The following is a 51,672-nucleotide window of genomic DNA, read 5'->3' as shown; positions in this document are numbered from 1 at the left end:
CATCAGACAACAACTCAAATCGCGACATCCCTCAAGCCTCAGGCACAACACCCGAAACCTTTGTCAGACACGCCCTAGTCGAGGTGTTCGCGCAGGAAGGCGATGTCGTCCTTGCGGCCCTCGTCGGCGGTTTCGCAGATCACCGGCGCATCGGCCGCCTTGACGACCGCGACGAGCAGCTGCGGGTCGATCTGACCGGTGCCGAAGTTGGCGTGCCGGTCGGCGCCGGACCCAGCGGCGTCACGCGAGTCGTTGCAGTGCACCAGGTCGATGCGACCGGTGATGGCCTTGATGCGGTCGACGGCGTCGATCAGCGCCTCACCGGCGGCCCAGGCGTGGCAGGTGTCCAGGCAGAACCCGATGCCCTTGTCCCCGATGTGGTCCCACAGCCGGGCGATGACGTCGAAGTGGCGGGCCATCGCGTGATCGCCGCCCGCGGTGTTCTCCAGGTACACCGGCACATCGGTCTCGAGGTAGTCGAGCGCCTTGACCCAGCGTTCGAAGCCGGCTTCCCAGTCCTTGTCGTCGGCGTGCCCACCGTGGACGATGACCGCCGTCGCGTTGATCTCGGAGGCCGCGTCGCAGGTGTCCTGCAGGATCTTGCGCGACGGGATACGCACCCGGTTGTTGGCCGACGCGACGTTGATCAGGTACGGCGCGTGCACGTACAGCGGGATGCTCGACGCCTTGAGCACGTCGGCGTCCTCGCGCGGCTTCGGCTTCTTCCAACTCTGCGGGTTGCCGAGGAAGAACTGCACGACCTCCGCACCGTCGGCCTGTGCCGCAGCGAGCGGATCGTCACCGTGGACATGAGAACCGATTAGCACGACGCCGAGTGTAGTGACCCCCACCGTCACGTCTGGGTGGCCAGCAGGAAGATCAAGTAGCCCACGTACGCGGTGACCATCGCGACGCCCTCGCTACGCGAGACGCGTCGCCCGGAGATGAAGATCGGGATGCAGACCAGCGCCACGATCAACATGATCGGCAGGTCGATCGTCACCAGGCTGGACGGCAGCGTCAGACCCTGTGCCGGCACCAGGCAGGTCACGCCCAGTATGAGCAGGATGTTGTAGATACTGCTGCCGATCAGGTTGCCGATCGCGATGTCCCGGTCACCGCGGATCGTGGAGATCATGGTGGTCACCAGCTCCGGTGCCGACGTGCCGATCGCGACGACCGTCAAGCCGATCAGCGCGTCGGAGACGCCGAACTGACGGGCCATGCCGACCGCCCCGTCGACAAGCCAGTCGGCTCCCAGCACCACAACGGCGATGCCGCCCAACGTCATCGCGACACTGGTCGAGGTGGGACGACGCTTTATCGCCACGGCGCCGACCTCCTCGGTCGCGTACTCGGCGGCCAGCTCGGCCGCGAATTCAACAGCGACAGCGTGGGATTCGCGCCGGGCCGACCAGATCACCGCGGCGGTGTAGAGAAATGCGCAGACGACCAGAATGGCGCCGTCGACACGCGTAAGAACGCCGTCCGCGGCCAACACCCACATCAGCAACGCCGCCACGGCCATGATCGGCAGCTCGAATCGAATGGTTCGCGACTGCAACGTCAACGGCACCAGCGCGGCGCTGAGGCCGAGGATGAGCAGCACGTTGACGACGTTGGTGCCGGCAATGTTGCCGACCGCCAGCGCGCCGCTGCCCTCCCTCGCCGCGACCACACCGACTGCCAGTTCCGGCATGCTGGTCCCGATCGAGACCACCGTCAGCCCGATGACGATCGGACTTATGCCCAGTCGCACCGCGACTTCGGCCCCGCCGCGGACCATCACCTCCGCGCCGACGATCAACGCGCCCAGCCCGAACAGGAACCACGCGGTGTTCGCCAGCATCAGATCCTCACCGCCCAGTGTGGGCTCGTGTCACGGACAACCCGCGCAGGACGTGCGGGTAACCCACGTTCGGCGCAATCCTCGGGCACGAAAAAGCCCCCGGGTCGAAACCCGGAGGCCTTTCCGTTGACTGCTAGCGGTAATCGCTGTAGCCGTAGTCGTCCAACGGCACCGCGGCACCGGTGGCCTGGCCGAAGTCCGGGCTGTAGTACTGATCCTCGTAGGACGGAATCGTGTACGCCGCAGCGCGGGCTTCTTCGGTCGGCTGAACCTGGATGTTGCGGTAGCGGTTGATACCGGTACCGGCCGGGATCAGCTTGCCGATGATCACGTTCTCCTTCAGACCCTGCAGCTTGTCGCTGCGGCAGTTGATCGCCGCATCGGTGAGCACGCGGGTGGTCTCCTGGAACGACGCCGCCGACAGCCACGAATCGGTGGCCAGCGACGCCTTCGTGATACCCATCAGCACCGGACGACCGGCCGCGGGCTCGCCGCCCTCGGCGACAACCCGACGGTTCTCGGTCTCGAACTCGCCACGCTCGGTCAGCGAACCGGGCAGGAACTCCGTCGAGCCCGAGTCGATGATCGTGACGCGACGCAGCATCTGCCGGACGATGACCTCGATGTGCTTGTCGTGGATCGACACACCCTGAGCGCGGTAGACCTCCTGAACCTCCTTGACGAGGTGGATCTGCACCTCGCGGGGGCCCTGGACACGCAGCACCTCGTGCGGGTCGGCAGCACCCTCCATCAGCTGCTGGCCCACCTCGACGTGGTCGCCGTCGGCGAGCAGCCGCTCGGTGCCGTCGTCGTGCTTGAACACCTTCAGGCGCTGACGACGAGAGAGCTTGTCGTACACCACTTCTTCGCCACCATCGTCGGGAACGATGGTGATCTTGTAGAAGCGCTCACCCTCCTCGAGGCGCACCCGGCCGGTGACGTCGGCGATCGGCGCCTTGTTCCGCGGGATACGGGCCTCGAACAGCTCCTGCACGCGGGGCAGACCACCGGTGATGTCCTCACCCACGCCGCCCTGGTGGAACGTGCGCATGGTCAGCTGCGTGCCGGGCTCGCCGATGGACTGTGCGGCGACGATGCCGACGGCCTCGCCGATGTCGACGAGCTTGCCCGTCGCCATCGAGCGGCCGTAGCACATCGCGCACACGCCGGTGCCCGTGGCGCAGGTCAGCACCGAGCGGACCTTCACCTCGGTGATGCCCGCGGCCAACAGCGCCTCGATCGCCGGGTCGCCCAGGTCGTGGCCGCGCTCGACGATCACGTTGCCCTTGGCGTCGACGGCGTCGGTGGCCAGCGTTCGCGCGTAGGCCGACGTCTCGATGTGCTGATCGCGCACCAAGGTCGCGTCCTTGCCGGTGCCCTGCAGTTCGGCCAGCGTGACGGTGATGCCGCGCTCGGTCTCGCAGTCCGTCTCGCGAACGATGACGTCCTGCGAAACGTCGACCAGACGGCGGGTCAGGTAACCCGAGTCGGCCGTACGAAGAGCGGTGTCCGCCAGACCCTTTCGGGCGCCGTGGGTGTTGATGAAGTACTCCAGCACCGTCAGGCCCTCGCGGAACGAGGACTTGATCGGCCGCGGGATGAACTCACCCTTCGGGTTGGTCACCAGACCCTTCATGCCGGCCAGTGTCCTGGTCTGCGTGAAGTTACCCGTGGCACCCGAGTCGACGATCGTGATGATCGGGTTGTCCTTCGGGTAGTGCGCCCGCAGCGCCTCGCCGACCTCTTCGGTGGCGTCCTGCCAGATCTTGACCAGCGCGTCGTTGCGCTCGTCGTGGTTGAGAGCACCGCGCTGGTACTTCTTCTCGATCTGGTCGGCTTCCTTCTCGTAGCGGTCCAGGATCTCCTGCTTCTGCGGCGGCACGAGCACATCGGCCATCGACACGGTGACACCCGACCGGGTGGCCCAGTAAAAGCCGGCGTCCTTGAGCTTGTCGACGGTCTGCGCGACCACGATCATCGGGTAGCGCTCGGCGAGATCGTTGACGATCCGCGCCTGGACCTTCTTGTGCATCTGCTCGTTGACGAACGGATAGCCGTGCGGCAGAAGCTCGTTGAACATCACCCGACCCAGAGTGGTCTCCGCGGTCCAGGCGTCACCGGGCTTCCAGCCTTCCGGGAACAGCTCGGCTTCCAGATCGGCCGACGGACGCAGCTGCGTCAGCCGCACGCGGATCTTCGCCCGCACCGACAGCGCACCGCGGTCCATCGCCATGATCGCCTCGGCGGGCGAGCTGTACACACCCGTCTCGGGCTGATCCTTGGCGGACGGCATGTACTCGCCGGTGTCGCCCTCGATCATCGTCGTCAGGTAGTACAGGCCGGTCACCATGTCCAGACGCGGCATGGCCAACGGTCGACCCGACGCCGGGGACAGGATGTTGTTCGACGACAGCATCAGGATGCGTGCCTCGGCCTGCGCCTCCGCCGACAGCGGAAGGTGCACGGCCATCTGGTCACCGTCGAAGTCGGCGTTGAACGCCTCGCAGACCAGCGGATGCAGCTGAATCGCCTTGCCCTCCACCAGCTGCGGCTCGAAGGCCTGGATACCGAGGCGGTGCAGTGTCGGTGCGCGGTTCAGCAGCACCGGGTGTTCGGCGATGACCTCTTCGAGCACGTCCCACACCTGCGGACGCTGACGCTCGACCATCCGCTTGGCGCTCTTGATGTTCTGCGCGTGGTTGAGATCCACCAGACGCTTCATCACGAACGGCTTGAACAGCTCGAGCGCCATCAGCTTGGGCAGGCCGCACTGGTGCAGCTTGAGCTGCGGGCCGACCACGATGACCGAACGGCCGGAGTAGTCGACACGCTTACCGAGCAGGTTCTGACGGAACCGACCCTGCTTGCCCTTCAACAGATCCGACAGCGACTTCAGCGGACGGTTGCCCGGTCCGGTGACCGGACGACCGCGGCGGCCGTTGTCGAACAGCGCGTCCACCGACTCCTGAAGCATGCGCTTCTCGTTGTTGACGATGATCTCGGGCGCGCCGAGATCGATCAGCCTCTTGAGCCGGTTGTTGCGGTTGATCACGCGGCGGTACAGATCGTTGAGGTCCGACGTGGCGAACCGGCCACCGTCGAGCTGCACCATCGGGCGCAACTCCGGCGGGATCACCGGAACCGCGTCGAGCACCATGCCCATCGGCGAGTTGGAAGACTGCTGGAACGCCGCGACCACCTTGAGCCGCTTCAGTGCGCGAAGCTTCTTCTGCCCCTTGCCACTTCGGATGACCTCGCGCAGCTCCTCGGCCTCGGCCTCGATGTCGAAGTTCTCGATGAGCTTCTTGATGGCCTCGGCACCCATCGCACCGGTGAAGTACTCGCCGTAGCGGTCCTGCAGTTCCCGGTAGAGCACCTCGTCGACGACGAGCTGCTTGGGTGCCAGCTTGGTGAAGGTGTTCCAGATCTCCTCGAGCCGGTCCAGCTCGCGCTGGGCCCGGTCGCGGATCTGGCGCATCTCGCGCTCGCCACCGTCGCGCACCTTGCGGCGCACGTCGCTCTTGGCGCCTTCCTTCTCCAGCTCGGCCAGGTCGGCCTCGAGCTTCTGGGACCGCTCGGCCAGATCGAGATCGCGCTGATCCTCGACGGCCTTGCGCTCCACGGCCATCTCGGCTTCGAGCGTCGACAGCTCGTTGTGGCGCATCTCGTCGTCGACGGCGGTGATCACGTAGGCGGCGAAGTAGATGATCTTCTCGAGATCCTTCGGCGCCAGATCGAGCAGATAGCCCAGGCGCGAGGGCACACCCTTGAAGTACCAGATGTGCGTGACGGGCGCGGCCAGCTCGATGTGACCCATCCGCTCACGGCGCACCTTGGCGCGAGTCACCTCGACGCCGCAGCGCTCACAGATGATGCCCTTGAAGCGGACGCGCTTGTACTTGCCGCAGTAGCACTCCCAGTCGCGAGTCGGTCCGAAGATCTTCTCGCAGAACAGGCCGTCCTTCTCCGGCTTCAGCGTGCGGTAGTTGATGGTCTCCGGCTTCTTGACCTCGCCGTAGGACCACTGACGGATGTCGTCAGCGGTGGCCAGACCGATGCGGAGCTCATCGAAGAAGTTGACGTCTAGCACGTAACTCCCTTTCCCCTTTCGGGATTAGTAACAAATTCCTACAAGGCCAGATCTACGCAAGATCTTCAACAGAGGCAGATTCGTTGCGCGACAAGTTGATTCCCAGGTTCGCCGCGGCGCGCTCCAGGTCCTCGTCGTCGCCGTCGCGCATTTCGATCGCGGCGCCGTCACTCGACAGCACCTCGACGTTGAGGCACAGCGACTGCAGTTCCTTGAGCAACACCTTGAACGACTCGGGGATGCCCGGCTCGGGGATGTTCTCGCCCTTGACGATCGCCTCGTACACCTTGACCCGGCCGACGGTGTCGTCGGACTTGATGGTCAACAACTCCTGCAGCGTGTACGCCGCGCCGTAGGCCTGCATGGCCCAACATTCCATCTCACCGAACCGCTGGCCACCGAACTGCGCCTTACCGCCCAGCGGCTGCTGGGTGATCATCGAGTACGGGCCGGTGGAGCGAGCGTGGATCTTGTCGTCCACCAGGTGGTGCAGCTTGAGGATGTACATGTAGCCCACCGTCACCGGATACGGGAACGGCTCGCCACTGCGACCGTCGAACAGCATCGCCTTGCCGTCCTCGTCGACGAGCGTCTCGCCGTCGCGGTTGGGCAGCGTCGACCCGAGCAGACCCTGCAGCTCCGCCTCGCGGGCACCGTCGAACACCGGTGTCGAGACGATGCTTCCCGGCTCGGCTTCGAGCAGCTCCTTGGGCAACGCGCTCGCCCAGTCGGGCGAACCGTTGATCTTCCAACCGCTCTTGGCCACCCACCCGAGGTGGGTCTCCAAGATCTGACCGATGTTCATACGACGCGGCACACCGTGGGTGTTCAGGATGATGTCCACCGGCGTGCCGTCGGGCAGGAACGGCATGTCCTCGACGGGCAGGATCCTGCCGATGACACCCTTGTTGCCGTGGCGTCCGGCCAGCTTGTCGCCGTCGGAGATCTTGCGCTTCTGCGCGACGTAGACGCGGACCAACTCGTTGACGCCGGCGGGCAGCTCGTCATCGTCCTCGCGGGAGAACACGCGGATGCCGATGACCTTGCCCGACTCACCGTGCGGGACCTTCAGCGACGTGTCGCGGACCTCGCGCGCCTTTTCACCGAAGATCGCACGCAGCAGCCGCTCCTCCGGGGTCAGCTCGGTCTCACCCTTCGGGGTGACCTTGCCGACCAGGATGTCGCCGTCGCGGACCTCGGCGCCGATGCGGACGATGCCGCGCTCGTCGAGGTCGGCCAGCACCTCGTCGGAGACGTTCGGGATGTCCCGGGTGATCTCCTCGGCGCCCAGCTTGGTGTCGCGGGCGTCGATCTCGTGCTCCTCGATGTGGATCGAGGTCAGCACGTCCTCTTCGACCAGGCGGTTGGAGAGGATGATCGCGTCCTCGTAGTTGTGACCCTCCCACGGCATGATCGCCACGAGCAGGTTCTTGCCCAGCGCCATCTCACCGTTCTCGGTGCACGGCCCGTCGGCGATGACCTGGCCCGCCTCGACCCGCTGGCCGGCGTCGACGATCGGACGCTGGTTGGCGCAGGTGCCGTGATTCGAGCGCGCGAACTTGCGCATCCGGTACGTGTGCCGGGTGCCGTCGTCGGCCATCACCGTGACGTAGTCGGCCGAGACCTCCTCGATCACGCCGGCCTTGTCGGCGACGACGACGTCACCGGCGTCGATCGCGGCGCGCAACTCCATACCGGTGCCGACCAGCGGCGCCTCGCTGCGCACCAGCGGAACCGCCTGGCGCTGCATGTTGGCACCCATCAGGGCGCGGTTGGCGTCGTCGTGCTCGAGGAACGGGATCATGGCCGTCGCGACCGACACCATCTGGCGCGGCGAGACATCCATGTAGTCCACCTCGCTGGACGAGATCTGCTCGACCTCGCCGCCCTTGCGGCGGACCAGGACGCGCTCCTCGACGAAGCGGCCGTTCTCGTCAATCGGCGAGTTGGCCTGCGCCACAACGTGGCGGTCCTCCTCGTCGGCGGTCAGGTACTCGATGTCATCGGTGACAACACCGTCTTTGACCTTGCGGTACGGCGTCTCGATGAAGCCGAACGGATTGACCCGCGCATACACCGACAGCGAGCCGATCAGGCCGATGTTCGGTCCCTCCGGCGTCTCGATCGGGCACATGCGGCCGTAGTGCGACGCGTGCACGTCGCGCACCTCGAGGCCGGCACGCTCACGGGACAGACCGCCGGGTCCGAGCGCCGACAGGCGGCGCTTGTGGGTCAGACCCGACAGCGGGTTGTTCTGATCCATGAACTGCGACAGCTGGCTGGTGCCGAAGAACTCCTTGATCGCCGCCACGACCGGACGGATGTTGATCAGGGTCTGCGGCGTGATCGCCTCGACGTCCTGAGTGGTCATGCGCTCGCGCACGACGCGCTCCATGCGCGACAGGCCGACCCGGATCTGATTCTGGATCAGCTCGCCGACGGTGCGCAGACGACGGTTGCCGAAGTGGTCGATGTCGTCGACCTCGACGGGGACCTCGACACCACCCGGGACGGTCATCGTCTTGTCGCCCTGATGCAGCCGCACCAGGTACTCGATGGTGGCGACGACGTCCTCTTCGGTCAGCGTGGTCGACGTGGTCTGCGCCGGGTTCTCGGTGATGCCCAGCTTCTTGTTGACCTTGTAGCGGCCGACGCGGGCCAGGTCGTAGCGCTTCTCCTTGAAGAACAGGTTCTCCAGCAGGGTCTGCGCGGACTCCTTGGTCGGCGGCTCGCCCGGGCGCAGCTTGCGGTAGATGTCCAGCAGCGCCTCGTCGGTGCCCGCGGTGTTGTCCTTCTCGAGCGTGCTCATCATGATCTCGGAGAAGCCGAAGCGCTCGGTGATCTGCTCGTTGGTCCACCCGAGCGCCTTGAGCAGCACGGTGACCGGCTGACGGCGCTTGCGGTCGATGCGCACGCCGACGGTGTCGCGCTTGTCGACGTCGAACTCCAGCCACGCGCCGCGGCCGGGGATCACCTTGACGCTGTGCAGCGTCTTCTCGGTGGACTTGTCGATGCTCTCGTCGAAGTAGACGCCCGGCGAGCGGACCAGCTGGCTCACCACGACACGCTCGGTGCCGTTGATGATGAACGTGCCCTTCTCGGTCATCATCGGGAAGTCGCCCATGAAGACCGTCTGGCTCTTGATCTCACCGGTGTTGTTGTTGATGAACTCGGCGGTGACGAACAGCGGCGCCGCGTACGTCATGTCCTTGTCTTTGCACTCGTCGACGGGCGCCTTGACCTCGTCGAAGCGCGGATCGGAGAAGGAAAGCGACATCGAGCCGGAGAAGTCCTCGATCGGGCTCAGCTCGGAGAGCACCTCTTCGAGGCCACCGACGGGGTTCTCCTCGCCGCGCTCCTTGGCCTTTTCACGCCAGGCCTCGGACCCGATCAGCCATTCGAAGGACTCGGTTTGAACATCAAGTAGCCCGGGAACCTCGAGGGGCTCACGGAGCTTTGCAAAGGAAATTCGGTTTGGTGCTCCTGGGACGGAGTTTTTAGTAGCTTCTGCTGTCTTGCTTGGGCGGGACCCTGCCAAGATGCATCCTTCCAGCACCTCATGCGACTATCGTCCCGGTAGACCACCGGTCCGTTTCGCCGCGATATCTGCGTCGGTTCGGCTGGCCACTCACGACCACGAACTTCCCGGACGCACGGCACGCGACTAGATCACTGAGCTGGGCTCAGGCTAGGACATCGGTGTCAGGTGCGGGTTTAGGTGGGCAGGATGCAGCCAGCGCAACGTCCAACAGTACCGCAGGACGGCGTATTCCTCAACATCCGCGAAACATCCACAACCCAACCGCATGTATGGCACGCATCGGGGCGCTGGCTGGCGACTCGATCCTTCTCATCCGTCCATACATTGCTGCAGAACAGATTGGCCCCTCGGCGGCTTCCCGTCAAGAGATAACACGGGTTGTTGTGGAGTTTTGCGCTCAGGCCGCGATCGTGTTGCTGCACTGCCCGGCCCCGGCCGGCCCGACCGATTGGCGGACGCAGACCGGATCCAAGGTGAACAAGCCGTCGGCCAACGACATGAACGGCTTGAGGAAGTTCAGCAGGAACGGCTTGGTCAGCGTGTTGGGCAGCGCGACGACTGTGGCCTTGCCCGCCGGGGTGTCGAAGCTGTACTGCTCGCCGCGCTCCAGGTAGATGCCGTTGGTCTGCTCACCGGCGAACATGTCGTTGACCCAGCCGACCATCAGCATCTGCGCCGCGGCGGCGTTCTCGGGCCGCGAGAAGCCGGCGACCAGCTCCTGGGCGAACTGGATGAGCGGATTGCCGCCCCTCATGGCGTCGACGTGCGAGCCGTTGACCAACGTCACGCCGATGAACCCCGTCGGCCGCGCGGCCGCCAGCGCGTCGAGACCGGAACCGAAGTTGTTCCACATGTAGACCGGCGCGGCGAGCTGATAGATCGGGATGTCGAGGGGCACCTTTCTCAGCGATTCGGTCATCCGGGACGGACCGCCCAGGGCCACGCCGTCGAGCAGGACCACCCCGGCCAGCCTCTCGATGCGCTCGTCGTCGGCCATGTAGCCGGCCATGCCGGACACCGCGCCGCCACCGAGCGAATGACCCATCAGCACGACGCGCTCCGGGATCGGGCCGTAGTAGCCAGCCGCTTCTGCGCTTTCCTTCAACGCGGAGTTCTCGTCGAGGAACAGTCCCGCCATCGCCTCGTGCATCGGCGCACCTCCGAGCCAGCAACCGTCGAGGGCGAAGAAATTCGAGCTGATCGACGGCGCGACCACGATGCTGTTGGTGCGTTCTGCCAATGCGGCGGCGGTGTGGCTGTACCACGGGGCGCTGGCGAGGAAGCCGTGTTGCAGATAGATCAGCCGGTCCGGGGGCACACCATCCTGCGTCTCGGGGATGTACCAGTCCGCGGGCACTTCCTTGCCTTCACCTTCCGCGCACGCGCAATCGATGCGGAGCGTCGAGGAGCGCACGGTGACGGTGCTGTTGGGCGGCAGCATCGGCGGACCGCCCAGGAGTCGGGTCGCGACGGCATAGAGGTCGAACACGATCGTGCCGATCATGCGCAGAATGATGGGGATCTGGGGCGCCGTCGCGGTGGTCGCCGCCGGTGGTGCCGACGCGAAGGCCACCGCCTGAACACCGAACTCCTCCGTGGTCTCGACCATGTCCGCGACCGGCTGTTCGAGGTCCACCACCGTCCGTCCTTCGGTGGCGGTCGGCCCGACCGCGTCGCCGGTCTCCATACCGATGGCGACCTTCTTCGCGGCATTGTCTGCTTCGGCACGCACGGTGGTGTCGTCGTTGTCCGATGTGACCGTGACGGCATTCGGCGAGACCACCGCCGCCTGAGCAGCCGCGCGATCACGGTCCGAGCGGGGTTTCCCGACGACCTCCTCGATCACCCCGGCGTCGATCGCGGGGGCCTCGGTCACGGCGTCATCGATGACTTGGGTATCCCCGGCCTCGACGTCCTTCGGCTCGATGTCCTTTGCCTCGTCGACGCCTATTGCGGCGTCCTCATCTATTGGCCCCTGGGACTCCTCGGGGTTCGAAGCGCGTCGTTTCCGGTCATCGCTGCGGCCTGCTGAACCGGTGGCGGCGGAACCCTCGGCTTCCTTCGCCTCGTCGGGGGTCTTCGCGCCGACGCGGGTGCGCGGCGCGCCACCGGTCGTGCGGGTGGTGGTCGCGGTCGAGGCGCGGGCACCGGCCGCGGCCGGTGACTCGCTACCGATCGAATCCTTGGCGCTGTCAGTGGTTTTCGACGACCCGGAGGAAGTCGTCCCGCCGGCATCTGAAGTTGAGCCGTCATCGGCGACCGCCGCACCCGCTCCGGCGAGCAGTGCCGCCGACAATCCCGCGGTGACGACACCCGCTCTCAACCACATCAGGAACCGGTCGGCCATGACTTCTCCCGCTCGACGACGGGAGAAAGATAACGGGTTTGCTGGCCGCGAATCGGCCTTATGCGAAAGTTTGCGCGTGCTCAGGTTGCACGGCTGTCGACGCGACCCGCTCCACGCGCACCGGGACACCGGTCAACCGGGCCATCCCGGCCAGGCTCTCGATGTCGGCCGGATCGCTGGACATCAATCGGTTGACGTTGGCGCCGCATGCGTCGTTGGCAAGACGCCATCCGGCCGTGCCCTTGTGTCCCCAACCGTGCGGCACCGCGATCACTCCGGCCACGATGTCCTTGGTGACGATGACCGGCAGCTCGATCTGGCCGTGTGGTGAGGTGATCCGCACGGTGTCGCCGTCGACGATGTCGGCGGCGGCCGCGTCGTCGACGTGCATGCGCGCTCGGTGCGAACGCTCACCGCGCATCAGCAGCGGCGAGTTGTGCATCCACGAGTTCTCCGAGCGTGTTTCGCGCATGCCGATCAGCCGCATGGGATAGCCGTCGGCCATGCGGCGCCGCGACAGCTTGTCGACTTCGCCTGCGATCTCGTCGTGGCGCAGACGCACCCGGCGACCGCGGTAGACGACGACGTCGCGGAGCACGCCGGCCCGCAGATGGTCGGCGAGCACGGTGCCGTGCGGATGGTTCGCGGTGAGTTTGGAGAAACTGAGGCCCCGCCGCAGGCCGAACCGGTCGCCGCCCGCCGCCAACCGGATCACGGCATCAACGAGCATCCGCGGACTGAGCCGAACCCCGAACGCCGACAACACCTTTCGCGCGCCGGCAAGCATCGCCAGGCCGGGCGTCGACCGCCACATCCTGGCGGTGAGCTCGTCGACGATCTCCCACTCAGGGCGGGCCTGCCCGACCGGCGCGACGACGGCCTCGGTGGCCTGGCGGAACGGCGTGGGTTGCAGCGTCTGGAACGGCAGCGGAAAGTCGTCACGCTCGTACATCGACGTCGCGGGCAGCACGTAGTCACAGTGCGCCAGCGTCTCGTTGAGATAGAGGTCGATACCGACCATCAGCTCCAGGGAGTTCAGCGCGCTCTCGAGTTCGTCCCCGTTGGGCACGGAAAGCACCGGGTTGCCCGCGCCGACGAACAGCGCCCTGACCTGCCCGCGTCCCGGCGTGGTGATCTCCTTGGCCATGACGCCCGCGGGTTCGGAACCCAGGACGGAGGGGAACCCCCCGATGCGTGACCGTTTGCGCGTGTAGAGGGCGCGCAGCAGTGCACCGCCGACCTTGTTGAACCACCGCTCCCCCGGCACGCCCAGCCGCCCGAACATGCTGCCGCCGGGCACGTCGAGATTGCCGGCCACCAGATTGACGGCGTCCAGCAGGTACGTCGTCAGCGTTCCGTTCTCGCCGACGCTGGTGCCGACACGGCCGTACACCGCGGCCCGTTCGGTGCCGGCCAGGTCGCGGGCCAGCGCGCGGACGGTGTCGGGGGCGATCCCGGTGTGCGGCTGGGTGACCACCGGGCTGAACGGCGCGGCAAGCCGCTCGAGCCAATCGACGCCGTCGGCCTGCTCGGCGAGTCGTCGGCGGTCGGCCAGGTTCTCGCCGAACATCACCTGCAGCAGGGACAGCAGCAGGTAGGCGTCGCCGTCGGGAACGATGCCGAGCCACTCGAACTGTGCGGCGGTCTCGGTCCTGCGGGGGTCGATGACCAACACGCGGCCACCGCGCTTGACGATGTCGTGCATGCGGTCCCGAATCCGCGGCGCGGTCAGCACGCTGCCGTGCGAGACGACCGGGTTGGCGCCGATGACCACGAGGAAGTCGGTACGCAGCACATCGGGTACGGGCAGCGCGAGCGGCGACCCGTAGAGCAACTGACTGGCGACGAAGCGGTTGTTCACGTCCTGCGAGCCTGCGGTGAACACGTGCAGGCTACGGCCTGGGCCGCCGAGCAGACCGAGACCGAACCCGCCCATCAGCATGGTCAGGCTCAGCGTGTAGGAGTAGCTGAACGCGCCCGGGTTGCCGAAATACCAGCCGATCGCACCCGCACCGTGCCTGCGATGGATGTCGGTGAGCCGGGCGGCGATGTCGGACATCGCCTCATCCCAACTGACGGGTTCGAAGCCGCCGTCACTTCCGGCACACCGCCGCAGCGGCGTGGTGACCCGGTCGGGATCGTTGACGACTTCGGTGAAGGCGATGCCCTTCGGGCACGCGAATCCCGCCGAGACGGGATGAGCCTTGTCGGCGCGCAACTCGATCAGCCGGCCGTCTTCGACGGTCGCGATCATGCCGCACAGCGGCTCGCAGATCCGGCAGAACGTCGTCTTTTCGATACGAGGCGTCTTTTCGATACGAGGCGTCTGTTCCGCCCGAGCTTCTCGTTCACCAGCGGCGTGCCCGACGCCCACGCGTGCGGCTTACTGCTGCGCGCGCGGCATGGCGCCCGTCGGGGCGTCCTCCTCGGCCGTGCGGTGCCGGGCCGTGGCGCCGTCCGGGAAGGCGCTGCCACCCTGGTTGTTCGAACCTTCGAGGTCGGCACGGATGGCTTCCTGCGCCTTCGGCGGCAGCGTGTGCATGATCTCGCGCACCCGGGCCTGCCGCCGGTAGACGGCCTGGCGCTCCGGCATGCCGGGCGTCGCCTGGATCTGCGGCGGCACACCCTCGATCTCCTCGACGCCACCGTCGTGGTGACCGGCATCGATCATGGCCTGCTCTTCGGCCATCGTCGACTCGTCCTTCTCCTCGGACATACCGATCGGACCGATTCGGCGACCGTTCAGGAACTGCCGGACAACGGGCTCGTCACTGGTCAACAGCACTTCGCGCGGACCGAACATCACCAGGTGCTTGCGGAACAACATGCCCATGTTGTCGGGCACGGTGCGGGCGATGTTGATGTTGTGCGTCACGATGAGGATCGTGCAGTCGATCTGCGCGTTGATGTCGATCAGCAGCTGGCTCAGGTACGCGGTGCGAACCGGGTCCAGACCCGAGTCGGGCTCGTCGCAGAGGATGATCTGCGGATCGAGCACCAGGGAGCGGGCCAGGCCGGCGCGTTTGCGCATACCACCGGAGATCTCGCCGGGGAACTTGTTCTCGTCGCCGGCCAAACCGACCAGCTCGAGCTTCTCCATGACGATCTGACGGATCTCGCTTTCCTTCTTCTTGGTGTGCTCACGCAAGGGGAAGGCAGTGTTGTCGTAGAGGCTCATCGAACCGAACAGCGCACCGTCCTGGAACATCACGCCGAACAGCGTGCGAATCTCGTAGAGCTCCTTGGCGGTGCACTGGATCACGTCGGTGCCGTCGACGATGATTTTGCCGCGCTCCGGGCGCAGCAGACCGATCAGTGACTTCAAAAACACGGACTTGCCCGTACCGGAGGGGCCGAGCAGAACGCTCACCTCACCCGGCGGCAAGTCGAAAGTGACGTCCTCCCAGATTCGCTGGGGGCCGAAGGACTTGGTCAGTCCCTCAATCTGGATACCAATGCCCACGCGAGATCCTTCCGCCAATCATCGTCACACCACAGGCCTGCCGCTTGTGGCTTGAGTCACTGTAGCTTACCGCCGCTGACCACGACACGAGTCTGGGGTCGGATTGTGACCCATCGAGAAAACGACTGTGGGGCCGACCCGTTTGCTGGATCGACCCCACAGTGGTGGTATTGCCGGCGTGCCGGCGCGGTGTTACTTGATGGTGACCGTCGCGCCCGCGGCCTCGAGCTTGGCCTTGGCATCGTCGGCGGCAGCCTTGTCGACCTTCTCGAGCAGCGGCTTGGGAGCGCCGTCGACGAGGTCCTTGGCCTCCTTGAGGCCCAGGCCGGAGACGATCTCGCGGACAACCTTGATGACGCCGATCTTCTTGTCGCCGGCACCCTCGAGGATGACGTCGAACTCGGACTGCTCCTCGGCGGCCTCGGCGGGGGCGCCACCGGCGGCGGGGCCGGCAGCCGCGACAGCGACCGGGGCAGCGGCGGTGACCTCGAAGGTCTCCTCGAACTTCTTGACGAACTCGGAGAGCTCCAGCAGCGTCAGTTCCTTGAACGCGTCGAGCAGCTCGTCGGTGGACAGCTTGGCCATGTTTGGTCCTTTCCTTACTTACTTCTGGTTGCGATTTGTGGAGTGTCGCCGGCGGTCAGCGCCGGTGCGGCTCCACAAGTCACGGGGTGGTGGGTGCGCGGCTACGCCGCCTCTTCGGTGTCGGCCTTCTTCTCTTGCAGAGCGGCGGCCAGCCGGGCGACCTGCGACGCCGGAGCGTTGAACAGACCGGCGGCCTTGGACAGGTTCGCCTTCATAGCGCCGGCCATCTTGGCCAGCAGCACCTCGCGCGACTCCAGGTCGGCGATGCGCTCGACCTCGGACACGCTCAGCGGGCGGCCGTCCATGTAGCCGCCCTTGATGACGAGGGCCTTGTTGTCCTTGGCGAACTTCTTGATCGCCTTGGCGGCGTCGACGGCCTCGCCCTTGACGAACGCGATCGCGGTGGGACCGACGAACAACTCGTCGAGCCCCTCGATGCCCGCCTCGGCCGCGGCACGCTTGACCAGCGTGTTCTTGGCGACCGTGTAGGTGGCGGAATCACCGAGCGAACGGCGCAGGTCCTTGAGGTTGGCCACCGTCAGCCCGCGGTACTCGGTGACGAGCGTCGCCGATGCCTCCTTGAACTGCTCGGCGATGTCGGCAACCGCGGTGGCCTTGTCAGCCTTGGCCATGCATGCCTCCTCGTGGATGGGTGACCATCGGTCGGCGTGCAAGCAGTCAGGACCCGGAAACGACGAACGCCCCGACGCAGACAGGTCGGGGCGCAGCAATCAGCTATAGCCTCGTCCTCCTGCGTGGGCCGCCCGGGTGATCCGGGACCTTCAACCGATTGCTCGAGGCCTGTGCTCTTCGCGCAAGCGCTCATCGGTGACCGACGGTCTTCGGTGGAACGCCGTCAAGAATAGCCGACCACCCGCTCATCAGCCAAAACGTGCCCCTCTCTTGTCTGCGCGAACGTGCGCGTTGCACACGACACACCGGGGATTCGCAGCAGCTTGCGCACGCTCACCCGCTCGCGGAGGTGCGCAATCCGCCTGAATCTCCGCCATCGACCGGCACCCTCAGCGGTCCACCGTCTGCTGCCGCAACAAGGCCGCCGCCCCGACCAGCCCGGCGTCGCCGCCGAGTTCGGCCGGCACCACCTCGATGCCACGGATGAAGTACAGCCCGGCGTGGGACGCGAGCGCTTCCCGAACGGGGTCGAACAGCAGCTCCCCGGACTTGGCCACACCGCCGCCGACCACGACCCGATCCAGGTCGCAGACCGCACCGACCGACGCGATCATCGCGCCCACAGCCACCGCCCCACGGCGAAACGCTCTCAGCGCGACGACGTCTCCGGCGTTCGCGGCGTCGGCCAGTTCCTTCGCGTCGGCTCCGGCGGGCGCATTCCACCCGTGCTCTCGCGCCCACTGCGCCATGCGCGGACCCGCTGCGATGGTTTCGACGCAGCCGCGCCCGCCACACGTACACGGGGCGCCGCCCGGATCGACGACGATGTGCCCGACATGCCCGGCGTTGCCGGTTCGCCCGTCATAGGGTGCGCCGTCGAGCATCAATCCGCCGCCGACACCGGTCGAGACGACCATCCCGAGCAGGAAGTCCGCGCCGCGGCCCGCACCGCGCCAGTGCTCCCCCATCGCCATGCACAGACCGTCGCCGGCGAGCCTCACCGGAGCGCCGACGGCCGTCGCCACACGCTCGACGATCGGAAAGCCTTGCCACCCGCCGATATTGATCGGACTGACGGTGCCGGCCGACAAGTCGATCGGTCCGGCCGAGGCGATTCCGGCGCCGCGCACCCATCCTCCCGCGGTGGCCAGGGCCTCGGTGAGCAGCGAATCCGCAGCCGCCCAGATTCTTTCGGCATCTCCCACCGGTGTCGGCACTTGTGCCCGGTGCACCAGCGTGCCCGCATCGTCGACGAGACCGACGGCGATCTTCGTGCCGCCGATGTCGAGTGCGAGAGTGAGGTCGGTCATCAGTGCCGGTGCGTGTTGTCGGGTTGGCGGGGATCGCCGGGATGCTCGTATCCGGGGCCCAGTTCGACGACGGCCGCACACCGGGCGTCCAGCCACAGCCGGAAGGCCCGCCGTCGGGCGGCGGCACGCAGATGCTCGGCGACCTGCGCTGTTTCGCTGAACCGCAACGGGTTTCGCTCCTGGTACGACGCGATCTGGTCATCGTCGACGTCGATACCGGCCGTCACCTCGGCGAAGACCGCGCGGGCCAGCGGGTCGCCCAGCACCGAAGCCGCCACGCTGCCAATCTCCATCCGCACGGTCATATTCGGCAGCACGTCGGCCTCGGCCGGCGCGTTATCGGCGTTCAATCCGCGCGCCGCGGCCTCGACCGCCACGACGCGTTCGGCAACCAGGAGCTGGGTCAGCCAACGCCGCAGCTGTCGACCTTCGCTGGTGCCGGGCCGCGGCAACGAGGAGGCGATCCGCGAGTCGCGCAATGCGGCCTCGCGCGCATCGACTTCGTCGAGCGACACCGGGACACCGTCCACGATCGCCGCGACGCCTGCCCACGCCGATTCACTCACCGAACCGTGACCTTCACAGCGGGTGAGTACACGAGGTCTCCGGCGGCGGCCAACCGGACCAGCGCCCACCATTCACCCGGTTCAACCCATTCCGGCGGGGTGATGTCGAAGCCGATCTCAACCGTGCCGCGAGCGGGCAGCTCGACGCCGGACACCGCCGGCCCCAACCACTCCCACGTGCCCCACGGGCTGATCAGGTGTGCTTCGACCGCAATCTCGGCGCACGCATCGGTGCCGACGGTGACTGCTATTCGCGCCGTTTCACCGGCCATCACGTCGACCGGCTCGGGTCCAGCGACGAGCCGCAACAGGGTGTGGTCCGGCGGCGCGTCGACCGCGACAACACACACGTCCTCGACCACCTGACGCCACGACGGCGGAATCGAGACGTGCGCACCCGTCAACGCCAGCTCGGCACGTATCGGATACAGCCCGGGCGACAATGCTTTCGGCGGTGTCACGCTGACGCTGGTGTCCAGGTATTCACCGGGCGGCAGCATGAACGGCAGGACGCCGGGTTCAGCCGTCCACCCGTCCGGACACAGCAGCTGCACCCGGCCGTGCAGTATCTCGTCGCAGCAATCGCTGGCGACGGTGAGGCGAAGGGGCAGTGGGAAATCCGATGCCACGACGTGTTGCGGGTGAAGATGGGCTACCGCCGGCAGGCCGCCGAGCGGGGCCGGACCGCGGTTGTGCAGCCAGTATCGGGCGTAGAGCGGCTGAGCCTCCTCCGCCTCCGGCGCGAGGACGGTATGGTCGGCCGGCAAGACCTGCGGAAGATTGAACCGGGCCAGTACGGTGGCTATCTCGAAGCCGTGTAACGACAGCCCTTCCGACGTCACCTCCCGCACGCGTGGCTGCTCGAGGAGATCGACCCGCACAGCGGCAGATACCCGGCGCAGTCCCGAGGTGACCGCGACTTCGGTTGTACCGCCGGTGGTTTCGACCAGTCTCATCGCGACACCGTCAGACGGGTGGACCGGCCGCGCGCTACCGCTGGCCAGCGGATTGCCTGCGGCCTTCAGCACTTCGAGCCGCACCGAGCCCGCCGGTTGGATCTCCAAGAGCGAACCTGACCGTGGCAGCCCGCCCACCGCTCCCCACTTCTCCGTCACCGTCAGCAGCGGATTCGAGAACTCGGCACTGCGAGCCGGAACGGCGGCTTGGCGCCAGTCACCGTCCCCGGAAACCAGCGCATAGTCGAACATGTGCGTCCAGTGCTGTAACTGGAAGTTCGATCCGTCGGGCGCTGTGCGTCGCGGCGGATCGATCCACGTGCCTGACGGCCAACCGGTACACGAGCGCATCAGCGAAAGATTCAGCGTGCCATCCGATTCGACGGCGAAGCCCGGCACACCGCGGTTCAGCACGGCCACCGTCCGGTCTTCGAACGGTTCGACATCGGCCGGTGTCTCCTGCTCGACGACGATCTCCCAGTCGGCCAGGTCGTCGACCACACCCGCGACCACATCGTCCAGAACGGACCCCGCCAGAATCAGTACCGGCAGCGCCCGCATCTCGCGCAGGTCCGCGCTCGGCAGCCACGCCTCTTTTAGCCGCACGGCCGCCGGCACCCACACTCTGGCTGCATCGGTCGCATCGAGCTGTTGCTTCACCTCCTCGGCGTACGACGGATCAACTGCATCGAGAACCGCTGCGGTGAAACGGTTCTGGTCTGGACCCCCGAGTGCGATCCGCACGTCCGGGAGGTTCGAATCGACAGCGAGGTCGCCGTAGCGCGGACTGTCCGCGGCGCTGCACGTCGCGGTGACACCGGCGCGCGCTAGCGCAACCATCAACGGACGCGCCAGCGCCGACGCGCTGTCGGTCGGCATGATGACCTCGGCGACCGAGACTGCCCGACATCCATCACCGATGCGGACCCGCATCGTCGACGACAGCCCGAACCAGCGGTATGCGGGGTTGTCCAGCGTCCACGGATGAATCGCGGCGTCGACCGCCGTTTCGCGGCCGTGTTCGTGCAGCAGCGCGAACCCGCGCCCGATCACCGCGTCGCCGACCTCGCTGACCGGCATCGCACCGGGCACCGGGCACGGCCAGCGCAGGCGCAATAACCGGTCGGCGCCGGTGAACTCGTTGATCGTGGTTCGGCAATCGACGCGCGCCACGCCGTGCCACAGCGTGAGAACCTGCCTGTAGCGCAGGATCTCACCGATGGCACCGTCGATGACCAACCGCTCCCCGAGCGCTCCCCGGTAGGCCTGCACTGTCGCACACGATGACGAGGAACCAGTCACGGGTCCCTTGGTCAGGATGTGCCACGGCCCTTCACCCGCCTCGGGATGCGCGGGGTACTCGTCGTACACCACCAACTCGTTGCCGACCTCACCGTCAGCGATCAGCGATCGGCCCGAACCACTTTCGACCAACGACTCCACCGCACCGCCCCGTGAAGGATCGACCCGCAGCCGGTAATGGTCGTTGCCGATCTCATTGCCGCTCAACGGTTCCCACGAACTGGACTTATCCGACTCCTCGAGTCGATAGGACTGCCAGCCCAACGACGGCACGTCTCGGGCGAGCCAGCTGACCGTCCGCCCGCCGTGCTCGACGTGAGCCGGTACCTCGTCGCCGGCATGATCGACAACGCGTACTGGCCCGGCGGGCGCCGGAATGCGGGCAGTCATGACGTCGGTGCGCCCGTGCGCGACGGGATTCCACACCACGACCGATCCGTCGACCGCACCCGACAGCACGGAGAGCGCGTTGTCACGTGCCGCCCTGCCCAACTCCCATGCGTCTCGCCAGCACGTCAACAGGTCGAGGTACACCTGGTCGGATTCCGAGCCGGTGATCGCATCGTGGTGCGCGCCGTAAGCCAGTTGAACCCACGCCTTGGCCAGCGCGGCCTGGGGGTACGTCGCACCGCCGAGGAGCCCGGCGAACACCGCGAACTTCTCGGCGTCGAGCACGACGTCTTCGGCTGCCCTGTTGGCCTGCTTGGTGTCGATGTAGGAGACGTCTTTTCCGGTATAGATGGGGTTCATGTCCCGCGTCTGCGGCGACGCCTCGATACCGCGCTCGGCCAATTCGGCACGCACCGCGGCGAAGAACTCCTTCGGCAGCGCGCAGACGAACCGCGGCCAGGTGTAGCGCGTGTTCCACGATCGGTGAATCTCTGTGACCCACTTGTTCGGTGGCGTGTAGTCGGTCCCCACCGGCAGGAGCACGTTGCGGGTCAACGCCACCTTCTTCAGCGACGTGAAGAGTCCATAGGTCTCGGCTTCGGCCGCCTCCAACGTCGGAGCCGAATCCATCCACCAGCCGGCCGCATAGTGGGCGGGCATGTAATGCGTCAGCAACCCGCGCCCGGACGGGGCGAGCCAGTCGAATTCGCTGCTGAACTGCATGCGCTCCGCGTCGCCGCCGCCGGCCATCGGGCCCCATTGATGATGCGGACCGCGTGCCCATGAACTCGACGTCAGCCCGGCATCGGCGGCCATGCCCGGAAACTGGGGGTCATGGCCGAACGCGTCGAGTTGCCAGGCTGTCGTCGGGTCGGCGCCGAGTACGTCGCGCTGAAAACCGATGCCGTGGACGAAGTTTCGGATGGTCGTCTCGGGGCTGGTGAGGTTGGTGTTCGGCTCGTTGTACGTTCCGCCCATGATTTCGACGCGGCCGTCGGCGATGAAGCGGCGTAGATCGTCGCGATCTTCGGGGCGGGTGTCCCAGAACGGCTTGAGGTAGTCGACCTCGGCCAACACGAACTTGTATTCGGGTTCCCGGCGGGCCATTTCGAGATGGGCGCTGACCAGGTCGAAGCCGTTGGTCTGGCGGCAACGGCCGGGCGGGTCCTCGCTCCACACGCTGGTGTAGGCGGCCTGCGTGTTCCACCACACGGGGTCGTAGTGGAAGTGGCTGATCATGTACATCGTCCAGCCGGGTTCGGCGACGGTGAAGACGAACGGCGTGATTGCGTCGCCCGTGACGACCCGTGCCGGTCGCTGCTCACCGGGGATCGGGTCGGTGACCGTGACCGCCACCTCCACGGTGCCGTCACTCGCCGCCCCGCGCGCGTGGCCGACCAGGCCGTCACCGTCGACTCGCACCTCACCCGTGCCATCGGCGTAGGTCACGCGCACGAGCTGCAACGGCGCGTTCGCGGGCCCGACGAACAGTTCCGTCGACTCCGCCGAGATGACGCGCACAATCAAACCCTACGTGCGGGCACCTCGGCATTGCGGAAGAACTCGGTCGCGGGAGATGTCGACGACGAGCGCGCGGTGGTCGGAGATCGAAAGCTCAGGCGCACAGCACCGCTCCACCCGCAGGCCACGGTCGTCGGTGACGATGTGGTCGAGTTGACGATCGGGCTCGTCGGCCGGAAACGTGATCGCCGAGGCGAGCGGTCGCATACGCGCCCACCGCTGGACCGCTCGCGGCTCCATGTTCAGATCACCCATCAACACACGCGGCGAGGGGAAGCCGCGCATGTCTCGTAGCAGCCGCCGCAACTGCATCCGATTCCACCCCGGCACGAACGAGAGATGCGTATTGGCAACGGTCAGTGGCCCCAGCGGAGTGTTCAACTGGCCGACAACCGCAGCGCGCGGTTCCTCGTTGACGACCATCACCCGATTGGGTCCCGGTAGATACATCGGAAACGGCACCGGAATCCGCGGCAGCCGTAGCACCTGCCACGACTCCGCGGGAAACCGCGACAGCAGTGCGATGCCGTAGGCGGCGGTTCCTGGCTGCTCGTCACCGGTGGCCGCCATCCACGTGGCGCCGGGTGTCCCGGAGATCGCCGCCACGAACCGGTGGCTCACCGCACCCATCGCTTCGGCGGCGACCGCGGTCAGGTCGGCGGTCCCGGACCGCGGCTGGTCGAGATCGACTTCCTGCAAAGCCAGAATGTCGGCGTCGATCTCCCGGACGGCTTCCACGAGGCGGTCTCGGTGAACGAGCCCGTCGTGCACGCTGCGGCCGTGCAAGATGTTGAAGGTGGCCATCCGCATCTGCATGGGTACTAGCTACCCACAATGGCTGCTGGCCCATCAGTCGCCCCCAGGAGAGTAGTGCCCCAGAGAAACGATGACCTGCGCGACGCCCTCAAACGGGCGGCGTCGGCGTTGCGCGCCCAGGGCCCCGATTTCGCCTTGGGCGGTAGTTACGCGCTGTGGGTGTTCGGGGGCCCAGAACCCGTGCACGACGTGGATTTCGTGGTCGCCGAGCCCGACACCGAGAAGGCGGCGGCGACGCTGGAGGAGGCGGGTTTCCGGGTCGAGCGCACACCGGAGGACTGGTTGTTCAAAGCGTGCGTCGAGGAGGACTTCGTCATCGACGTCCTGCATCGGCTCAACGGCGTTCCGGTCGACAAGGAGAGAATCCTGGCGGCTCAGGAGTACGACGTGCTGGCGGTCCGGATGCGCGTGCTGGCGCCCAGCGAGGTCATGCGCGAGAAGCTGAACTCCCTCAACGAACACCATTGCGATTTCGCCGCACTGCTTCCCGCGGTGCGCGCGGTCCGCGAACAGCTGGACTGGGAGCAGCTCCGCGCCGACACCGCCGACAATCCGTTCGCGTCGGCGTTCTTGATGCTGGCCGATCGTCTGGAGCTCACCGGCTGACGCTTCGTCGCAGTCGCTTCCAGACCGCCTCCACCGCGTGTATCACTTCCGGCGGCGAGAGCACCCGGAAATCGCATCCGACCGTCGCGAAGTAGAGCACCATGCGTTCGGGATCGTCGGCACCGGCGGTGACGATGCATGCGTCCGGCCCGTCGGGCTCGATCGTCACCGATGTCGGTGAGAAGTGCTGTGCGACAACGCTTTCCGGAGCTTCGAAGTGAACGCGTGCGACATAACGGTACGGTGAGCTGCTGATCGACCGCTGCACGTAGTCAGCAGCGTCGGGCGCCTCGCGGGGAACGAAGGTGCTCGCCTGTGCGCGCACGTCGTGCATCCGGTCCAGCCGCAGGCTGCGCCAGTCCTGTTTGTCGCGGTCGTAGGCCAGTACGTACCAGCGCCGCCCGGTGGTGACCAACTGATAGGGCTCGAGCCGGCGCTGGGTCGCGTTGCCGCGGATGTCGACGTAACCGGTCGTCACGTGTTCGTGGTCGCGGCAGGCGCGCGCCAGGGTCATCAAGACGTCGGGTTCGACCGGCGCATCGGAGGTCGGCGACATCAGCGTGATGGTCGATTGGTGAACCGCGGCCACCTGCGACCGCAGCCGCGACGGCATGACCTGATCGAGCTTGCTCAACGCCCGCAGCGCCGATTCCCCCACCCCGGCAACCGTTCCGCCCGCGGCCAGGCGCAGACAGACGGCCATCGCGACGGCCTCGTCGGGGTCGAGCAGCAGCGGCGGCAACGCCGCACCGGCGCCGAGCTGATAACCGCCGCCATGGCCCTTGCTTGCGTGGACGGGATAGCCGAGATCACGCAGCCGTTCGATGTCGCGGCGCACACTGCGCGTGGTCACCCCGAGGCGCTCGGCGAGGTCCTCACCGGTCCACACCCGGCGCGACTGCAGCAGGCCCAGGAGCCGAAGCACCCGGCTCGTCGTCTCCGACACGCCCAAAGTCTGCCTCAATCTGCGGACCGAAACTGTCCTATAAGCCTGCCATCCTGATGGACATGAAGATGACCGACGAGTTGGCCGAGCAGGTCGACTACCACTGGACCAACTTCCTGCACCCCCGGTTTCAGGGGCTCACCGACGACGAGTACTTCTGGCAGCCGGTTCCCGACTGCTGGACGGTCCACCCGGATGGCTCGGTCGACTTCACTCATCCCGAGCCGACGCCGGCTCCGTTCACGACGATCGCCTGGCGTCTGGCCCACCTCATCGTCGGCGTGTTCGCGATGCGCAATCACAGTCACTTCGGCGGGCCACCGGCCGACTATCAAACATGGTCTTACGCCACCGACGCTGCGACGGCGCTGCGCCAACTCGACGAGCAGTACGGAACCTGGATCGCCGGGGTGCGCGCGTTGTCCGACGATGACTTGGAGCGCCCGTGCGGACCTGCCGAGGGTCCCTACGCCGAGTACCCGTTCATCGCACTCGTCCTCCACGTCAACCGCGAGTTCATCCACCACGGTGCTGAGATCGCCTGTATCCGAGACCTGTACACCCACATCGATCGAAAGGGAAAGTAGCCGTGCCAGGAATGCCGCCGCCCGCCGGAGACGAACGCCAGACGCTGGTGCAGTTCCTCGCCTTCCAACAGAACGCGTTCTCGTCGGTCGCCTTCGGGCTGACAGACGAGCAGGCGCGCTCGACGCCGTCGGTCAGCTCGCTTTCGATCGGCGGACTGGTCAAGCACGCCGCCGGTGTGCAGAAGGGCTGGACGGAACGGGTGGTCGCGGCGCCTGACTTCCCACCCAAAGATGACCGCCCGATGCATGAGGTCATGGCCGAGTACGCCGATCAGTACGTGATGCGCGACGACGAGACGCTCGCCGATTTGCTCGCCGCGCTGCGAACCCAGAACGAAGCGACGCTGCGGGTGCTCGGTTCGGCCGATCTGTCCACACCGGTTCCGGTTCCGCACGAGGTGCCGTGGTTTCCGAACGACATCGACCATTGGGATGTCCGCTGGGTCGCGATGCACCTGATCGAGGAGCTCAGTCGACACGCCGGACACGCCGACATCATCCGCGAATCAATCGACGGCGCAACGATGTACGAGCTGATGGCCGCCAACGAGGAGTGGCCGGAGACGGGCTTCATCAAGCGGTGGCGGCCGAGGTCCGCGAGCTGACCGGGTCTCAGCCGGCGAACAGGCGGTTCCAGAAGCTGTCGGCCTCGCCGTCGGTCGCGTGCGCGGCGGCCTCCTCGCGCAGTGCCATCACACGCTTGTGGATGTACTGCTCGGTGGAGCGGGGCATGCTGCCGGGGCCGTAGTATGCGCGCCGGAGCCGGCGGACGCGACCGCGCCGGATCTCAGTCCGCAGCGCGTCGGAGACCGCCTTGGAGGGCCGGCCGGCGACGTCGAAATAGTGATAGTCGAGCATCGCAATGAGCGAGTCGACGGTGGCGGGGCCGTGGACGGCGAGATGAGTCGTCAGCACGTAACGAAGCTCGGTGCCGCGCAGGACTTTTCGCTTCTCCATACCCCCACGGTGGCATTCCGCACCGACAAAAATGCGGTGGCGCCGCGGCTGCTGTGGACAAGCACCACGGACAAGCACTGTGGCCAAGCACCGCGGGATGGGGCGCCACACTCGATCCTTGCCAACCTCGCAGCGACAATGTCGCTCACCTACTACCGCCCGTAGCGACTTCGCCGACAAAGTCGCTCTGAGGTTGGCAACACAACAGGTGCCCCGAAACTCTCAGCGCAGCCACTGCCGCACGGCGTGGTCGACGACCGCGTCCAAGTCCGTCCCCAACCGCCCCGCCAACCACTGCTGGGCCAACTCAGCCATCGCGCCGGTGTACATCGCCGCGCCGACCTGCGCCGCGATCGGATCCGAATCCGGATGCAACTGCCAGCCCTCGGCCAACACGCCTTCGCGCAACAAGTCCTGTGTCGCCGCACGCCGAGCCGCCAGCACCGGATTCGATCGCGCATCGGTGAACAGCACCCGGCCGCGGCGCGGATCCGCGGAGCTGAACCCGAGCACCGCTCCGATCCCCGCGCGGGTCCGGGCCCGCAGCGAATCCCCGGCCCGCGACATGGCCGCCTCGACCGCTTCGGCCAGTTGACCGCTCACCCGGTCGTAGACGGCGCCGAGCAGGTCATCGGTGTCGGCGAAGCTCTCGTAGAAGTACCGCGTGTTGAGCCCGCATTCGCGACACACCGACCGCACCGACACAGCGGCCTCGCCGCCCTCCCCGAACAGCCGAAAAGCGGCGTCGATCAGTTGTGCGCGGCGCTCGGCGCGCCGGTCCGTCAGCGGCACGCCCGCCCAACGGGTGGGACTGCTCACGGTCTCAGCGTAAGCGAGAAGCCTCGACTCTGGTTACATGCGTGACCAAAATGTATTCTGGCTACATCCGTGACCAGAGTTGGGGAACCTAGGAGTCGACGTGATTCTGCTGCCGCACCAATTCATCGGAGAGTTTCTCAACCAGCGCTTCGACAAGGACATCCGGCGCAACTACTTCCGCGGTATGGAGTTCGCCGCGCCGGTGGGCGATCCGGGCTGGTTCGGCCGGGGCAGCGCGGTCTGGCATGTGCACTCGCACATGCAGGCGCTGATCTTCGGTCTGCAGTGCGCGGCGTTCATGGAACGGCTGGATCCGTCCATCTACTGGATGGGCATTCACCACTCACGGCTGGTGAAACGCGACGAGAACGGCGTCGGCCGACCGGAGATCGACCCCAGGGGCGCGGCGGTACGTCTCGGCCATTCGATCGCGTTCTTCATCGGCACCGCCTACGGCTCAACCCAGACCGCTGAGCGCCTGGCGAAGTCCGTGCGCTCGATGCACCACACCATCAAAGGCACCCGACCCGACGGCGCCCGCTACGACGCCAACGACCCGGACTGGCTGCGATGGAACTACGCCACCGTGGTGTGGGGCCTGGCCACCGCGCACGAGCTGTACCATCCGAACCCGTTGCGTGGCAAGAAGATCGACGGCTACTACCGTGAATTCGTGCGGGTCGGACACGCGTTGGGCGGAACGGATCTACCCCAGACCAAGGCCGAGGTCGCCGACTGCCTCGAGTCCTACCTACCGCGGCTGGCCGTCACGCACGGCACGTCGGTCGCGACGGGTCCGGGCCTGCCGGTGGCACAGAGCGCGATCAACTGGGCCATCCGCGACACCATGCCGCGCTGGGCCAAGCAGTTGATCCAGCACAAGGACCCCAACATCCTCGAGCGCACAGCGCGCCGGGCGACCGTCTGGTCGGTCATCAACGGGCTGCACCTCGCGCAGGGACCCATCCCGGAGTTTCAGCAGGCACAGGCCAGGGTGGCGTCGGGCACCGACGTGGCGCACACACTGCCGACATACCGATTGGGCGACGACCAGGTCCTCAGTCGCGATGAGGTCGAGCGCAGCTTCGCCGAAGCCTGAGAACCGCCGCGAAATGGCATTCCAGCAGGAAAAGTACGAGTAGCGGCCTGCTGGAATGCAATTTCGGCGCCACAGGGCCCCGCAGAAGGCCAATTGTGAGCCCGTCCACAGGTTTTTACGTGTCACCGCGGATTTTGAGACACTGGCTCCCATGAGTGCCACGCGAAAGACGCAGCACCGCGACATAGCCAAGCTGGACAGGGTGCCCCTGCCGATCGAGGCTGCCCGCGTCGGTGCCACGGGTTGGCAGATCACCCGCACCGGCGCGCGGGTGGTTTCGACGATCACCGGCCGCGGCTCGCTGCAGCAGAAGATCATCAAGCAGGTCCCGCAGACGTTCGCCGACCTGGGGCCCACCTACGTCAAGTTCGGCCAGATCATCGCGTCGAGTCCCGGCGCGTTCGGCGAGCCGCTGTCCAAGGAGTTCCGCAGCCTGCTCGACCGGGTTCCGCCGGCGGACCCCAAAGAGGTGCACAAGCTGTTCGTCGAGGATCTCGGCGACGAACCCGCCAACCTGTTCAAGAGCTTCGACGAGAAACCGTTCGCGTCCGCGTCGATCGCCCAGGTGCACTATGCGACGCTGCACAGCGGAGAAGAGGTCGTCGTCAAGATCCAGCGGCCCGGCATCCGCAGGCGGGTCGCCGCGGATCTGCAGATCCTCAAGCGCGGCGCCCGTCTGGTCGAGTTCGCCAAGCTCGGCCAGCGGTTGAGCGCGCAGGACGTCGTCGCCGACTTCGCCGACAACCTCGCCGAAGAACTGGATTTCCGGCTCGAGGCGCAGTCGATGGACGCGTGGGTGTCGCACATGCACGCCTCGCCGCTGGGCAAGAACATCCGTGTGCCACAGGTCTATTGGGATCTGACCAGCGAACGGGTGCTGACGATGGAACGCATCCAGGGCACCCGCATCGACGACGTCAAGGCCATCCGGCAGAAGGGATTCGATGGCACCGAACTGGTCAAGGCGCTGCTGTTCAGCGTCTTCGAAGGCGGTCTGCGGCACGGCCTGTTCCACGGCGACCTGCACGCGGGCAACCTCTACGTCGACGACGACGGCAAGATTGTGTTCTTCGACTTCGGGATCATGGGCCGCATCGACCCGCGCACCCGCTGGCTGCTGCGGGAACTGGTGTACGCCCTGCTGGTGAAGAAGGATCACGCCGCGGCGGGCAAGATCGTCGTGCTGATGGGCGCCGTCGGCACCATGAAGCCGGAGGCGCAGGCCGCCAAGGACCTCGAGAAATTCGCCACACCGCTGACCATGTCGACGCTGGGCGACATGAGCTACGCCGAGATCGGCAAGCAACTGTCGACGCTGGCCGAGGCCTATGACGTCAAACTGCCTCGGGAACTGGTACTGATCGGCAAGCAGTTCCTCTATGTCGAGCGCTACATGAAACTGCTCGCGCCGAAGTGGCAGATGATGTCGGACCCCCAGCTGACCGGCTACTTCGCCAACTTCATGGTCGAGGTCAGCAGGGAGCACGACGAGGAACTCGACAGCGAGGTTCGCGGCTAAGTGCAGATCCGAACCGGCATCGCCAAATCGAAAGATGCCAAGTCCGGCCAGCTCGACATCCACTACGAGGACATGGGCGATCCGAACGATCCGGCGGTGCTGCTCATCATGGGGCTGGGTGCGCAACTTCTGATGTGGCGCAAGGATTTCTGCCAGCGACTCGTCGACCAGGGCCTGCGGGTCATCCGGTACGACAACCGCGACGTCGGCCTGTCATCGAAACTCGTTGGCGTGCACACCAACACCGCACTGGTGCCGCGGATGCTGCGTTCGCTGCTCGGGCTGCGCAGCCCGGCCGGCTACACGCTCGAAGACATGGCCGATGACGCGGTCGCGCTGCTGGACCACCTCGACATCGAGCGCGCCCACGTCGTCGGCGCGTCGATGGGCGGGATGATCGCCCAGGTGTTCGCCGCCCGGCACAAACAACGCACCCTCACGCTGGCGATCATCTTCTCGAGCAACAACCAGGCGCTGCTGCCGCCACCGGGTCCGCGACAACTGCTGGCGATCTTGCAGCGACCCAGGGACTCCACCCGCGAGGCGGTCATCGAGAACGCCGTCAGGGTCAGCAAGATCATCGGCAGCCCGGGCTTCCCGGCGTCCGAGGAGCGGCTCCGCGCCGACGCGATCGAGGGTTATGACCGCTCTTACTATCCAGCCGGGATCGCCAGGCATTTCGCGGCGATCCTGGGCAGCGGCAGCCTATTGCGCTACGACCGCGAGATCACGGCGCCCACCGTGGTGCTGCACGGCAAGGCCGACAGATTGATGCGACCCTCAGGCGGCCGCGCGATCGCCAAGGCCATCGAGAACGCCCGGCTGGTGCTGTTCGACGGCATGGGTCACGAACTGCCCGAACCGCTGTGGGACGACATCATCGGCGAACTCAAAACCGTTTTCGCCGCGACTATTTGACGTCGGCGCAAGCCTTCCCACGAGTGGTCAGCCGGGCCGACTACGCGTACATTCGGCTCGAGCGCTTCGGGCTTGAACTGTTACAGGCGACGCGAGCTCTGATCCCGCCCAGAAAGGCACCCTAGTGGCCGCAACACGCAACTTGACCCCGCACTTCGCCGACGTGCAGGCGCATTACGACCTCTCCGACGAGTTTTTCCGGCTCTGGCTGGATCCGACACAGACCTACAGCTGCGCCTACTTCGAGCGCGATGACATGACGCTCGAAGAGGCCCAGCGCGCCAAAGTGGATCTTGCGCTCGGCAAATTGGATCTCCGGCCGGGGATGACACTGCTCGACGTCGGCTGCGGTTGGGGTTCGACCATGCTGAGGGCGGTCGAGAAGTACGACGTCAACGTCGTCGGCCTCACCTTGAGCGAGAACCAGCACGCCCATGTCGAGAAGGTCTTCGCCGAATCCGACAGCCCGAGGTCCAAGCGGGTGCTGCTGCAGGGCTGGGAACAGTTCGACGAACCCGTGGACCGAATCGTGTCGATCGGCGCGTTCGAGCACTTCGGCAGGGACCGATGGGACGACTTCTTCGCCATGGCTCACCGCGTGCTGCCCGACGACGGGGTGATGCTGCTGCACACGATCACCGCGCTCACGCTTCCGCAGATGGCCGAGCGGGGTCTGCCGCTGACGTTCTCTGTGGCCCGGTTCGTGAAGTTCATCCTGACCGAGATATTTCCCGGCGGCTATCTGCCGACCATCGAACTGGTCGGCGAGCATGCCGAAAAGGCAGGCTTCGCGTTGACCCGGCGCCAGAGCCTGCAGCCTCACTACGCGCGCACCCTCGACTGCTGGACAGCGGCGCTACAAGCCCACGAAGAAGAAGCGATCGCCATCCAATCCCAAGAGGTCTACGACCGCTACATGCACTACCTAACCGGCTGCGCACATGGCTTCCGCGTCGGATACATCGACGTCAACCAGTTCACGCTCCAGAAATAATTCCGGCTCCCCACAATTCGCCGCGCAAGTCGCGGCAAGCCGAATTAGGGTCTGGCAACCGCCGAACGATATGGTGTCGACCAGATCATCACGTGACGACGTGCAGGGCCGCGTCACGTCATTGGAAAGGCCAAGCAGGGGAAATATGTCTGACAACTCAACCGGCACGAAGGATATGCGGCCTCATTTCGAGGACATCCAGGCGCATTACGACCTGTCGGACGACTTCTTCGGCGTCTTTCAGGATCCGACGCGCAAGTACAGCTGTGCATACTTCACCGGCCCGAACGCCACGCTGTCGGAGGCGCAGATCGCCAACGTCGACCAGCACCTCGACAAGCTCGACCTCAAGCCCGGTATGACCCTGCTGGAGGTAGGCTGCGGATGGGGCCTGACGTTGCAGCGTGCGATGGAGAAGTACGACGTCAACGTGATCGGGCTGACCCTGTCGAAGAATCAGCAGGCCTACTGCAATGAGCTGTTGAGCAAGCTGGACACCGAGCGCACCTACGACGTCCGGCTGGAGGGCTGGGAGCAGTTCCACTCCCCCGTCGACCGCATCGTCTCCATCGAGGCGTTCGAGCACTTCGGCTTCGAGCGCTACGACGACTTCTTCAAGACGTGCTTCGACATCCTGCCCGACGACGGCCGGATGACCATCCAGAGCAGCGTCGGCTATCACCCCTACGACCTGGCCGCACGCGGTAAGAAGCTGACCTTTGAGATGGCTCGCTTCATCAAGTTCATGATCACCGAGATCTTCCCCGGCGGCCGCCTGCCGACGACGCAGATGATGATCGAGCACGGCGAAAAAGCCGGCTTCCAGGTGCCCGAGGCCATCTCGCTGCGCAACCACTACATCAAGACGCTGGGCATCTGGGCCGATCGCCTCGAGCGGAACAAGGACGCCGCTGTCGCGGCCGCGGGCGAGGAGAACTACGAGCGCTACATGAAGTACCTGAAGGGTTGCCAGTGGTACTTCATCGACGAAGGCATCGACGTCAGCCTGGTCACGTACCTCAAACCCGGCGCGGCCGCGTAAAGGACAGAACGTAGGGAAATCCCTGATTCGCTCGGCGTGAGGAATCGCTACCGTTCGAAAGATGAGCGGGAGTGCGGAGTCCGCCTGCTACCTGGCGGAGTGGTACCTGCCCGAACTCACGGAGCAATCCGTCGAGGACCTCGTCGCACGCCTCGACGCCGCCGCGGCCGTAGCCACTGATGAGGGCACTCCCGTCGAGCTGTTGGTCACGGTGTCGGTACCCGGCGACGAGGTGCTTTACGGCGTCTTCGGCGCCGGCTCCCGAGAGATCGTCTCGCGGACCTGCCTCGCAGCGGGCGCACCACATCAGCGGCTGTCCGCTCCGGTGGGCACCCGGATCCGGTCTCACCACCGCGGATGACGTTGCCGGGGGCACGCCCCCCTCTTGTCTCCCCGGTTGAGCACACCTCTTAGCTGCATATCCGAGGGCCTGAGACTACTGCTCCCCAGTCTCGGCGGGCTATCCTCGATTTGCTGTCGACGAGGGGTGTGGTTCTGGTGTCCGGCGTAATCGAACGTCCGGCGGAGTTCCGGGCGGTCAGCGAGTTCCTGCGGACCACCGACAGCGGACCCTCGGCTCTGGTCATCGAGGGCGAAGCCGGAGCCGGCAAGACCACGCTGTGGCTGGCGGGTCTGTCCGCGGCACGTGAGCGTGGCTTTCGGGTGTTGATGGCGCGAGCCGGTCAAGCGGAGACCGCACTCGCCTACGCCGCCATCGCCGACCTCCTCGGCGACGTCCCTTCCGAGGTCTTCGCCAGCCTGCCCGACGTGCAGCGCCTCGCCGTGGATCGAGTGCTGCTGCGCGCCGACGTCGGCGGGCCGCCGACCGATCAGCGTGCTGTCGCGGCGGCCTTCACCGCGGCCATCGACCGGCTCTGCGCCGACGGGCCGGTGCTGGTGGCCGTCGACGACGTGCAGTGGCTCGACCCGTCCAGCCAGGCCGTGGTGGCTTTCGCCGCGAGGCGGTTCAGTGAGTGCGTGGGAATGCTGCTCACCGAACGCACCGAGCACGAGGGTCCCGGCGCGGCGAGCTGGCTGCAGCTGAGCGATTCGTCCGAGGTTCGCAGGGTTCACGTCGGCCCCCTGAGCCTGGGCGGGTTGCACGCGCTGATCTCGACGCGCCTGGGGCGGTCTTTTCCCCGCCCGACCATGGTTCGGATCGCCGAGATCTCCGGGGGCAACCCGCTTTATGCCCTCGAGCTCGCGCGGGCGATCGAGGCGGGCGATTCCCTGTCGGTACTACCGCCGACGCTGGCGGAGTTGATGCACCGGCGGATCGGAAGGCTGGAACCCGAAACCAGGGTCCTGCTGTTGGCCGCCGCCTGCGAGGCCGCCCCGACCGTCGACCTGCTGGCGCACGTCGCCGACCTCACGCTCGATCGCGCCGCCGAACTACTCGCGGAGGCTCAGGACAAGGGCATCTTGACGCTCAACGGGGACGACGTCGGGTTCTCCCACCCGTTGTTGGCGCGCAGTGTGTACACCGACGCCAAACCGGGTGAGCGCCGGGCGATGCACCGCTCGCTGGCCGAGGCGGTGATATCCCCGGAATCGAGGGCCAGGCACATGGCCCTCGCTGCGGCCAGCGCAGACCCGGCGACGCTGGAGGCGCTCGACGTCGCCGCCGACACCGCCAGTGCACGCGGTGCGCCTGCCGCGGCCGCCGAACTTCTCGAGCTGGCAATCGGTCTCGGCGGTGACACGGCAACGCGGCGCATTCGTGCGGCCGACCATCATCTACACGCCGGTGACCTCGAGCGCGCGCGTTCCCTGTTGGATGGGTTGACCGAGCGAGTGCCGCGCGGCGTGCACCGTGCGATGGCGCTGAACCTGTTGGCCACCATGAAGATTCAGCACAACAACTTCACCGATGCCGTCGGCCTGCTGGAACAGGCCCTCGACCACGACGACGGTGACCGTGAGGTCCGCGTCCGCACGCTTCTGCTGCTCGCATACGCGCGCCTGAACGCCGGGGAGTTCGGGGCCGCTCTGCAGAGCGCCGAACGCGCGGCGGCGTACGCGGAAGACGTCGGGATCGACGATCTCACCAGCCAAGTGCTGGCGGTGCGGACCCACATCGCGTGCATGTGCGGTCGCGGCGTCGACTGGGCCGGCATGCGCCGGGCATTGGCACTGCAGGACCATGACAGCGAAGCGCCGATCGCGTTTCGAGCCAGCGCCAACAACGCCTTGCTGCTGGCGTTCGTCGGGCGGTTGGACGAGGCGGCCGAGCAGATGGCGTCTGTGCGACAGCATTGTGTCGAGCGAGGCGCCGAAACCGACCTGATCTTCGTCGCCGTGTTCAGCGCGCTGATCGAGATCTGGCGGGGACGCTACGACGACGCGACCGGCATTGCCAAGGAGACCGTCGAGCGGGCACAACAGCTCGGCGGTGAGCACATGCGGGTGGTGGCCAAGACCATCCAGTCCGCGGTCGCGGCATATGCGGGCAGGCAGGACGAGACCCGCGAGGTGGCAACCAGGGCGATCGACCTCGCCAAGCGTTGCGGTTCACCCCGGCTGGCGGACTGGGCCTCGATCAACCTGGCATTCCTGGCGGTATCGCTGGTCGACTACGAGCAGGCGCTGCAGATACTGCAGCCGTTGGTCGACCAGTTCCCGTTCATCCCCGGCACGGAGATCATCACCGTGGGATACGTTCCCGACGCGGTCGAAGCGATGGTTGCGATGGGCCGCGCCGCCGAAACCGAGCCGATGATCGAGGCTTTGGAAGCCAACGGCCGCCTGTTGGACCGGCCGTGGATGCTGGCCATCGGCGCGCGCTGCCGCAGCCTTCGGCTGGCCGCGCAAGGCGATGTCGACGCAGCAGCCGATATGGCGAGACAGGCTTTGGACCATCACGAGCGACTACCCATGCCGTTCGAGCGCGCACGAACCCTGTTGCTGCTCGGCCAGTTACAACGCCGTCAACGGCAGAAGGAGATGTCACGCGCCACGATCGCCGAGGCGTTGCACGCGTTCGAGACCCTGGGCACGCCGCTGTGGGCGCAGCGGGCTCGCGCCGAGCTTGCCCGGGCCGGTACGTCGAACAACGGACATATGGGTTTGACGGCGTCGGAGCACCGCGTCGCCGAACTCGCCGCGTCAGGGATGACGACCAAGGATGTCGCCACCGCGCTGTTCATCAGTCCCAAGACGGTCGAGACCAACCTGTCTCGCATATATCGGAAACTCGGAATCAGGTCACGGGCCGAACTCGGTCGCGTCTTCGGCGAAACCCGTTGATTGCTAACGTGATCCGATCGATTCCCTGATGTAGTTCTGCAGAGATTCATCCGCATCGGCCGGTTCGAAACCCACCGACTGGATCTTCCCGAGATCCAGGACGCTGTTGGCGGGCCGGGGGGCGACGGGTTTCGAGGCGCCGGCGAAGTACTGTGCGGTGGTGACATCGGTGACCCGGCCCGGGTCGTGCCCGGCCAGTTCGAACGTGCGCCTGGCGACGTCGGCCCACGAGGTCACAGACCCAGAACCGGTGAGGTTGTAGGTGCCGTACGGCGCCCGGATGTCGATCAAATAGCGGATGGCTCTGGCAATTTCCGACGTGAACGTCAGGCGCCCGCGTTGATCGTTCACGACCGAGGGGTTCACCCCGCGAGCAGCCAGAGACAGCATCGTACGCACGAAGTTGTGTCCGTCTCCGATCAGCCAGGAAGCCCGAATGATGTAGTGCCGATCAACCGTGGCCACGACGAGGTCACCGGCGGCCTTCGTCTGGCCGTACACACCGAGTGGTGACACCGGATCGTCCTCGCGGTAGGCCGTGGAGGCGTTGCCGTCGAAGACATAGTCGCTGGAGATGTGCACAAGAGTGATGTCGTTGTCGGCGGCGGTGCGTGCCAGCGCGGCGACGCCGGCGACGTTGGTGGCCCACGCCGCCGCACGGCCCGCAGGCGTCTCGGCCGCATCCACGCCCGTGAAGGCGGCGGCGTTGATGATCGTCTCGTATTCGCGCCAACGACAGGCGGACCCGATACCGGCGGCGGTGAGCTCGATGTCGGCGCGTTCGGCGAATTCGACGCCCGGGGTGCCGGCGTACGCCTCGCGCAGGGCTCGGCCGAGTTGTCCACCGGCGCCGAGAACCAGGGTCATCCGCGGCGGAATCGGCTCAACGCCCGCCAGACGCGGATGCTCACGGTCTTTGGCCGACAGCTCGGCGCGGTCCAGCGGAATCGGCCAATCGATGGCGAGGGTCTCGTCGGCGAGGTTGAGCGACGTGTAGTGCGCATCGGGTGAGTAGTGATCGTTCACCAGGTAGATGTAGGCGGTGTTCGGCTCGAGCGTCTGGAACGCATTGCCGACACCTCGAGGGACGAAAACCGCTCTGGACGGGTCGATCTCGGCAGTGAAGAGGGTCCCGAATGTGGGACCGTCACGCAGGTCGACCCACGCTCCGAAGATCCGGCCGGTCGCCACGGAGATGAACTTGTCCCACGGTTCGGCATGGATACCACGTGTGGTGCCCGCACTCTCGTTGAGCGAGACGTTGTTCTGTACGGGTTTGAAGTCCGGCAAGCCGAGCGCGACCATCTTCTCACGCTGCCAGTTCTCTTTGAACCACCCGCGGTTGTCTCCGTGCACCGACAGCTCCCACACGACCAATCCCGGTATGGGAGATGTGGTGGCGCGCAGGGGTTTACCGAACTCCATCACAAGCGGGCCTTCTTCACTGGCCCATCCGGGCGTAGAAGCTCTCGGTGGCATCCTTGGCGGGAGCCCACCAGTCTTCGTGGTCGCGGTACCACTGGATCGTTGCGGCCAGGCCTTTTTCGAAGTCGTGGTATTGCGGTTGCCAGCCGAGTTCCTCGCGCAACTTGGTGGAGTCGATGGCATACCGCAGATCGTGACCCGCTCGGTCGGCGACGTGGTCGTAGGCGTCGGCAGGTTGATTCATCAGCGCGAGAATCAGTTCGATGACCGTCTTGTTGTCCTTTTCACCGTCCGCTCCGATCAGGTATGTCTCGCCGATCCGGCCCTTCTCGAGGACCGTCAGTACCGCCGAGGAGTGGTCGTCGGCGTGGATCCAGTCCCGCACGTTGCGGCCCTCGCCGTAGAGCTTGGGACGGATCCCCCGAAGAATGTTCGTGATCTGCCGGGGGATGAACTTCTCGACGTGCTGGTAAGGACCGTAGTTGTTGGAACAGTTCGAGATCGTCGCGGCGACACCGAATGATCGGACCCATGCCCGTACCAACAGATCGCTTCCCGCCTTGGTCGACGAGTACGGCGAGGACGGGTTGTACGGTGTCTGCTCGGTGAACCGGCGCGGGTCGTCGAGCTCGAGGTCCCCGTACACTTCGTCGGTCGAGATGTGATGGAAACGCGGGCCGTGCTTGCGGGCCGCCTCGAGCAACGTGAAGGTGCCGGCGAGGTTGGTGTGCAGGAACGGCTCGGGGTTGTCGAGCGAGTTGTCGTTGTGCGATTCGGCCGCGAAGTGCACGACCGCGTCGACCGATGCGAACAGCTCGTCGACGAGCGGGGCGTCCGCGATATCACCGTGCACGAACGTCATTCGGTCGTCGGGCAGTCCCGCGAGTGAGGCGCGGTTGCCGGCGTAGGTCAGCTTGTCGAGCACGGTGACGTGATGGTCGGTGTGGTCGATGACGTATCGCACGAAGTTCGAGCCGATGAAGCCCGCTCCGCCGGTGACGAGGAGCCGCGACATCAGCGTCCTCTCTCCAGCAGGTTCAACAGATACCTGCCGTAACCCGACTTCACCAAAGGCTCGGCACGGTCCCGCAATTCGTCGTCGGTGATCCACCCCTGATGCCAGGCGACCTCCTCGGGAGCCCCGATTTTCAGCCCGGTGCGCCGTTCCATGGTGCGCACGTACTCGGCGGCGTCGGTCATCTGGTCGAAGGTCCCGGTGTCCAACCATGCCGTTCCGCGGGGCAGCACGTGCACCTGTAACCGTTCCTGCTCGAGGTAGCAGCGGTTGACGTCGGTGATCTCGTACTCGCCTCGGGCACTCGGCTTGAGGTCCTTCGCGATCTCGACAACGTCGTTGTCGTAGAAGTACAGGCCCGGCACGACATAGTTGCTCTTCGGCTTCTCGGGTTTCTCCTCGAGGGAGATCGCCAAACCGTTGTCGTCGAACTCGATGACTCCGTACGCCGAGGGCTCGGCTACCCAGTAGGCGAAGATCGCGCCGCCGTCGATCGTCGTGAATCGCTTGAGCCGGCTGCCCAATCCAGGGCCGTACAACAGGTTGTCGCCGAGCACGAGTGACACGTTCTCGGTGCCGATGAACGTCTCGCCGATCGTGAATGCCTGCGCCAGACCGTCCGGGGATGGCTGCTTGGCGTAGGTGATCGACACCCCGAAGCGCGATCCGTCACCGAGCAGACGTGCGAAGCCGTCCGCGTCGTGGGGAGTCGTGATCACCAGGATGTCGCGGATGCCTGCCAGCATCAGCGTCGAGAGGGGGTAGTACACCATCGGCTTGTCGTAGACGGGCACCAATTGCTTCGACACACCCATGGTTATCGGGTGCAGACGCGTGCCGCTCCCGCCCGCCAAGATAATGCCCCTCACGCGCCCAATCGTGACACACGATGGGTATGCGGCCGCACAGAGACGCTGGTCCGGAGGTACGGGCCTGCTCGCGGTCAGGCGGCGTGCTGTGAGTCCTGCGAGTTCTCTGAGTCGTTGGTGTCCTCGGAGCCTTTGGTTCCGGCGGGTGCCGGCGTCGTCGTGAGATCCTCGGAGGGATTCGGACTCACCGGGGTGATTCGTTGCACGGTGCCGCCCGCGCCATCATTTGCGGGACCGGCGGAGGACCGGTTCGGCGAGGCATCCAACGACACGCTGCGACCGTCGGCGTCGATCCGGTTCTCTGGCAGGTTCGTCTCGCCTCCGGAGTCCTTCTTGACTTCGGGCTGCGTCACGGCAACCACTGCGTTGCCCTCGGCCGGGTCGGTCTTCTTCTCCTCCACGACTACCGGGTTCCCGATCGGGGTGGGCTCGAGCCCGGTCCCCTGCGGCTCCTCGCCCTCGATCGCTCCCTCGATGCCCGGCGTCTCGCCGCCCTCGGCCAGCGTGAGATCGCCCTCGCTGTCGAGGTTGAGCACAATCTCGTTTGCATCACCGCGCTCGGCAAGCAGCCGCAAACCATTCCTCTGCATCTCATCGGCATCCGCCAGGTTCTCGACTTCGTTGCGTCGCAGCCCCTCCTCCTCGTCATCCTGCCCAGGAGCAACCGCTGTCACCGGCGTGGGCGTGATCTCAATCGGCTTCGGCGCCAACGCCGGGATGAAGTTCCCGAGGAAGTTGACCACACCCTGGAAGACAGCCGGAATCAGCTTGAGCACCAGCGTGATCGGGTTGAAGAACGGGATCAGTCCGATCGGCGAGTACTGCCCGAACGGAATGTTGCGGTTGTATCCGGTCTCTTCGATGAGCACCTCGAGTATCGGCTCCAAGAAATCTGCGATCGGCTTTCCCACGAGTGGGATGGCGTGCAGCGGGCGAACCAGCGGTAACACCTTCGGCCTGATCGTGTAGTACGTCGTGTCCCCGTACTTCTGAATCTGGACGAGATCCGGATGCTTCTCCGGGTACGTGGTGAGCTCCTCCCACTCCTCCACGGTGTATCCGGCAGGAGTTTCGCCAGGATCACTGTCCCCGTTGATCGCCAGGTAGGTGCCGTGGTCGTAGTAAAAGCCCAAGATCGAGTTGATGACGGCGAGTGGATTGAGCAGATACTGCGGGAAATCCGCGATGCCCTCCCATCGGATCGCCCAGTCCTCGGTGGGGAAGTCGGTGTCGGTCGGCGTTGGCTGGCCGGTCGTCACGTCCAGGATCGGGATGTGTCCCAAACTTCCGAAACGTGACAGGATGCCGCCGTTCGGGCGGTTCGGGTTGCCGATGAAGACGAATTGCACGGACTCCATATCGTCGATCAAATGCGCCCATTCGCCGCTGGCGATCTTCGTCTTCGCGATGCTGACGACGCGGGCCCCCTGCGAGTAACCGGCGATCACGAGATGATCGTCGGTGTCGGGGTCGAGGTCTTGCAGAGCCTCGAGCGCCTGTCTCAGGTTCTGCACACCGTCTTCGACTGAGTCGTCGAACTTCTCGCATCGCCCGGGGTCGCACCAACCCGGCAACGGTATCGGCCAGAACGAAGCGAAGTAGTCGACGCCCTCCAGTTCACAGTCTGCGGCCAAGGTGCATGTCGTTTCCTGCATGTAGTAGTCGCGAAAGTTCGGCATGTAGAGGGTGATGTCGTTCGCGTTCGGCGTTCCGGTACCCGGCACGATCAACGCGGTCGAGGCGGCCAGGCTGACGGCCGCCACCAACGCGGTCGCGGCGCCAAGTACGGCGGTGCTCAGCAGACCCAGCAAAGTAAGAAAGAAGACGCGGATGCCCTTGCGCATGCGTCAACTGTCACACAACTGTGATGACCGTCACCGCGGAACAGCGAACTTCACCGACACGAATTTCGTGGCGTTTCACCGATGCCGACGTGCCCCTTCAGCGGCGGAAACGGGGATCGCCATGCGGGTGCGACCCTGCTGCTGGGGCGGATATGCCGCAAAGTCGCGGCGCGGCCTGGATCAGGCTTCGGTGAAGTTGCGCGTCACCGACGGATCGACGGGAATGCCCGGGCCGGTCGTGGTCGAGATGACGACCTTCTTGAGGTAGCGACCCTTCGACGACGACGGCTTGGCCCGCAGGATCTCGTCGAGTGCGGCGCCGTAGTTCTCCGCAAGCGCCTTCTCGTCGAACGAGGCCTTCCCGATCACGAAGTGCAGATTGGCCTGCTTGTCGACGCGGAAGTTGATCTTGCCGCCCTTGATGTCGGACACGGCCTTGGCGACGTCGGGCGTCACGGTGCCGGTCTTCGGGTTCGGCATCAGGCCGCGCGGGCCCAGGATGCGCGCGATCCGGCCGACCTTGGCCATCTGGTCCGGCGTCGCGATTGCGGCGTCGAAGTCCAGCCAGCCGCCCTGAATCCGCTCGATCAGGTCGTCGCTACCGACGGCGTCGGCACCCGCTGCCTCCGCGGCCTCGGCTTTGTCGCCGACCGCGAACACCACAACGCGGGCGGTCTTACCGGTGCCGTTGGGCAGGTTGACGGTGCCGCGCACCATCTGGTCGGCCTTACGCGGGTCGACGCCCAGCCGGATCGCCACCTCGACGGTCGCGTCCTGCTTCTTCGAACCGGTCTCCTTGGCCAGCTTGGCGGCCTCCAGCGGCGTGTACAGCCGGGTGCGGTCCACCTTCTCGGCGGCTTCGCGGTATGCCTTGCTCGTCTTGCTCATCGGTATCTCCTAGTTGCTGAGTTGTGGTTGTGGTGAACGCACTTCGCGTGAGCGCTCATCGGCGGGCCGAAGCTGGCCCTCCCACGCAAGATCCGGTCGAACTACTCGACCGTGATCCCCATCGACCGGGCGGTGCCCGCGATGATCTTGGCGGCCTGATCGATGTCGTTGGCGTTCAGGTCGTCCTTCTTGGTCTCGGCGATCTCACGGACCTGATCCCAGGACACCTTCGCGACCTTGGTCTTGTGCGGCTCGCCCGAGCCCTTCTGCACACCGGCGGCCTTCAGCAGCAGCTTGGCCGCGGGCGGCGTCTTGAGGTTGAAGGTGAAGCTGCGGTCCTCGTAGACGGTGATCTCCACGGGGATGACGTTGCCGCGCTGGTTCTCCGTCGCGGCGTTGTACGCCTTGCAGAACTCCATGATGTTGACGCCGTGCTGACCGAGCGCCGGACCCACCGGCGGGGCGGGGTTGGCCTGCCCGGCCTGAATCTGCAGCTTGATCAGCCCGACGACTTTCTTCTTCGGGGCCATGGGTGTGGTGTTTCCTCTCTCGTTGCTCAGCGACTCGTGTGCGTTTTCGAGCGCTCAGCGCTCCTCAACGCACACAAGTCACATCTAGATCTTGGCGACCTGGTTGAAGGTCAGTTCGACAGGTGTTTCGCGGCCGAAGATGGACACCAGCACCTTGAGCTTCTGCTGCTCGGCGTTGACCTCGCTGATCGAGGCGGGCAGCGTCGCGAACGGCCCGTCCATGACGGTGACCGACTCGCCGACCTCGAAGTCCACCTCGATCGGTGCGCGCTCGATGCCACCGGTTTCCGCGGCGGTTCCACCGGCGGCGGCCGCTTTGCCGGGCTTCTTCGCCGCGGCGGGCGGCAGCAGGAACTTGACGACGTCGTCCAGCGACAGCGGCGACGGCCGCGACGTCGCACCGACGAAGCCCGTCACACCCGGGGTGTTGCGCACCGCGCCCCACGACTCGTCGTTGAGTTCCATGCGCACGAGGATGTAACCGGGCAGCACTTTGCGGTTGACCTGCTTGCGCTGGCCGTTCTTGATCTCGGTGACCTCTTCGGTCGGCACCTCGACCTGGAAGATGTAGTCGCCGACGTCGAGGTTTTGCACGCGGGTCTCGAGGTTGGCCTTCACCTTGTTCTCGTAACCGGCGTAGGAGTGGATGACATACCAGTCGCCGGGCTTGGTCCGCAGCTCCTTCTTCAGCGCGACCGCCGGATCCTCGTCCTCGGGTTCGACCTCGGCGGCGTCGTCCGTGGTGGCCGCCTCGTCGGCGGCGTCGTCCGTGGTGGCCGCCTCGTCGCTCACGGCGTCACCGGCGACGTCGGCGTCCTCGGTCGCCGGGTCGGTGGTCGCGTCGGTCGTCGTCCCTGTCGTTTCGTCGATCAGGTCAACGCTCTCGGCCGAAGGCGTATCGCCCTCGAAGCTAGTCACTTGTCAGTCCTCTCGAAAATTCTCATCCGTCTCGCGTCCTCGTCAGCCGAACACCAGCGAGACCAGCTTGGCGAGGCCGAAGTCGACACCGCCGATCATCGCCAGCATGAAGGCCAGGAACAGCAGCACCACGCCGGTGTAGGTGGCCATCTGCTTGCGGTTCGGCCAGATCACCTTGCGCAGTTCGGCCACGACCTGCTTCAGGAAGTTCCAGACGAACAGGAAAGGGTTCCGTCCACCTTTTCCGGGTCCGTCAGCGCGCTTCTTGGCGGTCCTCTTCGCGGTGCCCGCGCCGTTCTTGGTGGGTGATGCCGCGGTTCCGGTGGACAGGTCGACCGCTTCGCTGGCGTCTTCGCCGACGGCTGCCCGACGGGTCCGCTTGCCCGACGGGCGGGCGGGCCGGGTCACGACGGCGCCGCGGCCGTTTTCGGTGTCGGAGCCGGCACCGTCGCGCTCGTCGCTCACCGCATGCTCCCTTGTCTGGTCATCTGGTTTGTGGGTCACCTTCCAGTGTCCACACTTGTCGAGTATTCAGTTGAGCAGGGGCGACAGGACTTGAACCTGCAACCTGCGGTTTTGGAGACCGCTGCTCTGCCAGTTGAGCTACGCCCCTTCAGAGTGGCACGGCGAAAGGCCACCCGTTCGGGGCTCACACAACTCGCGCGCTCCCCGATCGGCCGATCTTCAAACCGACGGACAGCGCGCTGGACTGGGAAAACCCCGAGGTCCGAGTGTAGCGCGCCAGCCGTCCGAGTTACTAATCACCGGCAAGCCGATCACCTAGCCGGCGAGGTCGGCGTCTGTGCTTTCGTCGCCGGAATCATGGTCGGAATCATGGACGACGGGCTTTCGCACGACCTGTCCGGTCTGCGGATCCCAGCCGGCCGAGATCGAGTTGTCGCCCTCGTGGCCCATCAGCGTGGTGAACGATTCCATCACGAGCTCGCCGTGCTGGTCGACCAGCGTGTTGCGCGTGGTCACGATGTCGGCCCCGAAGCGCTCGTCCACCGACTGGATGTAGAGGGTGCCGGTCAGTTCGTCGCCGGCCTTGATCGGGCGATGAAACTTGAACTTCTGGTCGACCTGCACGATCTGCATCGTCTCGAAGCCCACGTCGTTGTGCTGAAAGAAGTGCCGCTGGATCATCACCGCGAAGATCGACATGAACGTCGGCGGCGCGATCAGCGCATCATGGCCCGACGCCTTGGCCGACTCCAAGCTGTGGCTCTGCGGATCCTCGGCCTTGACCGCACGGGCGTACTGGCGGATCTGCTCCGTGCCGACGACGTAGGGCTCCGGGTACTTCCAGACCATCCCCCTGATGTCGATCTTGAGGGCCACGGCTACGCCAACTTCGCGACGGCCACGGCACGACCGAAGATCTTCTTGCCGCCGGTGGTCGCCGAGAGCGCGATGGTCACCGATTTAGTCTCGGGCTCAACGGATTTCACCCGTCCGTTGAAGACGATCTCCGCCCCGACACCGTCGTTGGGCACCGGCACGACAGCGGTGAACCGCACGTTGTACTCGGTGACCGCCGCCGGATCGCCGACCCACTCGGTGACGTACCCGCCACCCAGGCCCATCGTCAGCATCCCGTGGGCGATCGCGGTGTCCAGGCCGACCTGCTTGGCGATGTCGTCGTCCCAGTGAATCGGATTGAGGTCACCCGAGACCCCGGCATAGTTGACGAGGTCCTGCCGCGTCAGCGGAATCACCTTTTCGGGGAGTTCGTCGCCTTTCTTCACCGAGGCGAACTCACGCAGTGGCATCTGAAAAACCCTCTTCTTCCTCACCCGATCGACCCGCAAGGGTCGTGAATGTCTCCTGTACGACGTCACCGGCTTCGTTGGTGACGATGTTCTTGAGCACGACGATGTCGGTGCCGTGGGCCTGTCGCACGGAATCCACGTACACGTCGCAGAAGAGCTTGTCGCCGGCGAAGATCGGTCGCACGTACTTGAGCACCTGGTCGACCTGCACGATCTTCGCGTCTTTGATACCGACGTTGGCGTACTCGAAAAACGATGTCTGCGCCATGTACCCGAAGACGCTGGTGAACGTGAGCGGCGCGGGGAGCGCCTTGTGGCCGAGTTCGGCCGCGACGTCCTCGTCGAAGAACACGCGATGGTCGTTCTTCACCGCGACCGCGTACTCGCGAATCTTCTCGCGACCGACGACGTAGTGGTCGGGGTAGCGATAGTGCATCCCGACGATTCGCTCGGACAAAGACACAGTTGGTGACCTACCTAGCCCCGGGCAACGCCGCGGGATGGCCCGTCTTACCGCGATTCCTTATGCGGCTGGTGTTTGCCGCAGTTCGGGCAGAACTTCTTGATCTCGAGCCGGTCCGGGTCGTTGCGGCGGTTCTTCTTGGTGATGTAGTTGCGGTGCTTGCACACCTCGCAAGCCAAAGTGATCTTCGGCCGTACGTCGGTACTGGAGGCCACGTTCTTCGTCCTTCGTCTACGCGTTCGATCTTGCCTGTAGCGGTGGGGGGGCTCGATCCCCCGACCTCACGATTATGAGTCGTGCGCTCTAACCAGCTGAGCTACACCGCCCCGGGATCGGGCGGATGTCCGCCCGCTCACCGAGCCCCCTAACGGAATCGAACCGTTGACCTTTTCCTTACCATGGAAACGCTCTGCCGACTGAGCTAAGGGGGCCTGCCTGCTTCGAGGTTCGCGCAGCACGACGCGAGCCTTAAAGAGGGTACAGTCTCGCCGATTGCCGCGCCAAACCGCTGATCACGACAACCGTTAGCACCGACTGTAGTCGCGGAGGGATGACAGTGACCGAACCCGGCGCAACCCGTGTGGCGGTGTACCTCGACTTCGACAACATCGTGATCTCCCGGTATGACCAGGTCCACGGGCGCAACTCGTTCCAGCGCGACAAGGCTGCGGGGTTTCACAAGAATCCGGGCCGGCTGGCCCAAGCGAGGGTCGACGTCGGCGCGATCATCGACTACGCGTCGTCGTTCGGCACGCTGGTGCTGACCAAGGCCTACGCCGACTGGTCGACCGACGTCAATGCCGACTACCGCGACCAGCTCGTCGGACGGGCGGTCGACCTGGTGCAGCTGTTCCCCGCCGCCGCGTACAGCAAGAACGGGGCCGACATCCGGCTCGCGGTCGACGCCGTCGAGGACATGTTCCGGCTTCCCGACCTGACCCACGTCGTCATCGTCGCCGGCGACTCCGACTACATTCCGCTCGCACAGCGGTGCAAACGTCTCGGCCGCTACGTCGTCGGGATCGGCATCACCGGATCGATCAGCCGGTCGCTCACCGCGGCCTGCGACGAGTACGTCTCCTACGACGCGCTGCCCGGCGTTCCCGCGGTGAAGTCGGATGCGCCGAAGCGACGCCGCACCCAAGCCGATGCCGAGGCCGGCGTCGAGCAGGAACCCGAACAGCCCGACCCGCAGGCCGCCGCGACCGCGCTGCTCGAGCGGGCGCTGCGCATCGCCCACGGTAAGGACGACTCCGAGTGGCTGCACAACTCGGCGGTCAAGGCTCAGATGAGGCGCATGGACCCGTCGTTCTCGGAGAAGTCTCTCGGGTTCAAGTCGTTCAGCGACTTCCTGCGCTCGCACACCGACCTGGTCGAACTCGACGAGAGCAGCACCATCCGCATGGTGCGGCTGCGCAGCCAGGACTGAGCCCCGAAATCCGGGCACAGATACGCTGACGGGCATGGCTTCGGATCGGCTCTACTTCCGTCAGTTGTTGTCCGGTCGCGACTTCGCGGCAGGCGACATGATCGCCCAGCAGATGCGCAACTTCGCCTACCTGATCGGCGATCGCGAAACCGGCGACACGGTGATCGTCGACCCGGCCTATGCCGCAGGCGATCTCGTCGACGCGCTGGAGGCCGACGGCATGCGGCTGTCCGGCGTGCTGGTCACCCACCACCACCCCGATCATGTCGGCGGGTCGATGATGGGGTTCGAACTCAAGGGGCTGGCCGAACTGCTGGAGCGTACGAGCGTGCCGGTACACGTCAATCAGCTTGAGGCGGACTGGGTTTCGAAAATCACCGGCATCGCGCGCAGCGAGCTCACCGAGCATCAGCACGGGGACGTCGTCAAGGTCGGTGACATCGACGTCGAACTACTGCACACCCCCGGCCACACTCCTGGCAGCCAGTGCTTTCTGCTCGACGGGCGACTCGTGGCCGGCGACACCCTGTTCCTGGAAGGGTGCGGACGCACAGATTTCCCCGGCGGCAACGTCGACGACATGTTTCGCAGCCTGCAGGCACTGGCGAAGCTCTCCGGCGATCCGACAGTGTTCCCCGGCCACTGGTATTCGGTGGAGTCCAGCGCGTCCCTGTCGGAGGTGCGCCAGACCAATTACGTCTACCGCGCCGGCAACCTCGACCAGTGGCGCATGTTGATGGGCGGCTGAACGCGCCGCCACCGCTCGGCAACTGTGACAGGAACTCCGTCCACGGTTGGAGTTCTGACGTTTTTGCACGTGCACCGGACATAACGGTCAAGAAGGGCGAATTCCTGGACAACATGGTTCCCCGGGGGCAAACTTAGACCCCTAGCGTTAATTTTCGGGCCGGGGGGCCACTATGAAGAAGCTAGTGCTCTGCTTCGACCGCAGTATTGGCCATCCCGAAACCGAAACGGCGACCAACGCGCATCGACTCTTTCGGCTGATCTGCGACATTCCCGATCAGCTCACCTGGTATCACCCTGGAGCCATCGCGAACCGCGTAAAGACGCTACGGCCGTTCAGGGCCGCGGCAGACAACGCTCGCGGCGCCATCGCCGAGGCGTACCGATTCCTGGTCGACACTTGGGAACCTGGCGACCTGATCTATCTGTTCGGCGTCGGTCGCGGCGGTTACTGCGCCCAGACGTTGACCCGGCTACTGTCCACCGTCGGTGTGCTGCCGGAGCTGACCGATTTCGTGCTGAGTGCCTACGCGCTGCCACGAACCGGCCGCAACCCGCAGGATTGGACACGGGTCACGCAGATCGCCTCGCAGCTTGAGCAGCAGCGTGAAATCCCGGTTGCCGTACGCTTTTTGGGCATCTGGGACGCATTGAGTATCCCGGGCCTCACCCGCCGGTCGATGCCGGCTCCGATGCCCAACGTCGAATGCGGCAGGCACGCGGTCGCGATCGACGGCCGCCCCGGCGAGCGGTTGACAACCTCGGCGTCGGAGCGCATCGAGGAAGTCTGGTTCCGCGGCGCGCACTGCGACGTCGCCGGAGGCCCGGGAGCCTGCATGTCGTTGGCCGATATCAGCTTCGACTGGATGCTCGACGGGGCGCTGGGCGCTGGGCTCGCCATCTCCGACGAGCGGAAGGACTCGCTGCCCGCGCCCGGTCAGTACGGCGCGGTCACCGAAACCGCCCACACGATTGCACTCCGCAGGCTGCCCGTGGATGCGGCCGTCCACTCCAGTGTCGAGCCGTACCTCCGCGAGCATCCGCGATATTGGAAGCGCTTACCGGTGCGCGTGACGTGGTCGGACCTCGACTGGGCGGCGCGCGGTGAGCGGCTGGTCCACCTGCGGGGTGCGACGCCCGATCGAGCGATGGCCGACGTGGGCTTCGCCGCCTCGCTCGGCGAGCTGGTCAGCAATACCGCGGAGTTGAGCCCGACGAGCCGGTCGTGACGAATTCCGCCGGTCAAGATCATCGGCGGCGGGCCTTCTGATCGATTGTCCGGCGTGGCGGCTGACCTTTCGCATACCCGCCGGACAGGCGGTCTGTAGCGGTAGCGGTGTTCGTAACATCGATACGACTACTCGGCGCATTCAAAGGAGAAACCGATGACCAGCCTGGTTGGCTACGAACTGAAGGACTCAGTCGCGACGATCCGGCTGGACGACGGCAAGGTCAACGTCCTCGGCCCGGCCATGCAAACCGCGATCAACGAGGCGCTCGATCGAGCCGAGAAGGACTCCGCCAAAGCGGTCGTACTCGCCGGCAACGGCCGCGTGTTCAGCGGCGGTTTCGATCTCAGTGTGTTCCAGTCCGGCGACGCGCAGGCCGCGCACGCGATGCTGGCCGGCGGTTTCGAGCTCGCGGTGCGGTGTCTGACCTTCCCCGCGCCGGTCGTCATGGCGGCGACGGGGCCGGCGATCGCGATGGGGTCGTTCCTGCTGTTGTCGGGCGACCACCGGGTCGGTCAGCCGAAGACCCGATGCCAGGCGATCGAGGTGGCGATCGGCATGACGATCCCGATCGCCGCGCTGGAGATCATGCGGTTCCGGTTGACCCCCGCGGTGTTCCACCGCGGTGCGGCGTTGGCGACGACCTTCGCCGGCGAGGAGGCCGTAAACGGCGGATGGTTCGACGAGATCGTCGAGGCCGATCGGGTGCTCCCACGGGCACAGGAACTGGCAACCGAGTTCGCGACGACGCTGCACACCGGTGCGCACGTGGCGACCAAGTTGAAGGCCCGCGAGTCGGCGATTCAGGCGATCCGCGCCGGGATCGACGGGCTGGCAACCGAATTCAGCCTCGGCTAGGCCGTACCGAATGCAGGGAGGACGGCGGCGTCGACGGGGCGGTCATGTCCCCGTATGTCCAATGTGCGTCGCGGTGCCCCTGCGAGCAGGTCATCGGTCACCCCTGAAGCGACGAGCAGCTCACCGCCGGAGGCATGTTGTTGCATCCGCGCCGCGACATTGACCGGATCTCCGAGGACCGTGAAATCGACGACCGCTCCCCCGACATTGCCCACGAAGGCGACGCCCGCATTGACCGCCACGCCCACCTCGAGCCAAGGTCCCTCGTCGCTGCCGTATCCGACCGCGTTCAGCAGCTCCATCCCCGCAAGAACGGCGCGGCGCCGGTACTTCGGGCCGCTGATGCCCTGGACGAAGAACGCCATGACCTCGTCGCCGATGAGCTTGTCGATCACCGCGTCGTGCCGAAGCAGGGTCTGTGTGGCGCTCGAGTAGAACCGGTTCAGCACCGCGGCGAAGTCGGTGGCCGCATGACGCCGGCCCAGCGTCGTGGAGTTCCTGACGTCGGCGAACAGCACCGCGACATCCACCTCCGCTCCTCCTGCGGGCAGGGAATCGCAACAACGACGGCACAGGTTCGGATTCTTTCTTGACGGGCTGAACCCGCCGACTGCGAAGAGACGCCCGATCGGCCCGCCGAATGGGTTGTTGCACAATTTGCATCGCGGCGCCGACGGCAGATGACGAAACACTCGTCGGGCCTTCACCAAAGGCGCGTGGCCCTCGGTGAGAACCTGTGCCCACGGGTCTCGTGCCACAGCCGAGGCGCTGGTGGAATCGATGTCGGTATTAGTCATCCGCTGATTGTGACCCGAAAAGCACTGCGGCACATGGGGCATTCGCCTCAAGAGCGGGACCATGTCTGCCGACCCGGGCATGCATTGGCCGGACCCGCGGGACTTCTCGCGGGCCCGGCCATATGTGGCATCAGCGCCGGGACGCGCCGGGGCGGGACCGTCGGTCCAGCACCCACGCCGTCGCGATGACGAGAGCAATCGCGAACGAGGCGAGAGCGGTGAGACTGCCGCCGGTGCCTCCGGTGAAGGTGTCGCCGTAGACGGACATCGCCGGCACCGAAGACGTGTACCGATCGAGATCCAGGTAGCGTCCCAACGCGTCGAACGCGTGACGGTTGGACAGGCCGAGACTCATCAGGCGTCCGGGAAGGGCCATCTGGTCAACCGGAACTATCGCACCACCGAACAGGACCTGAGGGAAACAGAGCATCGGCAGGGCCAGAGCGGCCTGTGCGGCGTTGGAGACCGCGGCCGAGGCGAGCAACCCGAGGGCCAGTGCGGAGGTGGCTTCGATGACGATCGTCACGAAAAGCATGGCATAGGAATGCCATCCGAGGGCGGGGAGCCGGCCGAGCACCCGTAGGGCGCCGAGCAGCACCGCGCTCACACCTGCCAGCACCGGCAGCAGCGCGGTGACCTTGGAGGCCACGTAGGCTCCCACGCTGAGCCCGGCAAGGCGTTCACGCCTGAAGACCGCCATCTCCCCGACTATCTGCAGGAGGCCGTAGGTGAGGCCGAAGAAGAAGCCGTCGAATGCGATCCAGAAGACGATCTGGGCCGGACCGA

44 protein-coding genes and 3 tRNA genes (1 of these 47 cut by a window edge) are annotated in these 51,672 nt (G+C 65.9%); 14 read left to right on the top strand and 33 right to left on the bottom strand.

Translation table 11 applies throughout. The features are described 5' to 3' along the window. Nucleotides 1–74: 74 nt before the first annotated feature. The 13 genes from AU193_RS03510 to AU193_RS03450 all read right to left on the bottom strand — a co-directional run bounded on the left by AU193_RS03510 (nucleotide 75) and on the right by AU193_RS03450 (nucleotide 23,363). Nucleotides 75–827, bottom strand: coding sequence for a deoxyribonuclease IV (locus AU193_RS03510; RefSeq protein ID WP_064420975.1), 753 nt, complete (start codon nucleotides 825–827; stop codon nucleotides 75–77). 26 nt (nucleotides 828–853) lie between these two features. Further along, on the bottom strand, nucleotides 854–1,849 hold the full coding sequence (locus tag AU193_RS03505; protein WP_064420947.1) for a calcium/sodium antiporter: 996 nt from the start codon (nucleotides 1,847–1,849) through the stop codon (nucleotides 854–856). A 133-nt stretch (nucleotides 1,850–1,982) separates the two neighbouring features. Beyond that, complete coding sequence (locus tag AU193_RS03500) at nucleotides 1,983–5,939, bottom strand: DNA-directed RNA polymerase subunit beta' (RefSeq protein ID WP_064420946.1); 3,957 nt, start codon at nucleotides 5,937–5,939, stop codon at nucleotides 1,983–1,985. 52 nt (nucleotides 5,940–5,991) lie between these two features. Next, complete coding sequence (locus AU193_RS03495) at nucleotides 5,992–9,477, bottom strand: DNA-directed RNA polymerase subunit beta (RefSeq protein ID WP_371259131.1); 3,486 nt, start codon at nucleotides 9,475–9,477, stop codon at nucleotides 5,992–5,994. Nucleotides 9,478–9,877: 400 nt separating this feature from the next. After that, complete coding sequence (locus tag AU193_RS03490; protein WP_064420944.1) at nucleotides 9,878–11,827, bottom strand: alpha/beta hydrolase; 1,950 nt, start codon at nucleotides 11,825–11,827, stop codon at nucleotides 9,878–9,880. A gap of 58 nt (nucleotides 11,828–11,885) precedes the next feature. Continuing rightward, nucleotides 11,886–14,126, bottom strand: a complete 2,241-nt coding sequence (locus AU193_RS03485; protein WP_256364323.1) for a molybdopterin-dependent oxidoreductase — start codon at nucleotides 14,124–14,126, stop codon at nucleotides 11,886–11,888. 84 nt (nucleotides 14,127–14,210) lie between these two features. After that, on the bottom strand, nucleotides 14,211–15,290 hold the full coding sequence (locus AU193_RS03480; protein WP_064420942.1) for an ABC transporter ATP-binding protein: 1,080 nt from the start codon (nucleotides 15,288–15,290) through the stop codon (nucleotides 14,211–14,213). A 192-nt stretch (nucleotides 15,291–15,482) separates the two neighbouring features. Continuing rightward, a complete protein-coding gene (gene rplL, locus AU193_RS03475; RefSeq protein ID WP_064420941.1) occupies nucleotides 15,483–15,875 on the bottom strand; it encodes a 50S ribosomal protein L7/L12 in 393 nt (130 codons plus the stop codon). 101 nt (nucleotides 15,876–15,976) lie between these two features. Beyond that, complete coding sequence (rplJ, locus tag AU193_RS03470) at nucleotides 15,977–16,507, bottom strand: 50S ribosomal protein L10 (protein WP_064420940.1); 531 nt, start codon at nucleotides 16,505–16,507, stop codon at nucleotides 15,977–15,979. Nucleotides 16,508–16,897: 390 nt separating this feature from the next. Continuing rightward, nucleotides 16,898–17,818 carry an ROK family protein gene (locus AU193_RS03465; protein WP_064420939.1) on the bottom strand — a complete coding sequence of 307 codons (921 nt, stop codon included), beginning with the start codon at nucleotides 17,816–17,818 and terminating at the stop codon, nucleotides 16,898–16,900. Then, entirely contained in the window at nucleotides 17,818–18,456 is a 639-nt protein-coding gene (locus AU193_RS03460) for a malonyl CoA-ACP transacylase (protein ID WP_082682816.1), read from the bottom strand. Before AU193_RS03460 ends, AU193_RS03465 begins: the two co-directional genes overlap by 1 nt. Beyond that, entirely contained in the window at nucleotides 18,381–22,553 is a 4,173-nt protein-coding gene (locus AU193_RS03455; RefSeq protein WP_064420937.1) for an NEW3 domain-containing protein, read from the bottom strand. The genes AU193_RS03460 and AU193_RS03455 overlap by 76 nt, the downstream gene beginning before the upstream one ends. 9 nt (nucleotides 22,554–22,562) lie before the next feature. Further along, the gene (locus AU193_RS03450) at nucleotides 22,563–23,363 is read right to left on the bottom strand and encodes an endonuclease/exonuclease/phosphatase family protein (RefSeq protein WP_064420974.1); all 801 of its coding nucleotides are present in this window, start codon (nucleotides 23,361–23,363) and stop codon (nucleotides 22,563–22,565) included. 60 nt (nucleotides 23,364–23,423) lie between these two features. Here AU193_RS03450 and AU193_RS03445 point away from each other — a divergent pair, with 60 nt between their 5' ends. Continuing rightward, nucleotides 23,424–23,975, top strand: a complete 552-nt coding sequence (locus AU193_RS03445) for a nucleotidyltransferase (protein WP_156425098.1) — start codon at nucleotides 23,424–23,426, stop codon at nucleotides 23,973–23,975. On the opposite strand, the gene AU193_RS03440 is transcribed toward AU193_RS03445, so the two are convergent. After that, nucleotides 23,965–24,921, bottom strand: coding sequence for a YafY family protein (locus AU193_RS03440; protein WP_064420935.1), 957 nt, complete (start codon nucleotides 24,919–24,921; stop codon nucleotides 23,965–23,967). The genes AU193_RS03445 and AU193_RS03440 overlap by 11 nt on opposite strands. A 62-nt stretch (nucleotides 24,922–24,983) precedes the next feature. On the opposite strand from AU193_RS03440, the gene AU193_RS03435 reads away from it, so the two are divergent. Then, nucleotides 24,984–25,508, top strand: a complete 525-nt coding sequence (locus AU193_RS03435) for a DinB family protein (RefSeq protein ID WP_064420973.1) — start codon at nucleotides 24,984–24,986, stop codon at nucleotides 25,506–25,508. A 2-nt stretch (nucleotides 25,509–25,510) separates the two neighbouring features. After that, the gene (locus AU193_RS03430; protein WP_064420934.1) at nucleotides 25,511–26,113 is read left to right on the top strand and encodes a DinB family protein; all 603 of its coding nucleotides are present in this window, start codon (nucleotides 25,511–25,513) and stop codon (nucleotides 26,111–26,113) included. A gap of 7 nt (nucleotides 26,114–26,120) precedes the next feature. Here the strand turns inward: AU193_RS03430 and AU193_RS03425 are convergent, their stop codons facing one another. After that, nucleotides 26,121–26,465, bottom strand: a complete 345-nt coding sequence (locus AU193_RS03425; RefSeq protein WP_064420933.1) for a hypothetical protein — start codon at nucleotides 26,463–26,465, stop codon at nucleotides 26,121–26,123. Between the two features lie 222 nt (nucleotides 26,466–26,687). After that, the gene (locus tag AU193_RS03420; protein ID WP_064420932.1) at nucleotides 26,688–27,284 is read right to left on the bottom strand and encodes a TetR/AcrR family transcriptional regulator; all 597 of its coding nucleotides are present in this window, start codon (nucleotides 27,282–27,284) and stop codon (nucleotides 26,688–26,690) included. 103 nt (nucleotides 27,285–27,387) lie between these two features. Between AU193_RS03420 and AU193_RS03415 the strand changes: the two genes are divergently transcribed. From AU193_RS03415 to AU193_RS03385, 7 genes are all read left to right on the top strand, one after another. Further along, a complete protein-coding gene (locus tag AU193_RS03415; protein ID WP_064420972.1) occupies nucleotides 27,388–28,383 on the top strand; it encodes an oxygenase MpaB family protein in 996 nt (331 codons plus the stop codon). Between the two features lie 151 nt (nucleotides 28,384–28,534). Further along, nucleotides 28,535–29,902 carry an AarF/ABC1/UbiB kinase family protein gene (locus AU193_RS03410; RefSeq protein WP_064420931.1) on the top strand — a complete coding sequence of 456 codons (1,368 nt, stop codon included), beginning with the start codon at nucleotides 28,535–28,537 and terminating at the stop codon, nucleotides 29,900–29,902. Then, nucleotides 29,903–30,820: an alpha/beta fold hydrolase gene (locus tag AU193_RS03405; RefSeq protein WP_064420930.1), complete on the top strand. Its 918-nt coding sequence runs from the start codon at nucleotides 29,903–29,905 to the stop codon at nucleotides 30,818–30,820. It begins immediately after the preceding gene. A gap of 124 nt (nucleotides 30,821–30,944) precedes the next feature. Further along, nucleotides 30,945–31,814, top strand: coding sequence for a cyclopropane mycolic acid synthase family methyltransferase (locus AU193_RS03400; RefSeq protein ID WP_064420929.1), 870 nt, complete (start codon nucleotides 30,945–30,947; stop codon nucleotides 31,812–31,814). A 145-nt stretch (nucleotides 31,815–31,959) separates the two neighbouring features. Continuing rightward, nucleotides 31,960–32,856: a cyclopropane mycolic acid synthase family methyltransferase gene (locus AU193_RS03395; RefSeq protein ID WP_064420928.1), complete on the top strand. Its 897-nt coding sequence runs from the start codon at nucleotides 31,960–31,962 to the stop codon at nucleotides 32,854–32,856. A 61-nt stretch (nucleotides 32,857–32,917) separates the two neighbouring features. Further along, on the top strand, nucleotides 32,918–33,217 hold the full coding sequence (locus tag AU193_RS03390) for a hypothetical protein (protein WP_064420927.1): 300 nt from the start codon (nucleotides 32,918–32,920) through the stop codon (nucleotides 33,215–33,217). Nucleotides 33,218–33,354: 137 nt separating this feature from the next. After that, nucleotides 33,355–36,102 carry a LuxR family transcriptional regulator gene (locus tag AU193_RS03385; protein WP_064420971.1) on the top strand — a complete coding sequence of 916 codons (2,748 nt, stop codon included), beginning with the start codon at nucleotides 33,355–33,357 and terminating at the stop codon, nucleotides 36,100–36,102. Nucleotides 36,103–36,105: 3 nt separating this feature from the next. On the opposite strand, the gene AU193_RS03380 is transcribed toward AU193_RS03385, so the two are convergent. The 15 genes from AU193_RS03380 to AU193_RS03310 form a co-directional block, all read right to left on the bottom strand. Continuing rightward, the gene (locus tag AU193_RS03380; RefSeq protein ID WP_216637264.1) at nucleotides 36,106–37,527 is read right to left on the bottom strand and encodes a bifunctional dTDP-4-dehydrorhamnose 3,5-epimerase family protein/NAD(P)-dependent oxidoreductase; all 1,422 of its coding nucleotides are present in this window, start codon (nucleotides 37,525–37,527) and stop codon (nucleotides 36,106–36,108) included. Nucleotides 37,528–37,543: 16 nt separating this feature from the next. Then, nucleotides 37,544–38,542, bottom strand: a complete 999-nt coding sequence (gene rfbB / locus AU193_RS03375) for a dTDP-glucose 4,6-dehydratase (RefSeq protein WP_064420925.1) — start codon at nucleotides 38,540–38,542, stop codon at nucleotides 37,544–37,546. Then, entirely contained in the window at nucleotides 38,542–39,411 is an 870-nt protein-coding gene (gene rfbA, locus AU193_RS03370; protein ID WP_064420924.1) for a glucose-1-phosphate thymidylyltransferase RfbA, read from the bottom strand. The genes rfbB and rfbA overlap by 1 nt, the downstream gene beginning before the upstream one ends. Before the next feature lie 74 nt (nucleotides 39,412–39,485). Further along, the gene (locus AU193_RS03365) at nucleotides 39,486–41,255 is read right to left on the bottom strand and encodes a PE-PPE domain-containing protein (RefSeq protein WP_064420923.1); all 1,770 of its coding nucleotides are present in this window, start codon (nucleotides 41,253–41,255) and stop codon (nucleotides 39,486–39,488) included. 180 nt (nucleotides 41,256–41,435) lie between these two features. Further along, nucleotides 41,436–42,143 (bottom strand): 50S ribosomal protein L1, encoded by a 708-nt coding sequence (gene rplA, locus AU193_RS03360; RefSeq protein WP_064420922.1) that lies wholly within the window; start codon nucleotides 42,141–42,143, stop codon nucleotides 41,436–41,438. Between the two features lie 101 nt (nucleotides 42,144–42,244). Continuing rightward, nucleotides 42,245–42,673 (bottom strand): 50S ribosomal protein L11, encoded by a 429-nt coding sequence (gene rplK, locus AU193_RS03355; protein ID WP_064345535.1) that lies wholly within the window; start codon nucleotides 42,671–42,673, stop codon nucleotides 42,245–42,247. Nucleotides 42,674–42,757: 84 nt separating this feature from the next. Next, the gene (nusG, locus tag AU193_RS03350) at nucleotides 42,758–43,591 is read right to left on the bottom strand and encodes a transcription termination/antitermination protein NusG (protein ID WP_064420921.1); all 834 of its coding nucleotides are present in this window, start codon (nucleotides 43,589–43,591) and stop codon (nucleotides 42,758–42,760) included. 42 nt (nucleotides 43,592–43,633) lie between these two features. Next, a complete protein-coding gene (gene secE, locus AU193_RS03345; protein WP_064420920.1) occupies nucleotides 43,634–44,056 on the bottom strand; it encodes a preprotein translocase subunit SecE in 423 nt (140 codons plus the stop codon). 75 nt (nucleotides 44,057–44,131) lie between these two features. Next, a tRNA-Trp gene (locus tag AU193_RS03340) sits at nucleotides 44,132–44,204 on the bottom strand. Nucleotides 44,205–44,371: 167 nt separating this feature from the next. Beyond that, nucleotides 44,372–44,932, bottom strand: coding sequence for a (3R)-hydroxyacyl-ACP dehydratase subunit HadC (gene hadC / locus AU193_RS03335; protein ID WP_064420919.1), 561 nt, complete (start codon nucleotides 44,930–44,932; stop codon nucleotides 44,372–44,374). A gap of 2 nt (nucleotides 44,933–44,934) precedes the next feature. Continuing rightward, nucleotides 44,935–45,363 (bottom strand): (3R)-hydroxyacyl-ACP dehydratase subunit HadB, encoded by a 429-nt coding sequence (gene hadB, locus AU193_RS03330; RefSeq protein WP_064420918.1) that lies wholly within the window; start codon nucleotides 45,361–45,363, stop codon nucleotides 44,935–44,937. Continuing rightward, the gene (gene hadA / locus AU193_RS03325; protein ID WP_064420917.1) at nucleotides 45,350–45,826 is read right to left on the bottom strand and encodes a (3R)-hydroxyacyl-ACP dehydratase subunit HadA; all 477 of its coding nucleotides are present in this window, start codon (nucleotides 45,824–45,826) and stop codon (nucleotides 45,350–45,352) included. The genes hadB and hadA overlap by 14 nt, the downstream gene beginning before the upstream one ends. Nucleotides 45,827–45,873: 47 nt before the next feature. Then, nucleotides 45,874–46,041 (bottom strand): 50S ribosomal protein L33, encoded by a 168-nt coding sequence (rpmG, locus tag AU193_RS03320; protein ID WP_059101288.1) that lies wholly within the window; start codon nucleotides 46,039–46,041, stop codon nucleotides 45,874–45,876. Nucleotides 46,042–46,078: 37 nt separating this feature from the next. Further along, nucleotides 46,079–46,152 (bottom strand) — tRNA-Met (locus tag AU193_RS03315). A 32-nt stretch (nucleotides 46,153–46,184) separates the two neighbouring features. Then, a tRNA-Thr gene (locus tag AU193_RS03310) sits at nucleotides 46,185–46,257 on the bottom strand. A gap of 125 nt (nucleotides 46,258–46,382) precedes the next feature. On the opposite strand from AU193_RS03310, the gene AU193_RS03305 reads away from it, so the two are divergent. From AU193_RS03305 to AU193_RS03290, 4 genes are all read left to right on the top strand, one after another. Further along, complete coding sequence (locus AU193_RS03305; RefSeq protein WP_064420970.1) at nucleotides 46,383–47,255, top strand: NYN domain-containing protein; 873 nt, start codon at nucleotides 46,383–46,385, stop codon at nucleotides 47,253–47,255. A gap of 34 nt (nucleotides 47,256–47,289) precedes the next feature. Then, on the top strand, nucleotides 47,290–48,003 hold the full coding sequence (locus AU193_RS03300) for an MBL fold metallo-hydrolase (protein ID WP_064420916.1): 714 nt from the start codon (nucleotides 47,290–47,292) through the stop codon (nucleotides 48,001–48,003). Nucleotides 48,004–48,175: 172 nt separating this feature from the next. Continuing rightward, on the top strand, nucleotides 48,176–49,231 hold the full coding sequence (locus AU193_RS03295; protein WP_082682808.1) for a DUF2235 domain-containing protein: 1,056 nt from the start codon (nucleotides 48,176–48,178) through the stop codon (nucleotides 49,229–49,231). A 156-nt stretch (nucleotides 49,232–49,387) separates the two neighbouring features. Beyond that, nucleotides 49,388–50,089 carry a crotonase/enoyl-CoA hydratase family protein gene (locus AU193_RS03290; protein WP_064420915.1) on the top strand — a complete coding sequence of 234 codons (702 nt, stop codon included), beginning with the start codon at nucleotides 49,388–49,390 and terminating at the stop codon, nucleotides 50,087–50,089. On the opposite strand, the gene AU193_RS03285 is transcribed toward AU193_RS03290, so the two are convergent. Together AU193_RS03285 and AU193_RS03280 are read right to left on the bottom strand one after the other, a co-directional pair. Next, nucleotides 50,086–50,619 (bottom strand): adenylate/guanylate cyclase domain-containing protein, encoded by a 534-nt coding sequence (locus tag AU193_RS03285; RefSeq protein WP_253867587.1) that lies wholly within the window; start codon nucleotides 50,617–50,619, stop codon nucleotides 50,086–50,088. The two genes, AU193_RS03290 and AU193_RS03285, sit on opposite strands and share 4 nt — an antisense overlap. 397 nt (nucleotides 50,620–51,016) lie before the next feature. Beyond that, nucleotides 51,017–51,672: the final stretch of an ATP-binding cassette domain-containing protein gene (locus tag AU193_RS03280; RefSeq protein WP_082682814.1), read on the bottom strand. 1,069 nt of this gene lie beyond the right edge of the window; the window shows 656 of its 1,725 coding nt (coding positions 1,070–1,725); the start codon falls outside the window, past its right edge — the gene reads right to left on this strand; the stop codon is at nucleotides 51,017–51,019.

Origin of the sequence: Mycobacterium sp. GA-1285, from assembly GCF_001499905.1 — a bacterium.
Classification (GTDB): Bacteria; Actinomycetota; Actinomycetes; order Mycobacteriales; family Mycobacteriaceae; genus Mycobacterium.
This window is presented reverse-complemented; position numbering and strand designations above follow the sequence as displayed.

What these genes read in the sequence shown, in the direction of transcription:
- AU193_RS03380 (WP_216637264.1), bottom strand. Translation starts at nt 37,527, where the DNA reads ATGGAGTTCGGTAAACCCCTGCGCGCCACCACATCTCCCATACCGGGA.
- AU193_RS03290 (WP_064420915.1), top strand. Translation starts at nt 49,388, where the DNA reads ATGACCAGCCTGGTTGGCTACGAACTGAAGGACTCAGTCGCGACGATC.
- AU193_RS03365 (WP_064420923.1), bottom strand. Translation starts at nt 41,255, where the DNA reads ATGCGCAAGGGCATCCGCGTCTTCTTTCTTACTTTGCTGGGTCTGCTG.
- AU193_RS03460 (WP_082682816.1), bottom strand. Translation starts at nt 18,456, where the DNA reads ATGGTGGGCGCTGGTCCGGTTGGCCGCCGCCGGAGACCTCGTGTACTC.
- AU193_RS03490 (WP_064420944.1), bottom strand. Translation starts at nt 11,827, where the DNA reads ATGGCCGACCGGTTCCTGATGTGGTTGAGAGCGGGTGTCGTCACCGCG.
- rfbB (WP_064420925.1), bottom strand. Translation starts at nt 38,542, where the DNA reads ATGTCGCGGCTCCTCGTCACCGGCGGAGCGGGCTTCATCGGCTCGAAC.
- rplJ (WP_064420940.1), bottom strand. Translation starts at nt 16,507, where the DNA reads ATGGCCAAGGCTGACAAGGCCACCGCGGTTGCCGACATCGCCGAGCAG.
- AU193_RS03505 (WP_064420947.1), bottom strand. Translation starts at nt 1,849, where the DNA reads ATGCTGGCGAACACCGCGTGGTTCCTGTTCGGGCTGGGCGCGTTGATC.
- AU193_RS03410 (WP_064420931.1), top strand. Translation starts at nt 28,535, where the DNA reads ATGAGTGCCACGCGAAAGACGCAGCACCGCGACATAGCCAAGCTGGAC.
- rplK (WP_064345535.1), bottom strand. Translation starts at nt 42,673, where the DNA reads ATGGCCCCGAAGAAGAAAGTCGTCGGGCTGATCAAGCTGCAGATTCAG.
- rplL (WP_064420941.1), bottom strand. Translation starts at nt 15,875, where the DNA reads ATGGCCAAGCTGTCCACCGACGAGCTGCTCGACGCGTTCAAGGAACTG.
- AU193_RS03395 (WP_064420928.1), top strand. Translation starts at nt 31,960, where the DNA reads ATGTCTGACAACTCAACCGGCACGAAGGATATGCGGCCTCATTTCGAG.
- AU193_RS03435 (WP_064420973.1), top strand. Translation starts at nt 24,984, where the DNA reads ATGAAGATGACCGACGAGTTGGCCGAGCAGGTCGACTACCACTGGACC.
- hadB (WP_064420918.1), bottom strand. Translation starts at nt 45,363, where the DNA reads ATGCCACTGCGTGAGTTCGCCTCGGTGAAGAAAGGCGACGAACTCCCC.
- AU193_RS03450 (WP_064420974.1), bottom strand. Translation starts at nt 23,363, where the DNA reads ATGCGGATGGCCACCTTCAACATCTTGCACGGCCGCAGCGTGCACGAC.
- AU193_RS03300 (WP_064420916.1), top strand. Translation starts at nt 47,290, where the DNA reads ATGGCTTCGGATCGGCTCTACTTCCGTCAGTTGTTGTCCGGTCGCGAC.
- AU193_RS03295 (WP_082682808.1), top strand. Translation starts at nt 48,176, where the DNA reads ATGAAGAAGCTAGTGCTCTGCTTCGACCGCAGTATTGGCCATCCCGAA.
- AU193_RS03465 (WP_064420939.1), bottom strand. Translation starts at nt 17,818, where the DNA reads ATGACCGACCTCACTCTCGCACTCGACATCGGCGGCACGAAGATCGCC.
- rplA (WP_064420922.1), bottom strand. Translation starts at nt 42,143, where the DNA reads ATGAGCAAGACGAGCAAGGCATACCGCGAAGCCGCCGAGAAGGTGGAC.
- AU193_RS03425 (WP_064420933.1), bottom strand. Translation starts at nt 26,465, where the DNA reads ATGGAGAAGCGAAAAGTCCTGCGCGGCACCGAGCTTCGTTACGTGCTG.
- AU193_RS03390 (WP_064420927.1), top strand. Translation starts at nt 32,918, where the DNA reads ATGAGCGGGAGTGCGGAGTCCGCCTGCTACCTGGCGGAGTGGTACCTG.